The 57,671-nt window shown below is 67.0% G+C and carries 48 protein-coding genes and 1 pseudogene (1 of these 49 running past the window's edge); 9 read left to right on the plus strand and 40 right to left on the minus strand.

Annotation, left to right across the window (positions count from 1 at the left end; translation table 11 throughout):
* Positions 1–263: 263 nt before the first annotated feature.
* From AC5P68_RS15325 to AC5P68_RS15350, 6 genes are all read right to left on the minus strand, one after another.
* Complete coding sequence (locus AC5P68_RS15325) at positions 264–2,882, minus strand: beta-mannosidase (RefSeq protein WP_184013841.1); 2,619 nt, start codon at positions 2,880–2,882, stop codon at positions 264–266.
* A 91-nt stretch (positions 2,883–2,973) separates the two neighbouring features.
* Positions 2,974–4,200, minus strand: coding sequence for an AGE family epimerase/isomerase (locus tag AC5P68_RS15330; RefSeq protein WP_049431832.1), 1,227 nt, complete (start codon positions 4,198–4,200; stop codon positions 2,974–2,976).
* Complete coding sequence (locus AC5P68_RS15335; protein WP_049404350.1) at positions 4,197–5,192, minus strand: carbohydrate kinase family protein; 996 nt, start codon at positions 5,190–5,192, stop codon at positions 4,197–4,199. The genes AC5P68_RS15330 and AC5P68_RS15335 overlap by 4 nt, the downstream gene beginning before the upstream one ends.
* A 7-nt stretch (positions 5,193–5,199) precedes the next feature.
* Positions 5,200–6,513: an L-fucose:H+ symporter permease gene (gene fucP / locus AC5P68_RS15340; protein WP_033833310.1), complete on the minus strand. Its 1,314-nt coding sequence runs from the start codon at positions 6,511–6,513 to the stop codon at positions 5,200–5,202.
* A 60-nt stretch (positions 6,514–6,573) separates the two neighbouring features.
* Positions 6,574–7,623 (minus strand): LacI family DNA-binding transcriptional regulator, encoded by a 1,050-nt coding sequence (locus AC5P68_RS15345; RefSeq protein ID WP_005413180.1) that lies wholly within the window; start codon positions 7,621–7,623, stop codon positions 6,574–6,576.
* 96 nt (positions 7,624–7,719) lie between these two features.
* Entirely contained in the window at positions 7,720–10,185 is a 2,466-nt protein-coding gene (locus AC5P68_RS15350) for a GH92 family glycosyl hydrolase (protein WP_495217134.1), read from the minus strand.
* A gap of 1,038 nt (positions 10,186–11,223) precedes the next feature.
* Here AC5P68_RS15350 and AC5P68_RS15355 point away from each other — a divergent pair.
* Both AC5P68_RS15355 and AC5P68_RS15360 read left to right on the plus strand, forming a co-directional pair.
* The gene (locus AC5P68_RS15355; protein WP_033833308.1) at positions 11,224–14,301 is read left to right on the plus strand and encodes a TonB-dependent receptor; all 3,078 of its coding nucleotides are present in this window, start codon (positions 11,224–11,226) and stop codon (positions 14,299–14,301) included.
* Between the two features lie 201 nt (positions 14,302–14,502).
* On the plus strand, positions 14,503–14,697 hold the full coding sequence (locus AC5P68_RS15360) for a heavy-metal-associated domain-containing protein (RefSeq protein ID WP_005409441.1): 195 nt from the start codon (positions 14,503–14,505) through the stop codon (positions 14,695–14,697).
* 78 nt (positions 14,698–14,775) lie between these two features.
* Here AC5P68_RS15360 and cueR read toward each other — a convergent pair whose 3' ends face one another.
* The 18 genes from cueR to hisS form a co-directional block, all read right to left on the minus strand.
* Positions 14,776–15,231, minus strand: a complete 456-nt coding sequence (gene cueR / locus AC5P68_RS15365; protein WP_288418765.1) for a Cu(I)-responsive transcriptional regulator — start codon at positions 15,229–15,231, stop codon at positions 14,776–14,778.
* An 11-nt stretch (positions 15,232–15,242) separates the two neighbouring features.
* Positions 15,243–17,744 (minus strand): heavy metal translocating P-type ATPase, encoded by a 2,502-nt coding sequence (locus AC5P68_RS15370; protein ID WP_288418763.1) that lies wholly within the window; start codon positions 17,742–17,744, stop codon positions 15,243–15,245.
* A 173-nt stretch (positions 17,745–17,917) separates the two neighbouring features.
* Positions 17,918–20,875, minus strand: a complete 2,958-nt coding sequence (locus AC5P68_RS15375) for a TonB-dependent receptor plug domain-containing protein (RefSeq protein ID WP_414498142.1) — start codon at positions 20,873–20,875, stop codon at positions 17,918–17,920.
* A gap of 401 nt (positions 20,876–21,276) precedes the next feature.
* Positions 21,277–22,008 (minus strand): copper homeostasis protein CutC, encoded by a 732-nt coding sequence (locus tag AC5P68_RS15380; protein WP_049433129.1) that lies wholly within the window; start codon positions 22,006–22,008, stop codon positions 21,277–21,279.
* Complete coding sequence (locus AC5P68_RS15385) at positions 22,005–23,003, minus strand: glycosylasparaginase (protein WP_049395194.1); 999 nt, start codon at positions 23,001–23,003, stop codon at positions 22,005–22,007. Before AC5P68_RS15385 ends, AC5P68_RS15380 begins: the two co-directional genes overlap by 4 nt.
* A 51-nt stretch (positions 23,004–23,054) precedes the next feature.
* On the minus strand, positions 23,055–24,077 hold the full coding sequence (locus AC5P68_RS15390) for a glucokinase (RefSeq protein ID WP_033833302.1): 1,023 nt from the start codon (positions 24,075–24,077) through the stop codon (positions 23,055–23,057).
* Positions 24,078–24,161: 84 nt separating this feature from the next.
* Positions 24,162–24,446 (minus strand): hypothetical protein, encoded by a 285-nt coding sequence (locus tag AC5P68_RS15395; RefSeq protein WP_005409434.1) that lies wholly within the window; start codon positions 24,444–24,446, stop codon positions 24,162–24,164.
* A gap of 36 nt (positions 24,447–24,482) precedes the next feature.
* Positions 24,483–26,072, minus strand: coding sequence for a calcineurin-like phosphoesterase C-terminal domain-containing protein (locus AC5P68_RS15400; protein WP_184013843.1), 1,590 nt, complete (start codon positions 26,070–26,072; stop codon positions 24,483–24,485).
* 154 nt (positions 26,073–26,226) lie between these two features.
* Positions 26,227–26,847 carry a bifunctional phosphoribosyl-AMP cyclohydrolase/phosphoribosyl-ATP diphosphatase HisIE gene (gene hisIE, locus AC5P68_RS15405; RefSeq protein ID WP_033833300.1) on the minus strand — a complete coding sequence of 207 codons (621 nt, stop codon included), beginning with the start codon at positions 26,845–26,847 and terminating at the stop codon, positions 26,227–26,229.
* The gene (hisF, locus tag AC5P68_RS15410) at positions 26,837–27,613 is read right to left on the minus strand and encodes an imidazole glycerol phosphate synthase subunit HisF (protein WP_049402241.1); all 777 of its coding nucleotides are present in this window, start codon (positions 27,611–27,613) and stop codon (positions 26,837–26,839) included. The genes hisIE and hisF overlap by 11 nt, the downstream gene beginning before the upstream one ends.
* Positions 27,607–28,341, minus strand: a complete 735-nt coding sequence (gene hisA / locus AC5P68_RS15415) for a 1-(5-phosphoribosyl)-5-[(5-phosphoribosylamino)methylideneamino]imidazole-4-carboxamide isomerase (RefSeq protein WP_495217133.1) — start codon at positions 28,339–28,341, stop codon at positions 27,607–27,609. The genes hisF and hisA overlap by 7 nt, the downstream gene beginning before the upstream one ends.
* Positions 28,338–28,940, minus strand: a complete 603-nt coding sequence (gene hisH, locus AC5P68_RS15420; protein WP_010482586.1) for an imidazole glycerol phosphate synthase subunit HisH — start codon at positions 28,938–28,940, stop codon at positions 28,338–28,340. Before hisH ends, hisA begins: the two co-directional genes overlap by 4 nt.
* Positions 28,937–30,010 (minus strand): bifunctional histidinol-phosphatase/imidazoleglycerol-phosphate dehydratase HisB, encoded by a 1,074-nt coding sequence (gene hisB, locus AC5P68_RS15425; RefSeq protein ID WP_231522736.1) that lies wholly within the window; start codon positions 30,008–30,010, stop codon positions 28,937–28,939. Before hisB ends, hisH begins: the two co-directional genes overlap by 4 nt.
* The gene (hisC, locus tag AC5P68_RS15430; RefSeq protein WP_049402243.1) at positions 30,007–31,101 is read right to left on the minus strand and encodes a histidinol-phosphate transaminase; all 1,095 of its coding nucleotides are present in this window, start codon (positions 31,099–31,101) and stop codon (positions 30,007–30,009) included. The genes hisB and hisC overlap by 4 nt, the downstream gene beginning before the upstream one ends.
* Positions 31,098–32,393, minus strand: a complete 1,296-nt coding sequence (gene hisD / locus AC5P68_RS15435) for a histidinol dehydrogenase (protein ID WP_231522737.1) — start codon at positions 32,391–32,393, stop codon at positions 31,098–31,100. The genes hisC and hisD overlap by 4 nt, the downstream gene beginning before the upstream one ends.
* Positions 32,390–33,301: an ATP phosphoribosyltransferase gene (hisG, locus tag AC5P68_RS15440; RefSeq protein ID WP_231522738.1), complete on the minus strand. Its 912-nt coding sequence runs from the start codon at positions 33,299–33,301 to the stop codon at positions 32,390–32,392. The genes hisD and hisG overlap by 4 nt, the downstream gene beginning before the upstream one ends.
* Before the next feature lie 34 nt (positions 33,302–33,335).
* Positions 33,336–33,644: a YerC/YecD family TrpR-related protein gene (locus tag AC5P68_RS15445; RefSeq protein ID WP_065428227.1), complete on the minus strand. Its 309-nt coding sequence runs from the start codon at positions 33,642–33,644 to the stop codon at positions 33,336–33,338.
* 404 nt (positions 33,645–34,048) lie between these two features.
* Entirely contained in the window at positions 34,049–35,443 is a 1,395-nt protein-coding gene (gene hisS, locus AC5P68_RS15450; RefSeq protein WP_231522739.1) for a histidine--tRNA ligase, read from the minus strand.
* 126 nt (positions 35,444–35,569) lie between these two features.
* Here hisS and AC5P68_RS15455 point away from each other — a divergent pair.
* Positions 35,570–36,310, plus strand: a pseudogene (locus AC5P68_RS15455) (Crp/Fnr family transcriptional regulator); the annotation flags it as partial.
* 15 nt (positions 36,311–36,325) lie between these two features.
* On the opposite strand, the gene thrC reads toward AC5P68_RS15455, so the two are convergent.
* From thrC to AC5P68_RS15480, 5 genes are all read right to left on the minus strand, one after another.
* Positions 36,326–37,612, minus strand: coding sequence for a threonine synthase (thrC, locus tag AC5P68_RS15460; RefSeq protein WP_231522740.1), 1,287 nt, complete (start codon positions 37,610–37,612; stop codon positions 36,326–36,328).
* 29 nt (positions 37,613–37,641) lie between these two features.
* Positions 37,642–38,556 (minus strand): homoserine kinase, encoded by a 915-nt coding sequence (locus AC5P68_RS15465; RefSeq protein ID WP_049403205.1) that lies wholly within the window; start codon positions 38,554–38,556, stop codon positions 37,642–37,644.
* Positions 38,553–41,057 carry a bifunctional aspartate kinase/homoserine dehydrogenase I gene (gene thrA / locus AC5P68_RS15470; protein ID WP_495217131.1) on the minus strand — a complete coding sequence of 835 codons (2,505 nt, stop codon included), beginning with the start codon at positions 41,055–41,057 and terminating at the stop codon, positions 38,553–38,555. The genes AC5P68_RS15465 and thrA overlap by 4 nt, the downstream gene beginning before the upstream one ends.
* A 357-nt stretch (positions 41,058–41,414) precedes the next feature.
* Entirely contained in the window at positions 41,415–42,365 is a 951-nt protein-coding gene (locus tag AC5P68_RS15475) for a DMT family transporter (RefSeq protein ID WP_049403203.1), read from the minus strand.
* Between the two features lie 119 nt (positions 42,366–42,484).
* Entirely contained in the window at positions 42,485–43,183 is a 699-nt protein-coding gene (locus AC5P68_RS15480; protein ID WP_005409417.1) for a helix-turn-helix transcriptional regulator, read from the minus strand.
* 81 nt (positions 43,184–43,264) lie between these two features.
* On the opposite strand from AC5P68_RS15480, the gene AC5P68_RS15485 reads away from it, so the two are divergent.
* Positions 43,265–44,044, plus strand: a complete 780-nt coding sequence (locus AC5P68_RS15485; protein WP_049430833.1) for a DUF6491 family protein — start codon at positions 43,265–43,267, stop codon at positions 44,042–44,044.
* Here AC5P68_RS15485 and AC5P68_RS15490 read toward each other — a convergent pair.
* From AC5P68_RS15490 to AC5P68_RS15500, 3 genes are all read right to left on the minus strand, one after another.
* Positions 44,041–45,093 carry a linear amide C-N hydrolase gene (locus tag AC5P68_RS15490; protein ID WP_049430836.1) on the minus strand — a complete coding sequence of 351 codons (1,053 nt, stop codon included), beginning with the start codon at positions 45,091–45,093 and terminating at the stop codon, positions 44,041–44,043. The two genes, AC5P68_RS15485 and AC5P68_RS15490, sit on opposite strands and share 4 nt — an antisense overlap.
* 69 nt (positions 45,094–45,162) lie before the next feature.
* On the minus strand, positions 45,163–45,576 hold the full coding sequence (locus AC5P68_RS15495) for a DUF6691 family protein (RefSeq protein WP_049403200.1): 414 nt from the start codon (positions 45,574–45,576) through the stop codon (positions 45,163–45,165).
* Positions 45,573–46,010, minus strand: coding sequence for a YeeE/YedE family protein (locus AC5P68_RS15500; RefSeq protein ID WP_049403199.1), 438 nt, complete (start codon positions 46,008–46,010; stop codon positions 45,573–45,575). Before AC5P68_RS15500 ends, AC5P68_RS15495 begins: the two co-directional genes overlap by 4 nt.
* Before the next feature lie 86 nt (positions 46,011–46,096).
* Between AC5P68_RS15500 and AC5P68_RS15505 the strand changes: the two genes are divergently transcribed.
* Complete coding sequence (locus tag AC5P68_RS15505) at positions 46,097–46,417, plus strand: ArsR/SmtB family transcription factor (protein WP_012480019.1); 321 nt, start codon at positions 46,097–46,099, stop codon at positions 46,415–46,417.
* 204 nt (positions 46,418–46,621) lie between these two features.
* Here the strand turns inward: AC5P68_RS15505 and AC5P68_RS15510 are convergent, their stop codons facing one another.
* From AC5P68_RS15510 to AC5P68_RS15525, 4 genes are read right to left on the minus strand one after another with little or no spacing between them, the layout of a single operon-like run.
* A complete protein-coding gene (locus AC5P68_RS15510) occupies positions 46,622–47,755 on the minus strand; it encodes a hybrid sensor histidine kinase/response regulator (RefSeq protein WP_005409410.1) in 1,134 nt (377 codons plus the stop codon).
* The gene (locus AC5P68_RS15515) at positions 47,752–48,327 is read right to left on the minus strand and encodes a chemotaxis protein CheB (protein WP_049403198.1); all 576 of its coding nucleotides are present in this window, start codon (positions 48,325–48,327) and stop codon (positions 47,752–47,754) included. Before AC5P68_RS15515 ends, AC5P68_RS15510 begins: the two co-directional genes overlap by 4 nt.
* Positions 48,327–49,151, minus strand: a complete 825-nt coding sequence (locus AC5P68_RS15520) for a CheR family methyltransferase (RefSeq protein ID WP_005409408.1) — start codon at positions 49,149–49,151, stop codon at positions 48,327–48,329. Before AC5P68_RS15520 ends, AC5P68_RS15515 begins: the two co-directional genes overlap by 1 nt.
* Entirely contained in the window at positions 49,148–52,249 is a 3,102-nt protein-coding gene (locus AC5P68_RS15525; RefSeq protein ID WP_231522743.1) for a hybrid sensor histidine kinase/response regulator, read from the minus strand. The genes AC5P68_RS15520 and AC5P68_RS15525 overlap by 4 nt, the downstream gene beginning before the upstream one ends.
* Positions 52,250–52,400: 151 nt before the next feature.
* On the opposite strand from AC5P68_RS15525, the gene AC5P68_RS15530 reads away from it, so the two are divergent.
* Together AC5P68_RS15530 and AC5P68_RS15535 are read left to right on the plus strand one after the other, a co-directional pair.
* Positions 52,401–53,564: a two-component system sensor histidine kinase NtrB gene (locus tag AC5P68_RS15530; RefSeq protein ID WP_414497920.1), complete on the plus strand. Its 1,164-nt coding sequence runs from the start codon at positions 52,401–52,403 to the stop codon at positions 53,562–53,564.
* Entirely contained in the window at positions 53,554–53,913 is a 360-nt protein-coding gene (locus AC5P68_RS15535) for a response regulator (RefSeq protein ID WP_005409405.1), read from the plus strand. Before AC5P68_RS15530 ends, AC5P68_RS15535 begins: the two co-directional genes overlap by 11 nt.
* 30 nt (positions 53,914–53,943) lie before the next feature.
* Here the strand turns inward: AC5P68_RS15535 and AC5P68_RS15540 are convergent, their stop codons facing one another.
* Complete coding sequence (locus AC5P68_RS15540; protein WP_005409404.1) at positions 53,944–54,510, minus strand: TetR/AcrR family transcriptional regulator; 567 nt, start codon at positions 54,508–54,510, stop codon at positions 53,944–53,946.
* A gap of 172 nt (positions 54,511–54,682) precedes the next feature.
* Between AC5P68_RS15540 and AC5P68_RS15545 the strand changes: the two genes are divergently transcribed.
* Positions 54,683–55,513, plus strand: a complete 831-nt coding sequence (locus AC5P68_RS15545) for a universal stress protein (protein WP_288418736.1) — start codon at positions 54,683–54,685, stop codon at positions 55,511–55,513.
* Here the strand turns inward: AC5P68_RS15545 and AC5P68_RS15550 are convergent.
* Positions 55,461–56,354: an AraC family transcriptional regulator gene (locus tag AC5P68_RS15550; RefSeq protein ID WP_288418734.1), complete on the minus strand. Its 894-nt coding sequence runs from the start codon at positions 56,352–56,354 to the stop codon at positions 55,461–55,463. The genes AC5P68_RS15545 and AC5P68_RS15550 overlap by 53 nt on opposite strands.
* A gap of 157 nt (positions 56,355–56,511) precedes the next feature.
* Here AC5P68_RS15550 and AC5P68_RS15555 point away from each other — a divergent pair, with 157 nt between their 5' ends.
* Positions 56,512–57,072 (plus strand): GNAT family N-acetyltransferase, encoded by a 561-nt coding sequence (locus AC5P68_RS15555; protein WP_033833274.1) that lies wholly within the window; start codon positions 56,512–56,514, stop codon positions 57,070–57,072.
* A gap of 7 nt (positions 57,073–57,079) precedes the next feature.
* Here AC5P68_RS15555 and AC5P68_RS15560 read toward each other — a convergent pair whose 3' ends face one another.
* Positions 57,080–57,544, minus strand: a complete 465-nt coding sequence (locus AC5P68_RS15560) for a GNAT family N-acetyltransferase (protein WP_288418771.1) — start codon at positions 57,542–57,544, stop codon at positions 57,080–57,082.
* 120 nt (positions 57,545–57,664) lie between these two features.
* Positions 57,665–57,671: the 3' end of a GFA family protein gene (locus AC5P68_RS15565; RefSeq protein ID WP_495217132.1), read on the minus strand. The gene runs 461 nt beyond the window's last position; the window shows 7 of its 468 coding nt (coding positions 462–468); the start codon falls outside the window, past its right edge; its stop codon occupies positions 57,665–57,667.

The raw sequence follows: 57,671 nt of genomic DNA on the forward strand, positions 1-57,671 counted from the left end.
CTCAACGATCGAGGTGTGCGGACCAACGGTCCGCACCTGCCCGGCTCCGTGTCTGGTAGATGCCAGCCTTGGGTGGCATGTTCGGTGTGTGCCAACCAAGGTTGGCACCTACCAAAACAGGATGTGCCGCCCTCAACGATCAAGGTGTGCGGACCACCGGTCCGCACCTGCCCGTCTCCGCGTCTGGTAGATGCCAACCTTGGTTGGCATGTTCGGTGTGTGCCAACCAAGGTTGGCACCTACCAAAACAGGATGTGCCGCCCTCAACGATCGTTGAGGGTCTTCAGCTTCATTGCTTCGCGCAGGGTCGTCAGGTCCACCGGGCCGCGCACCGCAATGTCCCGGGTCTCGCCCGGCAGCAGATCCAGCAGGTTGTCTTCGACCTGCACGTCCAGCGCACCGAAATCGATCCACGTCGCGCGCACGTAAGCTGCGCTGTCCAGCCGCAGTCGATAGTGGTCGCCTTCGATGGACAGGGTGGCCTTCAGCTTCTGCCGCGGCAACACCTGGTCTTTTGCTTCGACGAATCCGACGATCTGGCGGGCACTGACCGCCCCGTTCTGCAGCAGCTCGAACACGGCCACCGTGCGCTTCGGATCGGCACCGGCCAGCAGCTCGGCATCGCGGAAATCACCGATCGAGGTGACGCCCGCCGCCGTCAACGCCACCGCGTCCTCGCGACGACGCAGCACCTTGCCATCCACATCCATCACCCGTAACCGCCAACGTGCATCTGCGGCAGCGCCATCATTGATCAGGCGCACCCGCGTACTGCCCTCATCACGCAATGCCGCCAGCGTGACCGGCGCGAAGAAGCGCCGCGCGGCGTAGTGCAGCGCCTTCCAGCGACCGAAGTAGTCCAGGCTGGACCATGAAGCACCCGGCCAGACGTCGTTGAGCTGCCAGTACAGCGAGCCCATCGTGTACGGCCGCGAGGCGCGATGGTGCAACGCGGCCAGCGCGATGCCATCGGCCTGCATCACCTGGCTGAGGTAGACGAAGTCCTCGAAGTCCTTCGGCGTGCCGTAGCCCAGTTCGATGTAGTGCAGCAGGCGGCTGTTGCCCTCGCCGGCCATGAATTTCTGGTGCGCGCGGATCACCGGGCTGTCGATGCGCTGCTCGGCGCGGGTGGCGATCTGGTCCACGGTGGCCACCGACGGCCATGCCTGCAGGCCGTACTCGGACATGAAGCGCGGCGTCTCGCGCAGGTAAGCCTGCACCGGCAGCGCCGGATTGCCCCAGACCTGCCAGTAGTGCTTGTCGCCACGCGTTGAATCGTTGGCCTTCTCGTCAAGGTCGTTGCTCGGTGAGCTGGACCAGTACGGCACGCCCAGCCCCTCCTCGCCCACTACCTGGCGCAGATCGTTGCCGAACAGGTCGACGTAGCCCTGCCAGACCTTCGCCGCAAATGCCGGGTTGGCCGCCTTCAGGTCGCGGCCGTGGCCCCAGTCCTTCCAGGCGGTTTCTTCCTCGTTGTTGCCACACCACAGCACGATGCTGGGGTGATGGCGCAGCCGGCGCACATTGTCGCGTGCCTCGGCCACCACGCTGGCACGGAAGGCCGGATCGTAGCCCGGCTGCATGCCACCACCGAACATGAAGTCCTGCCAGACCAGCAGGCCCAGTTCGTCGGCGATGTCGAAGAAGGCATCGTCCTCATAGTAGCCGCCACCCCAGTTGCGCAGCATGTTCATGTTGGCGTCGCGCGCGGCGGTCAGCACCTGGCGCAGGCGCGCGGCGTCGACCCGTGCGGGGAAGGCATCGAACGGAATGACGTTGGCGCCCTTTGCGAAGATCTCCACGCCGTTGATGACGAAAGCGAAGCCCTGCCCGCCCTTGCCGTCTTCCTCGCGGCGCAGTTCAACCGTGCGCAGGCCGATGCGCTGCTCGCGCACCAGCGCTGCATCGGCGCCACCGTCCAGGCGGGCCTGCACGGTGTAGCGGTCCTGTGCACCGTGGCCGACCGGCCACCAGCGCTGCGGCTTGACCAGTTCGACCGGTACTTCGACGGCGTTCTGGCCGGGCTTCAGCAGCACCGTGCGCTGCACCTGGGCCACGATGCGACCCTGCGGATCGCGCACATCGACATTCACCACCGCAGAACCGGCCGCCGCGCCCTGCTCCATCTGCAGCAGCACGGCCAGCTTCGCCTGCTCCGCGCTCAATGCATCGGTACGCACGGCAAGATCGGTCAGGCGGTGCGCATCCCAGGCCTGCAGGTCGACCCCGCGCCACACGCCGGCGGTGACATAGCGCGGGCCCCAGTCCCAACCGAAGTGATAGGCCGGCTTGCGCGCGAAGTTGCCGACCATCGCGTCCTTGGGCTCATCGCCATAGGGCGAAGGATAGTTGCCGGCGATCTTGTGCGGCATCGCCTGTACACCGGGAAGCAGTGTGCGGATTGGTGAACGGAACACGATCTGCAGTTCATTGCCATTCGCGCGCAGGCGCCCTTCCACGCGCGCACGCCAGGTGCGGTGCGCATTGTCCGCGCGCAGCAGCGGCCTGCCGTTGAGGCTGACTTCGGCATAGGTATCCAGCCCGTCGAAGCGCAGCTCGGCATTGGGCTTGGCCAGCGTCGCCGCATCCACGTCGAAGCGGGCGCGGTACTCCCAGGCAGCCAGCCCGATCCATTGCAGCTCGGCCTCAGGCGCACCGACGTACGGATCGCGGATCAGCGCGTGGGCGAGCAGGTCGGTGTGCACGCTGCCCGGCACCTTCGCCGCACGCCATTGCTGCAGGCCCGGGTGGGCTGCACCCTGCGCATCACCGGGCAGCATGCGGAATTCCCACTGTGCCTGCAGCGGGGCTGCAGTTGCCGGGAAGGCGGAGGCTGCGATCAGCAGCAGGAGCAGACGGACAACGAGGGAAAGACGATGCACGCGGAGCTCCTGTTCTTCCGCCGGGCGTGGCCCGGCGCTACCGATTCCGGATTGCCAGGCATGGCCTGGAATTACTGCATTCAAACGATCTTCAGCGCACCACGTTCAACACTTCGTAGCACGCGCCCATGGTGTGGTAATCCACCTTGCCGGCCGGACTCTTCTCGTCGCTGTACTTGCGGTTGTCGGCATCGAGGATGCGGAACCATGCACCGTACTGGTGGTCGACGAAGTGCTCCCACGAGTAGGCCCAGATGCGTTCATACCACTGCCAGTAGCGGTCATCGCCGGTGCGCTTGGCCATCAGTGCGGCGGTGGCCAGCGTTTCGGCCTGCACCCAGAAATACTTGTCGTCGTCGCAGACGAAGCTGTCGCCACCGATCGGCGCACCGTCCATGCCTGGCTGCCGGCGCGACTCCGGTGCGAAGCCGTAGTACAGGCCGCCCCGGGCGTTGTCCCAGCTGCGCGCCACGGCCACGTCGAACAGATGCTGCGCGGTCGGCACCAGCCAGTCGGCCTGCACGTGGCGATCGAGGATCAGCAACAGTTTGGCCCACTCGGTCTGATGGCCGGGCTGGAAGCCCCACGGGCGGAACAGGTGCTTGGGGTCGTCCAGGTTGTAGTCCCAGTCGATCTCCCAGTTGGAATCGTAGTGCTCCCACACCAGGCCACCGGCCTTGGCGGCCTGGCGACGGGTCATGTTGTCGGCCAGCTGCAGCGCGCGCTCCACATAGCGCTGTTCGCCGCTGGCCTCGAAGGCGGCCAGCATCGCCTCGCACATGTGCATGTTGGCGTTCTGGCCACGGTAGCCGGTGAAGTTCCACTGCCCATCGGCTTCGTCCTTGTAGAGGCCGTGCTGGGGCTCCCAGAAGCGCGCTTCCAGCAGCTGCCAGGTCTCGTCCATCCATGCGCGGGCCTGTTTGAGACCGGCCTTCAGTGCGCAGCTGTAGGCCAACAGCACGAACGCCACGCCGTAGCAGTGGTTCATGTCGTCCTCGACCTTGCCATCACGCAGGGTCCAGGCGTAGCCACCGGTGGCCGGGTTGCGGTGCACCTCGCGCAGGTAGTGCACGCCGTGCTCGACCGCCTCACGGTACTCGGCGTTGCCGAATTCGCGGTAGGCCATCGCGTAGTTGAAGACGAAACGCGTGCTGCTCACCAGATGGCGATGGTTGGCGTCGTAGATGCTGCCGTCGTCACGGAAGTAGTGGAAGAAGCCACCGTTCGGATCGATGCAGCGCGGATGGTAGAACGCCATCGTGTCGGCGATATGCGCGCGCAGGAACGCGGGCGAACGGAAGTCGGGGGAGGTGCTCATGCGGTAATGTCCTGGGCCTGCAGCAGCTGCTGCACTTCATCGAGCGAGGGCATCGCGGCGAACGCGCCCTTGCGGGTAACAGCCAGCGCGCCGACCGCGGCGCCGAAGCGCAGCGTGGCGGTGATCGCCTCCGGGTCCTGGCAGAAGGCGGCAAAACCGGTACCGGCGCCGCCGCGCTCCAGCAGCCCAACCAGCACGCCACCGACGAAAGCATCGCCAGCCGCCGTGGTGTCGACGGTGGCCACGCGGAAGCTGGTGACCGTGCCGTGGTTGTCGCGCGTGTACCAGTGCAGCGTGGCCGCACCGTCGGTGACGATCACCCAGCGCGCCTGCGCGGCCAGCAGGCGCCTCAGCACCATTGCCTCACCATCGGCGCCCAGCGGCGCGGCCAGGTAGTCCAGCTCCTCGCGCGACAGCTTCACCAGGTCGGCGCGTTCCAGCGCCTGCCACAGGCGCGGCGTCGGGTCCTCGTTCGCCGGCCACAGCGCGGGACGCAGGTTCAGATCGAGGCTGACCACCGCGCCGGCCGCACGTGCACGGTCCATGCCTGCGAAGGTCGCCCCGGCGATGGCCGGCTCGGTCAGGCTGTTGGAGCAGACGTGGAAGCACTGCGCGCTATCGAGGCAGGCGGCCTGGAAATCGCTGTCACGGAACAGCAGGTCTGCCGCCGGCGGGCGGTAGAAGCTGAAGCTGCGCTCGCCACTGGCGTCGAGGGCGACGAAGGCCAGCGCGGTCTTCGCCGCATCGGTACGCACGATGTAATCCGTGCCCACGCCGTGCTCGACCAGGCTGTCGGCCAGGAAGTCACCGAACATGTCACGGCCGAGCATGCCGACGAACTGGGTCTTCGCGCCCAGCCGCGCAGCGGCCACGGCAACGTTGGCCGGCGCACCGCCGGCGTACTGCAGGAACGCCCGCGGCGTATCGGCCGAGGCCGGCGGCTGCGCTAGTAGATCGATCAAAATTTCGCCGAAGCAAACGATGGAACCCATTCCGGACTCAGCCTCCCTGCGTTGCGGAAGCCGGCGTACGTGCGCCGACCAGTCCGTAGAAAATGATGTAGCCGTAGCACAGCAGCGGCAGGATGAAGCTGGCTTGCACACCGATGTGGTCGGCCAGCACGCCCTGCAGGTACGGCACCACCGCACCGCCGACGATGGCCATGATCAGCAGGCTGGAACCCTTGTTGGTCAGCGGGCCCAGGCGCTCGATGCTCAGCGCGAAGATGGTCGGGAACATGATCGAGTTGAACAGGCCGATCGCCACCACCGAGTACAGCGCGATGTTGCCGGAGGTCAGCATGGTCGTGACCAGCAGCCCCACGTTGACCAGCGCGAAGATCGCCAGCAGGCGGCTGGGCGAGAAGCGCGCCAGCAGCGCCGAGCCGGCGAAGCGGCCGAACATCGCCATCGTCCAGTAGGCCGACACGTAATGCGTGGCCTCCTGCTCGCTGAAGCCGCCGATGTTGGGCATCGACAGGTAGTTGACCAGGAAGCTGCCGATCGAAACTTCGGCGCCGACGTAGAAGAAGATGCCCAGCACACCCAGCAGCAGGTGGCGCTTGCGCAGCGCATCCAGGTAGCTGTGGTGGTGGCCCTGGTCGGCCTGCTCGGTGGCGTCGCTCAGTGCCGGCAGGCGGAACAGGTATACGAACAGCGCCAGCAGCACCAGCGCAACGGCCAGCCCCACGTACGGGCCCTGCACGGCCTGCGCCTCGGCGGCACGGTAGGCCAGCTGTTCGGCGGCCGGCAGTGCCGCGATGTCATCGGCACTCTTCACCGTGTTGGACAGGATCAGCATGCCGCCGAAGATCGGGGCGATGGCCGTGCCCAGCGAGTTCAGTGCCTGCGCCAGGGTCAGGCGACTGGAGCTGGTCTGCTCCGGGCCCAGCAGCGCGACGTAGGGGTTCGCAGCAACCTGCAGCACGGTGATGCCGGTGGCCAGAACGAACAACGCACCGAGGAAGGCGCCATACACGCGCAGCTCGGCCGCCGGCCAGAAGCCCAGTGCGCCGATACCGGCGATCACCAGGCCGGCCACGATGCCCTTCTTGTAGCCCAGCGCCGCCACCAGCCGACCTGCCGGCAGCGACATCAGGAAATAGGTACCGAAGAACGTGAACTGCACCAGCATCGCCTTGGCGTAGTTCAGCTCGAACACCGCCTTCAGGTGCGGGATCAGGATGTCATTGAGGCAGGTCAGGAAGCCCCACATGAAGAAGATCGTGGTGACCACGGCCAGCGCCTTGCCGTTGGTGACGGCAGGTGCGTTGCCCGAAGATCCCGTTGGACGGGGCGTTGCGGAGATCGGCATGCGGTACGCGCCTCGATGCGCGGAAGGTCGTTGTTGCGTGGAAGGGGTGTACGGAAGAAGTCAGTTCGGTCGTGCGGCACTACTTTCGCGGATGCGCAACTGCACCGGCGCGACCGTGCGCCGTGGCGGCGCGTCCGGTTCGTCCAGTCGTTGCAGCAGCAGCGCCGCAGCTTGCCGGCCCCGCTCGCGCGGATCGGCGGTGAGCGTGGTCAACGGCGGCACCGCCACCGCGGCCTCGGAAATATCGTCGAAGCCGGTAACGGCAAAGTCACCTCCCGGACGGATGCCCCGTGAATTCAAGCCCAGCATCAGGCCCAGCGCGACGGTGTCGTTGTAGCAGACCGCCGCACTCGGCCGATGGCCATCGGCAAACAGCTCATCGGTGCGCGCAGCGGCTTCCAGACGGTTCGGCGCCGACTCGATCATCCAGCCCGGCGGCAGCGACAGACCGGCCTCGGCCAGCGCCTGCTGGAAACCGGCACGGCGCTGGTGGCACGAGCTCGATGCAGCGTGGCCGCCGAAGAAGGCGATCTGGCGATGGCCGCGCTCGATCAGGTGGCGCGTGGCCAGATAGGCGCCGTGCTGGTTGTCCAGGGTCAGGAAGTCCCAGTCGGCCCCTTCCAGTTCGCGGTTGAACAGCAGCACGTTGGCATTGGCACCCAGTGCCTGTCGCAACTGCACGGTATCGCTGCCCTCGGCCGGCGACAGGATCAGGCCGGCCGGGGTGTGCTCCATCAACGTGGACAGCACCGCCTGCTGGCGCTCCGGCGATTCGCCAGTACTGCCGAGCAGGGTCACGTAGCCGCGTCCGCCCAGCGCCTCGTCCACGCCGGACGCGAATTCGGCGAAGAACGGGTTGGAAAGATCGTTGATCACCAGCGCGATGCTCGACGAGGTACGTCGGCGCAGGTTGGCGGCAGCGCGGTTGTAGACATAGCGCTGCCGGCGCAGCTCGGCCTCGACCTTGGCACGGGTATCGACGTTGACCAGCGGGCTGCCGCGCAACACCAGCGACACGGTCGCGCGTGACACGCCGATGGCACGCGCAATGTCGGTCACCGTCACTGCCTTGCCGGCGCGCTTGCTGGGACTGCTGCCGTTGTCGTTCATCGTCTTCCCGGACTCCGCTGGAGGCTCAAGCCTAATGGATCAGGGCCGTGTCGTGCCGTGCCGTTCGCTGGGTCACCGCGAACGGCACAGTCCGGCTCAGCGCAGCTGGCTGCCCGGTGCCGCGCACCAGGACACCGGCAGGTCCTTCACCGCCGTACCCCAGCCCTGCTCCGGCGCCTTCGCGTCAAGCGCGAACTGCAGGCGCGGGCCCTGCTGCAGCTGGTTCCAGTCCAGCCAGACCGGCGCATGCGCCTGGCCATCGACCTGCACGCCCTGAACGTACTGCAGGCGGCGACCATCGGCACCCGGCGCGTCGATGCGCAGCGTCCGGCCATTGCCCATGTCCAGTTCCACCTTGCTGAAGCGCGGGGTGTGCAGCAGGAACTGGCCGCTGCCCGGCACCGCCGGGTACACGCCGATGGCGCTGAACAGGTACCAGGCCGACATCGTGCCGAGGTCATCGTTGCCGGTCACGCCGTTGGGCGCATTGGTGAACAACTGCTGCGCGGCGCGCACCACGGCCGCGGTCTTCCACGGCTGGCCGATCAGCGTGTACAGCCACGGCGAGTGCAGGTCCGGCTCGTTGTTGGGGTTGTAGCGGAACTGGTTGTAGTAGCTGTACGGTCCGACCACCCACTCCTTGCGGGCGGCGTTGAGCGGGTCCGCCTGCAGCGCGTCCATCGCGAAGAAGGCATCGAGGCGGCGGCCGGCCTGTTCGCGGCCCTGCATCGCTTCGATCAGCCCCGGCACGTCCTGCTGCGCCAGCCACTGGTACTGCCACGCCGTGCCTTCATGGAAACCGTGGTGCGAACGCGGGCTGTAGTGGCCATCGGCCGGGGTGTACCACTGGCCATCCTCGGTGCGCGGGCGCGGGAAACCGGTGAAGCCGGTCTCGGCGTCGCGCACCTGCGGGGCCCACACCTTGCGCCAGTTGCGGCCGCGCTCACGCAGCGTCGCCGCGTCCTGCGCATGGCCGAGGCCATCGGCCATCTGCGAAAGCGCACAGTCGGCCAGTGCGTATTCCAAGGTAGCCGAACCGCCGTGGTGCGGATCGACGTCCATGCCCTTGGACGGGAACGCGCGGTCGTAGACCACGTAGCCCTTGTCCAGGTACGTCGGGTTGCCGGAGCGGCCAGCCATGCGCGAGTTCAGCGGCGGCGTGCCGAAGGCATTGCGGCGCAGCGCATCCCAGGCCTGCGATTCACGGCCCTTGAGCGCACCGAAGCGCCACAGGTCGACCATGAACGGGGTGACCGGATCGCCGGTCATGATGTTGGTCTCGAAGTTGGCATAGCCCCAGCGCGGCAGCCAGCCGCCCTGCTCGTCGATCGCCAGCAGGGTACGGCCGATGTCGCGCGCCACGTCCGGGCGGGTCAGCGCCAACCACTGGTTCTGCGCGCGGTAGGTATCCCACAGCGAGAAGTACTCGTAGTAGGTCCAGCCATCGGCACGGTGGATGCCATCGTCATAGCCGCGGTAGCGGCCGTCGGCGTCGTTGCCGGTCATCGGCTGCAGCAGCGCGTGGTAGACCGCGCTGTAGAACACAGCGCGGTCATCGGCGGTGCCGCCCCGCACGCGCACCCGGCCCAGCTGCTCGCGCCACGACTGCTGGGACAGCGCGCGCATCCGGTCGAAACCGAGCAGCGCCCCGCCCTGCATGCCCTCCGCGCGCAGATTGATGCGCGCGCCTTCGGCATCCACATGTGAGATCGCGCTGACCGCCGTTACCGACTGGCCCTTGGCCAGGTCGAAGCTGAGCCAGGCACCGTTCGGCTTCTGTTCGCCCTCCATGCTGTGGCGCGCGCCCGGCAGGCCGCCGCCCTCGCCCCAGGTGCCATGCGCCTTGAACGGGCGGTCGAACTCGATGCGGAACCAGGTGGTGTACTGATGGCCGCCGCAGAAACTCTTGGTCACCAGCTTGCCCTCGACCACGCGGTCCCCGACCACATCGACCACGCTGCCGATCACCGAATGGCGCTCATTGGCCTGGCCGACATTGACCAGCACGTGGCCCTCGCCCTGGCGCTGGCTGAAGGTGTAGCGCTCGGCCGCGGCACGTGTACGCGCGGTGGCCTCGGCGTCGATGCCGCCGTAGCTGGTCAGGCGCACCTTGTAATAGCCGGCCTGGCCGATCTCGCCGTCATGCGTGTACGAAGCGGCATAGGTCTTGTGGTTGAAGTTCTTGGCGTCAGCAGTATCGAAATCGCCGCCCGGACCGATGCTGCCGGTGACCGGCAGGATCGACACCTGCCCGCCCTGCTCCCAGCAACCGGCGCCGGAGATGAAGGAGTGACCGAAACCGCGGATCTTCTCGTCGTCGTAGCGCCAGCCCGAATAGTGGCTGCCGATCGGGCTGACCTGGATCAGGCCGAACGGTGCCGATGCGCCGGGGAAGGTATTGCCGTCGTCCTTGCTGCCGATGAAGGTGTTGACCTCGCGCTCCAGCGCCGCCGGTGCGGCCTGCAGCAGCATCGGCATGGTCGAAAGCGCCAGCAGACAGGCCAGGCGCGCCAGCGGGCGGGAGGACAATGGGACGGCGGGAGCGGACGGCACTGGGCGCATGTCGGGTTCCTGTAGTCGATGACGCGGAGGCAGACGGCCGGGATCGTTCGGCACCGTTCCGCTGAGTCCCGCCGTGACCGGCAGAGAGCTCCCCCTGGAATGACGCCCGACCCACCAGACCGTGAATTTAGATCGATTCAAGTAGAGCATGCAGGTTCAGCCGAATGCATTCTGCGGCGCAGCATGAGAGGGGTGTTCGGCAGGGCTGCGCCCTGCACCTGCCGAAGCCGAAGCAACAGCAAAAGCCGACTATCCGTGGGATGGCGGGATGGGTTCGGTTGCGGGGGACGCCGTAGACCCGTCCCTGGGGGCTTGGCCGCGGCATCCATGCCGCGGACACCCCCGCAACCGGACCCACCCCGCCTTCGACAGATTTCCGCGATCTGTGGATCCACGCCATGCGTGGATGAATCTCTGTCGGATATCGAAATCAATCGGGCGTCAGATCCGTTTTCCAAAGGAAAACGGATCTGACGCCACGACCCCATGTCGTTCCAGGATCAATCCAACCGTCACCGGGAAACTGTCGAAGGTGGGGCGGTGTCGGATTGCGGGGTGTCCGCGGCATGGATGCCGCGGCATGGATGCCGCGGCCAAGCCCCCATGGACGGGTTTACGGCGTCCCCGCAATCCGACACCGCCCCGCCCAACCCACAGAAAACCAGAGCCGCTCTGGCTTTGGCTTTGGCCTTGGCGTCGAGCAGGTGCAGGGCGCAGCCCTGCCGACCCACCCTCCCCTGCGCACGAAAACGATTTCACTGTTTTCAGCAAACCGTCATCCCTTCGCCACGCCAGTACCATATTGCGGAGCAGCATGCGCCCACGGGCGACCCATGCTAAAAAGCGCCCGCCCATCGCTTAGATCGATCCAAGACGACATTGCGATGGCCGGGAGTTGGGGGAGCGGCAACAGGACGTACCAGGCCACGCGCACGGTGCAACTGCCACTGCATGGCGATAGCGACAATGTCACTTCAAATTAGATCGATTCAAGTTGTCCGTGCCACGTCACCGGATCAATCCAGGAGAGAGGGAGAGATGGGAATGAAGCATTCACCACGTACGCATGGCCAGGACGCATTGTCGCTGGCCGTCGCGCTGGCCTTGGCCGCCGCCGTCGTTCCGGCCGGCGCCGCCGCGCAGCAGGCAACCACCAGCGGCTCGCAGGAAGCCACCAACCTGGACAGCGTCCAGGTCACCGGCTACCGCTACGCCATCGAAAAGAGCCTTGAGCAGAAGCGCGACGCCAACGCCGTTGTCGAAGTGATCACCGCCGAGGACGTCGGCAAGTTCCCCGACAAGAACGTGGCCGACGCACTGCAGCGCGTGCCCGGCGTGGTCATCACCCGCAGCGGTGGTGAAGGCAAGAGTGTCAGCGTGCGCGGCCTTGCGCCGGACCTGACCCTGACCCAGTTGAATGGCAACTACGTCGCCACGTCGGAAACCAACGACGAAGCCACCCGTTCGTTCAACTACACCCTGCTGCCGTCGAACATGCTGTCCAGCGCCGAGCTGTTCAAGTCGCCGGAAGCACGCATCGACGAAGGCGGCATCGGCGGCACGGTCATCCTGCACACCCGCCGTCCGCTGGACATGGAGTCCAACTCGGGCTTCGTCACGCTCGAGGGCACCTCCTCCGATACCCACCACGATATCGACCCGCAGGCCTCGGCCCTGTATTCGTGGCACAGCAAGGATGAGCGTTTCGGCGTGCTGGTCGGCGTGACGCAGCAGAAGCGCACGACCCGTACCATGGAAGCCAGCACCGAGGACTACCAGTGGTACGGCGCCGGCAAGGCACGCGACGCCTATGGCAACGTGCAGCAGCAGGATGGCATCCACTACTGGTGGGGCAAGTCCGGCTTCAACAACCAGACCGGCGGCAACTACAGCGACTTCTTCATGCCGACCTCGGTCAACTTCGCCGTGAAGGAAGAAAAGCGCGAGCGCAAGGGCGGCCAGCTGACCTTCCAGTTCAAGCCGGTCGACAACGTCACGATGACCGCCAACTACTTCCGCTTCGAGCTGCAGGGTGACTACACCCAGAACATGCTGAAGATTCCGGAATGGAGCATGGCCCGCTTCAACGGCGATGGAAACTGGGCTGGCGGCCGCCTGCTCAACGGCCTGGATTTCGACCCCAGCGGCAACACCGTCACCGGTGCCCAGTTCGAAAAGCTGGCCGGAAAGACCTACTACTGCAGCGAAGACCAGGCCAAGGCCGCCGGCCTCAAGCCCGGCGGCTGGGGCCCGGACGACTGCACGATGCCGACACCGCAGCTGACCGGTGGCTACAGCAAGGAAAAGGCGCTGTCGCAGACCGCCGACCTGACCATCGACTGGGACATCAGCCCGCTGTGGAAGGCCTCGTTCACCGGTGGCCGCACCTGGTCTGAAGGTGGTCCTTCGATGAACTTCCGCATGTCGGCCAAGCCGCGCCGCAAGGTCGGCAACGACTACCTGTCCGGTAACCAGTACAGCGCATGGGACCTGACCGGCACGCCGTCTGCCACCTTCTCGCCCGACCTGCAGCAGCAGCTGATGAACGGCATCGCCGAAGTCGACACCGGCTCGACCGATTCGTCGTGGAAGCGCACCGAGGTCAAGCAGAACTACTTCCAGGCCGACGTGACCAAGCTGTTCGAGTCCGGTTGGCTGGATTCGATCCAGTTCGGTGCCAAGTACCGTGATGGCAAGGTCCATCGCAACACCGGCAACACCTACTGGGTATGCCCGGGCCGTGACCCGGCCGACTATGACAACAGCCGCTACCAGAGTGGCTGCGATCCGACTGCCGGCGATGCGCAGCCCGGCTTCTTCCTGTCGAACCCGATCAGCAACATTGCCGGTGGCTTCAATGCCAACGTGTTCCCGGGCATCAACTACCCGGCTTACATCGACTATCTGAACAAGACCTACGGTGGTTCGCACAACCGTACCGAGGAAGACTTCGTCTACAACGTCAACGAGAAGATCTACTCCGGCTACTTCCAGGCCAACTTCCGCACCGAGCGCCTGCGCGGCAATGTCGGCGTGCGTGTGGTGCGCACCAAGCAGTTCGCGCAGTCTTCCGACTCGATCGAGAAGTTCAACGACTACTTCCTGGACAACGCGTCCGGCGCGCCGATGGCGTGCACCGATCCCGCCGCTGCGGCCTACCCGACCTACAGCTGCGAGAGCGGCTTCGTGCGCCTGCCGCATGACCTGGCGCAGAGCAAGACCTACAGCCTGATCGGCGTGGACCGCACCTACACCGACGTGCTGCCGAGTTTCAACATTGCATGGGACATCACCGACACGCTGGTGCTGCGTGGTGCCGCATCGAAGGTGATCGCCCGCCCTGGCTACACCGATATCGCAGCACCGGGCGCACTGAGCTACTACAGCGAGGAGTACGTCAATGATCGCCGCGTTGCCGGTGGCGCATCGACCGCAGGCTGGGTCGGCCAGGGCAGCAACAAGCAGCTGGAGCCGTTCAAGGCCACCCAGTTCGACCTGGGCGTGGAGTGGTACTTCCAGCCGGGCGCGGTCGCCGGCGTCAGCCTGTTCCGCAAGAACGTGGACAACTTCACCCTGCCGGTGGTGCGCGACACGCCCATGGTCATCAACGGTGAAGCGGTGAACGTGCAGCGCTACGAGACCCAGGCCAATGGCCGCGATGGTGTGTCGCAGGGCGTCGAGCTGTATGGCCAGTACACCTTCGATTTCGGCTTCGGCGTGCAGGCCAACTACACCTACAACGACACCAACCTGGCTTCCATTGTTCTGGACGGGCAGGAAATCGGCTCCTCGCCGCTGGTCGGCAGCGCCAAGAACCAGGCCAACGTGACGGTCTTCTACGAGAACGAGAAGTTCCTCGCGCGCGCCTCGTTCAACCGTCGCGGCCAGGTGGTCGGTGGGCTCAACAATGGCCTCACCGTCTACACCGAGCCGTATGACCAGCTGGACCTGAACGTGGCCTACAACCTGACCCCGGACTGGACCCTGACCGCCTCGGTGATCAATGCCACCAAGTCCGAGCAGCGCGTGCACCTGGGAAGCGACACCAAGGCACGCCTGATCTCCAATACCTATGCAGGCCGCCAGCTGTACTTCGGCGCTACCTGGAAGTTCTAAGGCAACACCGGGTTGCCCGGGCGCGCCCCGGTGCAACCCACGCCCCGCCCTGGCGGGGACGTTCCTCCACGGCAGCCGCGCTGGTACAGGTGGCTGCCGTTTTTTGTCGGCGCCTTGCCTGTCGTTCAGCCCGGCGCTTGACCCTGCCATCGTTGGAAGGTGCACACTGACTCCACCCCAAGAGCACTGAAGGAGCTACAGATGGAATTCCATGTCGATGGCATGACCTGCGGCGGCTGCGCGCGCAGCGTGACCCGTGCGATCCAGCAGATCGATCCCAACGCCAGCGTGGTCGCCGACCCGCCGACCGGCCTGGTCAAGGTGCAGACCACCGCATCGCAGGAAGACGTCTTCGCCGCAGTGAACGACGCAGGCTTCCCGCCGCGTACTGCCTGATCCCCTACCCCGTCTCACACAGAAAAGCCCGCCCGGTGCTGTTGCACCCGCGGGCTTTTTCATGCATGCGATATCGAGTCAATGCTTGTGCGTACGCCGCCGCACCGCACCGGTCTTCGCGGTATCGATCGGCACCGTCGTCTGATCGTCCTCACCCAGCCGCTGCAGGATCGGGCACTCCGGCCGCTCGTCGCCCGCACAACAACTGATCAGCGATTTCAGCGTGTCGGCCATCTGCCGCATGTGCTCGATGCGCTGTTCCAGATCGGCAATGTGCTGTTCGGCCAGGTGCTTCACGTCGGCACTGTGCCGCGAGGTGTCATTCCAGAGGCCCAGAAGATCAGCGATCTCGGCCACCTGGAAGCCGAGATCGCGCGCGCGGCGAATGAAGCGCAGACGGTGGATGTCCGCCTGCGAATACGCCCGGTAGCCCGACTCGGTTCTATCAGCGGCGGGAATCAGGCCGATCTGTTCGTAGTAGCGGATCATCTTCGCCGACACGCTGGAGGCCTTGGCGGCTTCACCGATGTTCATGGGCATCCCCCTCAATGAGTGACGGCGGCGGCATCCGCCATCGGCGGCTGGAAGCGGCGCAGGCGCAGCGCGTTGCCCAGCACGAACACGCTGGACAGGGCCATCGCACCGGCCGCGAACACCGGTGACAGCAGCACGCCCCAGACCGGGTACAGCACGCCGGCGGCCACCGGAATCAACGCGGTGTTGTAGGCGAAGGCCCAGAACAGGTTCTGCCGGATGTTGCCCAGCGTCGCCTTCGACAGCGCGATGGCATTCGGCACCCCCTGCAGGTTGCCCGACATCAGCACCACATCGGCCGATTCAACTGCGATATCCGTGCCGGTCCCGATGGCCAGGCCGACATCGGCTTCAGCCAGTGCCGGCGCATCGTTGATGCCGTCGCCGACGAAGGCGACATGGCCATGCGTGGCCTTCAAGCGGCGCACCGCGTCGACCTTGCCTTCCGGCAGCACCTCGGCCACCACTTCGTCGATGCCGAGCTGGCGCGCGATCGCCTGCGCGGTACCAGCGTTGTCACCGGTGATCATCGCCACCTTCAGGCCAAGCTGATGCAGTGCCGCGATTGCGGCCGGCGTGCTCGGCTTGATCGGATCGGATACCGCGATGATTGCGGCCAGGCGGCCGTCGATGGCGGCATACAGCGGCGACTTGCCCTGGGTGCCCAGCTCTGCCGCCAGCGTCGCAAACAAAGTGATGTCCACGCCCAGGTCGCGCATGAAGCGATCGGCACCGACCTCCACCCGCGCACCATCAACGTTGGCACGCACGCCCATGCCGGTGACCGATTCGAAATCGACCATCGACGGCAGCGCGATGCCCTGCTCGGTGGCTGCATCGACGATGGCGCGGGCAATCGGATGCTCCGAGCGCGACTCCACCGCCGCCACCGCCGCCAGCACCGTGCCGTGATCAAAACCGCTGGCGATCTCCAGATCGGTCAAGCGCGGGCGGCCCTCGGTCAGCGTACCGGTCTTGTCCACCGCCACCACCTGCGCGTCCTTCAGCAGCTGCAGCGCCTCGCCCTTGCGGAACAGCACGCCCATTTCAGCGCCACGGCCGGTCCCGACCATGATCGAGGTCGGGGTCGCCAACCCCATCGCGCACGGGCAGGCAATGATCAGCACCGCCACCGCATTGACCAGCGCGAAGCTCAGCGCCGGTGACGGACCGAAGATCAACCAGACCAGGAAGGTCGCCAGCGCGGCCAGCATCACCGTCGGCACGAACCACAGCGTGACCTTGTCAACCACCGCCTGGATCGGCAGCTTCGAGCCCTGCGCCTGTTCGACCATGCGGATGATCTGCGCCAGCATGGTCTGCGCGCCCACCGCCGTCGCACGTACCGTCAGTGCGCCCTTCTGGTTGACCGTACCGCCCACCACGTTGCTGCCCGGCTGCTTCTCAACCGGGATCGGCTCGCCGCTGATCATCGATTCGTCGATGTAGCTGCGGCCTTCAACCACCTCGCCATCGACCGGCACACGCTCGCCTGGCCGCACTTCCACCACGTCGCCGCTCTGCACTTCATTGACCGGGATATCGACGGTGCGGCCGTCACGGATCACGTGGGCGACCTTGGCCTGCAGGTTGACCAGACGCTTGATCGCTTCGGAGGTACGGCCCTTGGCGCGGGCCTCGAGGAAGCGGCCGAGCAGGATCAGCGCGACGATGACCGCGGCCGCTTCGTAGTAGACGTTCACCGTGCCCGGCGGCAGCAGCCGCGGTGCAAAGGTCGCCACCACCGAATAACCGAACGCTGCGGCGGTGCCCACCGCCACCAGCGAATTCATGTCCGGCGCCAGCCGCAGCAGTGCCGGGAACCCCTTCTGGTAGAAACGGCGGCCGGGAATGGCCAGCACCAGCAGGGTCAGTACGAACTGCAGGTACCAGCTGGCCTGCATGCCGATGGTGGCCATCACCCATTCGTGCATGCCGGGAATCAGGTGCGAGCCCATCTCCAGCACGAACACCGGCAGCGCCAGCGCGGTCGCCACGGTCAGGTCGCGCTTCAGTTCGGCGCGCTCGGCATCCTTCTTTTCAGCGGCTTCATCATCGGACTGCACACCGGCCTCGATCGGGCGGGCGGCGTAGCCGACCTTGTCGATGGCCGCAACCAAGGCGGCCGTATCAGCCACGCCGCGCACGGTCGCACGCTCCGTGGCCAGGTTCACGCTGGCCTGGCTCACGCCTGGCACCGCCAGCAACGCGCGCTCCACGCGGCCCACGCAGGACGCGCAGGTCATGCCTTCCACGGCCAGTTCAACGGTAGCGGCGGGCACGTCATAGCCCACCCGCTCCACCGCCTGGATCAGCGCGGCCCGATCGACCGGGCCCGACGGGCGGATATCCGCGCGCTCGGTGGCCAGATTGACCGAAACACTTCCCACACCTTCGACCCTGGACAGCGCCGCCTCGACCCGGCCGACACAGCTGGCGCAGGTCATGCCTTCGATGGGCAGGCTGATGGTGGCGGGGCTTGCGGGGGCTGCAATGGCGCGGGGCGTGCTCATGATCGGATTCCCGGGGTTCCTTCTGGATGCGGACAGGCTAAACCTTGCCATCGTGGGAAGGTCAAATCCAGCCACCCCGGGGTTCATGATGGGGTTCATCCACGCATGGCGTGGAACTACCGAGCGGACGGAGGCGCCAGGCGGATCAAGCCCGGCGCCCCCTGCGGGTCTGCTCAGAAGGTGAACACGTACTCCAACGCGAACTCGCGGCCGACCGCGCCCAGCAGGCGGGTCGGGGCGAAGTCGTAATCCAGCTTGTACGGGTCCTTGTGGTTCCAGCTGGCGGAGTTGAAGGCGTTGTTGACGTACACGTTTACCTTCGCGTGTACGGTCACCTGGTAGCCCACGTTGAAGTTCCAGGTGATGAACGGCCCCACTCGACCGTAGTAGCGCGCCGTCTGCTGCCCGGCATTGGGGTTCGGGTTCGGCGAGCCGTCCGGACGTGTCGCCGGCTCCAGGCAGTTCAGCGACGGGCTGTCGCTGGGCACGTAGCCGTCGGCGAACGGCAGGCAGCCGCCGGGGTTGTCCAGGCGGTCGGTGCCCCAGTGGTAGCGCACGCCCGGCACCGAGCCCACGCGGTCGGCATAGACATTGGCATTCCAGTTGCCGCGCTGCCAGCCCAGGCTCGCGCGCAGCTTGCTGCGCAGGTCGCGGTCGCGGCGTTCCGGGTTCGGGTCGTTGGCGTAGCGCTGTTCCTTGGTCGAGATCTGGTTGGTGTAGTTCAGACCCAGCTGGAAACTGCCCCACTGCGCGGTTTCCAGGCGATAGCGTGCGGTCAGGTCGACACCACGCACTTCGCGGCTGGCCAGGTTGAACGGGCCGCGCTCGATCGACACCAGGCGGCCGCTGCCGTCACGGTTCACGCGGGCCAGGATGCCGGCGCAGTAGTCGCCACCGGCCGGATTGGCCCATGGCGTGCCATCGATGTTCTTGCCGGTCAGGCAGCCGGCCTCGCTGGCCAGCACCTCATCGGCGCCGACGTCGACGATCATGTCTTCCAGCTTGATCGCCCAGTAGTCGGCACTGACCGACAGGTTCGGCATCACGTCCCAGACGAAACCGACCGTCCACGAATCACCGGTTTCCGAGCGCAGCAGCGGCGTGCCACGGCGGTTCACGTCGAAGGTGTACCAGACATCGGTGTTGCCCACGCCGCAGTTGTTGACCAGGTAGGCACCGCTCTGGATGCAGCGCAGGCGGTCATAGGTCTGCACTTCGGAGCTGCTCGGCTGGCCCAGCAGGTAATGCATGTCCGGCGCATGGAAGCTGGTGGCATAGGAGCCACGCACCAGCAGCGATTCAACCGGGCGCCATTCCAGGCCGACGTTCCAGGTGGTTTCCTTCTGGCTGCCGATGTTCAGTGCTTCGCTGCTGTCGTCGGCCTTGTAGTTGCCATAGCGGTCATAGCGCGCGGCCGCAGTGGCGGTCACGCTGTCCAGCAGCGGAATCTTGAACTCGACGCCGGCCGAATAGCGGGTGCGCTCGCCGCCACCGCGATCGACGTTCTGCAGGTCGAAGTCGATGCCGGCGCGTGGGTCGGGGCTGAGGTGATAACCCTGCTGCGCGATTTCAGCCACCGCGGCGAACGAGATCGGGCCGGCCCAGCCCTGGAACAGTTCGCCGGTGATATCCGCCGACGCCTGGTTGACCCAGGACGCCGCACGGTTCTTCGCCACCGTACCCATCTGCCAGTACTGGTCCGGCGTCAGCGGATTCCACCAGCGCGATTCGTTCAAGGCGTAGATCGCCTCGCCATCGGCCGTGGTGCCAAGCTTCGGGCCGAGGAAGTAGTCGTACGACTTCTGCTTGTCGACCACGTTCTGCCGTTCTTCCACGCGGTAATAGGAACGCCCCACCGTGGCGCTCCAGTCGAAGCGATCGGCCAGGCGGCCACGCAGGCCAGCGCTCCAGTCCCAGGACAGTTCGCGGTTGGTGTTGCGCAACGTATCCAGCCCGCCAACCTCATTCGGGGTGAACTGGCGCACGCCAAGAATCGGGCGGTTGCGGTTGGCGTCCCAGTAGTAGCCGTTGTCATCGTCGATCAGCGACACGCCGGGCGGATTGGTGCCCCAGATCGCTTCGGAACGGTAGACCGCCAGATTGGTCCAGGCCTGCAGGTCATTGCTGAAATCAAAGGTGGCATACAGGTTGCCGGACACGTTCTCGGCACCGCCGGTGAGCAGCCAGTTGGCGTAGTCGGCGCTCATGCCGCACAGGCGGCCGGTGTTGGTGATGGTGTTGGCGGCGTAGTTGTAGACCAGTCGATCGGCGGTGTAGTACTCACTGCCGAACTTCTCGCAGGTGCCGGTGGGCGGCGCCAGGCGCTGGCCCGTGGTCGGATCGATCAACGCCAGTCCGGCGGTAGGACGGAAGCCGACCTTGCGTTGTTCCATGTTCCAGGACGGGTACGGCGCATCATCGGCATCGTCCATCTGCGGGCGGTCACGGCCGAACAACGGATCGCGCTTGGTGTACTGCAGCGCGTAGGTCACGCTCCAGTTGTCACCGGTCTTGCCGCCGGCCCAGGACAGGTCCCAGGTGTCGCGCCCACCCTCGGTGGAGGTGCCGCCACGCACGCGCACTTCGTCGCCGTCGTAGTTGGTCTTCAGGATGACATTGACCACGCCGGCGATCGCATCCGAGCCATAGATGGCCGAGGCGCCACCGGTCAGCACTTCGATGCGCTCCACCGCCGCGGCCGGAATGTTGCCGTAGTTGGAGAAGTTGGTTTCACCGCCATAGGGCAGCGGGTAGTCGGCCACGCGACGTCCGTTGACCAGCAGCAGCGAGCGGTTCGGGCCCATCCCGCGCAGGTTCAGGCCGCTGGCATTGGGCGTATGCGAACCCCACTGCGAGGCGGCTTCAACAGTGCCGGTCGCTTCGGTGAGGGTCTTCAGCGCGTCGTACACGCTGACGAAGCCTTCCTTCTGGATCTGCGCGGCGGTGATCACGTTGACCGGTGCCGGGCCTTCGACGCTGGCGCGCTTGATGCGCGAGCCGGTGACGGTGACCGCGTCGAGATCCTTGGTGGACGAACTGGCAGCTTCCTGTGCACTGGCAGCCAGGGGCAACAGGGCCAGGACCAGGGCCTGGGACAGCAGGTGACGACGCTTGCGGACGTTCTGAGCCATGGGTGGTTGCTCTTCGAAAGTGTGGACGCACGGACGGGTGGTGGCGCGGCGCTACGGCTGATCCGGGCACCTGGATCGGTTCAAGACCATCCCGACACCCTCCCCTGTGGATCGATCCAAACTAAAGCACAGCTGAACCACGCCGGGCATGCGGCGATGCAGCAATGCCCGAGGGAATGCCGCTATCGGCTGCCGGCATCCAGAACAATCAAAGGGTTGCAAAACATCGCTGAGAGAACAGCGCACACGTCAATGACGCGATCGCGACAATCGCGCGCGGAACGGATTTGTCCGTCGCAGGACAGCGCCGGGGTCGGATCCCTTCGCAGAAGGGCTATGACCCGATTGCGTCGGGTGGGGTCGGAGCCCTTCTGCGAAGGGATCCGACCCCGGCCCTGCGATCAGCCGTCGAGGGCCTGACGCAGTGCGGCCACGGTCGCGGTGGCGGTCTGGCTCCAGTCCGGGCCCAGCCCGCGCAGCGCCGGGTTCTGGAACTGCATGGCCGAGCGCCTCAGGCCTTTGGCCGAGGCGTGCAGTTCGGTGCAGCCGCTGCGTCGTGCGACGGCGGCGATGTTGGCCGGGCCCAGCCCGGCGCCGGCCATCACCGTGATACGTCCTGCCGCCTGGGTGACCAGGCCCGCCAGCACATCGGCACCGGCCTCGGCACTGACCTGGCCGCCCGAGGTCAGCACGCGCTGGCAACCCAGTTCGATCACCTGTTCCAGTGCCGCCGGCAGATCGCGGGCGGCATCGAAGGCGCGGTGGAAGGTCACCTGCAGCGGCCCGGCAGCCTGCACCAGTTCACGGCACAACGCCACGTCGATACCGCCCTGCACATCCAGTGCACCGATCACCACGCCATCGCAGCCGAGCGCGCGGCACTGCGCGATGTCACGCAGCATCAGTTCGATTTCCAGCGCGTCGTAGTGGAAGTCGCCCGGGCGTGGCCGCACCAGCACGAACAGCGGAATCGACAGGCGTTCGCGCGCAATCGCGATGCTGGCGAACGACGGCGTGGTACCACCCTCGGCCAGGTTGTCGAACAGCTCGATGCGGTCGGCGCCGCCGGCCTGGGCGGCCAGCGCCGAGGCCAGCGAGTTGCTGGCGATCTCCAGGGTCAGCCGCGTGCTCACGCCTGGGTGCTCGTGTAGATCGACGGCGAGTCGCGCAGGTCATCCTGGCGCTGCGCATCGCACACGGCGTAGACGAAGCCGCGATGCAGCGCGTAGGCGCCTACCTCGCCCTGCTTGTTCATGGCCAGGAAGCACACCTGCAGCGTTCTGCTAGCTTCCGGGCGCTTGCGCACCACGCGGTCGATGGCTTCGCGGCAAGCCTGCGCCGGCGAGCGCCCCTGGCGCATCAGCTCGACCACCAGGAACGACGCGGCGTTGCGGATCATCTCCTCGCCCACGCCCGAGGCAGTGGCCGCCCCCACTTCGTTGTCGACATACAGGCCAGCACCGATGATCGGGCTGTCGCCGACCCGGCCGTGCAGCTTCCAGGCCATGCCGCTGGTGGTACAGGCACCGGCAAGGTGGCCCTTGGCATCCAGCGCCAGCATGCCGATGGTGTCGTGGTTGTCGCTGTTGCCGGGAATACCTCGCCGCTCGGCGTTGATCTGCGGCTGATACTTCTCCGTCTTCAGCCACTCGCGCCAGGCCGCTTCGGCCTGCGGCGTCAGCAGGTGCTTGCGCTCGAAACCCTGCTGCATCGCGAACTGCTGCGCGCCCTCGCCCACCAGCAGCACGTGTGGGCTGTTCTCCATCACTTTGCGGGCCACCGACACCGGATGCAGGATGTCGACCAGCGCGGCCACTGCGCCACAACGGCCATCGCCATCCATGATGCTCGCGTCCAGGCTCAGCACGCCGTCGCGATCCGGGTTGCCACAGTGGCCGACGGTGGGGTTGCACAGCTCGCTCTCGGCCCAGCGCGCGCCTGCTTCCACCGCATCCAGCGCGCTGCCGCCCTGCGCCAGTACCTTCCACGCGGCCTGGTTGGCCGGTACGCCGAAGTCCCAGGTCGAAACCACCTTGGCCCCACCCTGCGTGCGCGCCTGCACGCCCGGCAAAGCCGCCATGCCTGCAGCCAGTGCACCGGCCTGCAGGAACTGCCTGCGATCCACCATCTTCCCCTCCCAGTCTGCAATGCACGGCCGGCCCGATGCCGACCCTGCCGATCAGTCGTGCGTGGGCTGCCGTGCGGCGTGCCAGACCGCTGCGCCGAGCACGCCCAACTGGCCGTGCTCCACCCGCCATACCGGCACCTGGCGCAGCACCTCGGTCAGTACGCCCTTGTTGAGGAAGCGCTCACGGAAGCGGCCATCGGCCAGGAAATCCTGCACATGCGCGGAAATACCTCCGGCGAGGTATACCGAGCGCGCACCGACAGCGATCGCCGCGTCGCCGGCCAGGCTGCCCAGCCAGGCACAGAACACCTGCAGCGTTTCCACCGCCAGTGCATCCTCGCCGCTGCGGGCGGCACCGATCAGCGCCTCGGTACTGGTCCACACCGCGGTGGCACCGCGCAGCTCGCACAGGCACGGGTACAGGTTCATCAGGCCACTGCCGGACAGCACGCGTTCGTTGTCCACGTGCGGCCAGCGCTGCAGCAGCTTGCCCAGCACCTGCAATTCCAGCGTGTTGCCGGCGCCGAGCGCGGCATGGCCGATCTCGCTGGCCAGCACCGGGCGCTCGCCGTCGGCAAAGCGCAGTGCGGCGCCCAGGCCGGTACCGGCACCCAGCACCAGCGCCGGGAATGCCTGCGCCGGATCAGCATCGCCGTTCAGCGGCACCAGCGTGTCCGGCCGCAGATAAGGAATGGCCAGCGCCACCGCCTCGAAATCGTTGATCAGCTGCAACTCGTGCAGCCCGGACTGCGCGCGGGTGGCCGACAGCGAGACCGTCCATGGCAGGTTGGAATTGATCAGCACATCGCCATCGAGCAGGCCGGCAATGGCCACCACCGCGGTCTGCACCGGCTGGCCAAGGCCTGCGGTGAAATCGGCCAGGATCGCCGCCAGGCTGGGATGCTCGGCGCAGGCATAGGTGCGATGGCTGCTCAGCAGCGGCGCCTGGCCGGGTTGGGTTTCAGCCAGCGCGAGGCGGGCGAAGGTGCCGCCGACATCGGCAACGACCAGACGGCGTGGAAGACCGCCGCGGGCGGAGTCGGAGGAAACCGGGGACGCTGCTGCGATGGTCACGCTGGCCTGCTTGGATCGATTGAATCGCCCCGATTCTCAGGCATCGGGGCGGCTTTGCCTAGCGCGCCGACGGTTCAGGTTGGCCTACATGCCTTCCTGTTCGGCCACCTGCACGCCATCCACCAGCACCCGCAGCCGCTGCGGGCGGAAGCCGGCGAACAGCAGCGGCCGGGTGCGCTCGACCAGCACTTCATGGCCGGCGATGTGGCGCAGCCACGACTGTACCAGCGAGAACGAGAAGTGGGTGCCCGGATGCAGCGGGTGCTGCACCCAGACCTTCTCGGTGGCGCTCTGCAGCAGCATCGCGCCGGTGAACCAGTGGCGGCTGAGGGTCACCGGTGTGGTGCCGGCCATGAAGCGGATATCCATGCGGGGTCCTTTCGCTGGAGCGCTGGTGCGCGGGGGTCAGGGCTGGGCAGTCTGCAGGCTGTAGCTGGTGCTGGCGGTGAACACCGCGCCGTCGGGCTGGGTGGAACGCACCTCGACCTTGTGGCTGCCCACGGCCAGATCGGTCGGCAGCGCGCCACGCCACAGGTGCGGCGATGCGGTGGCCTCCGGCGAGCGGTCGTAGCCACGCAGGCTGTCAGCCAGATCGTCGGCCACGTTCTCCACCATCAGGCGCGGATCGGGCTGGCTGACCTGCTTCATCGGCTGCCAGGCGCCGCCATCGACGCGGTACTCGACCACGCTGGCATCCTCACCCATGTAGACGTTGGCATAGATGCCCCATGCCGGATAGGCCCCCTGGCGCAGCACCTTGGGGGCATGCAGGCCGATCTGCTCGCTGGCCGGCTTGCCGGCCACGCGGTACTGCAGTCTGTAGCTGCCATTACCGGCCACGTCGAGCAGCGCATAGCCCTTCGGCGTGCCATCGCTCATGGTGCTGTCCGGCACGCCGGCGGCATTCTTCACCCCCGACCAGAACGCACCGCAGTTGGCACCCACGTTGTATTCGTGCAGCGGCTTGTCGCCGTTCCAGCCGTCGGCCTTGCCGTGGTAGACGTGCTGCTGGGTGTGGCTGTGGCCGCTGAGCACCAGCACGTTGCGGAAGTCCTTCAACAGGTCGAACAGGCGCTGACGGTCAGCATGGCGGAAGGTCTCGCGTCCCGGCGCCGCGTCGAACAGCGGGATGTGCATGCCCAGCACCAGCAGGCGGTCCCTGTGCAGGCCCTTCAGGTAGCTGGCAAGGAAGGCGAACTGGTCTTCGCGCAGTCCACCGACATACTTCGGCTTGGCCTTGGGGTCGTACACCACGTCGTCCAGGAACACGAAGCTCGCGCCGCCTTCTTCCACCGCGTAGGTGTCCGGGCCGTAGATGTTGCGCCAGCTGTCCAGCGAGTGCTCATCGCTGGCGGCATCGAAATCGAGGTCGTGGTTGCCCGGCACATGGAACCACGGCACGCCAAGTTCGGTGGTGACCTTGTTGATCGCCGGATACAAGGTCAGGTCGTCGTTGACGATGTCACCCAGGGTGGTGCCCATGCGCGCCCTCGTCTGACCGACCAGCGGCGCCACGATCGACTGCTGGTAGTAGCCGATGTCCTTCAGGCTGGCGGTCTGCGAATCGGTGAACACCAGCATCTGGAAACCGCGGCGGCTGTCATGGCGATCCGACTGCAGCGCGAAATCCCAGTTGCGGGTGACATCGCTGGTGGCGGCGATGCCGCCGTACTTCAACGCCGGCGAACCGTTCGGGCGATAGTGCCGCCAGAACGAAGGCAGGCCGTCGGCCGCTTTCGGGAAGGAATACGCATCGGGCTTGATCACGAACACGGTCTGGCCATCACGCACCGGCAGGCTGTAGCTGCCGTCTGCAGCCGTCTTGACGATGGCCTCGCCGTTGGAGACCTGCACGCCGGCCAGGCCCGGATCGGTCGCACCGCGGCCGGGTTTGCCGTCGCGCTCCAGATAGACCTTGCCGGTGACCACGGTGTCCGCGGCCCAGGCCGGCGAGGTCAGCAACAGGCAGCACAGCCAGGCGGCAGGCAGTTTCATGGGCGGTCCGGGTAAAGAAAGACCGCCTATTGTAGATTCCGTTGATGACATCGCGCACGCGATGACGCATGCCGGTAGTGCCGGCCGCTGGCCGGCAGCCCCATGAACGTCGGGCATCCGGGGCTTGCCGGCCAGCGGCTGGCACTACCCCACTTCAACGATGGCGTTTTTCCAGCACCGCACGCGCATCATCCAGCGACAGCCCGCGCGCGCGCAGCAGCACCAGCAGGTGGTACAGCAGGTCCGAGGCCTCGCCCAGCAACGCCTCATCATCCTGCGCCACCGCCGCCAGGGCGGTCTCCACCCCCTCCTCGCCCACCTTCTGTGCGATACGGCGGATGCCGCCCTCGAACAGGCTGGTGGTGTAGCTGCCCGGTGGGCGTTGCGCCTCACGCATCGCCACCAGCTGGCCCAGCCCGCCCAGGAAATCCTTCGGCGCCTGGTCGAAGCAGCTCTCTGCACCGGTGTGGCAGGTTGGCCCCGCCGGCCGTGCCATCACCAGCAAAGTATCTGCATCGCAGTCGACGCTGATCGACTGCACCACCAGCACGTTGCCGGACTGCTCGCCCTTGGTCCACAACCGCTGCTTGCTGCGGCTGAAGAAGGTCATGTGGCCGATGGCCAGCGTGGCCGCCAGCGATTCGGCACTCACAAAGCCCAGCATCAGTACCTGCAGGGTATCGGCATCCTGCACCACCGCCGGCAGCAGGCCGTCGCCCTTGCTCCAGTCCAGCGCCTGCAATGCGTCCAATGACGGCCTGACTTCAATAGACATCCCGCACCTCGATCTGCTGTCCGCGCAGGTAGCGCTTCAATTCCGGAATGGCGATCGCGCCGCTGTGGAACACGCTGGCGGCCAGCGCGCCGTCGACGTCGGCCTGGTCAAAGGCTTCGGCGAAGTGCTCCATCGCACCCGCACCGCCGGAGGCGATCAGCGGCACCTGGCACAATGACCGTGCCTGCTGCAGTTGCACGACATCGTAGCCACGGCGTACGCCATCGCTGTCCATGCAGTTCAGCACGATCTCACCGGCACCCCGCCGTTGTGCTTCGACGATCCAGTCCAGGGTGCGCAGTGGCACCGCCTGGGTCTTGTCCGGGTCCCCGCTGAAGCGGCGCACCCGCCACTGTCCATCGGTCTCGCGTACCGAGTCGACACCGACCACCACGCATTGCACGCCGAACTCGTCGGCCAGTTCAGTGATCAGTTCCGGACGGCCCAACGCCGGCGAGTTGATCGACACCTTGTCGGCACCGGCGAACAGCACGCGACGCGCGGTTTCCACGCTGTCGATGCCACCGGCCACGCAGAACGGAATGTCGATCAGCCGCGCGATGCGCTCGATCCAGGCAACGTCGACCGAACGCGCCTCGGGGCTGGCGCCGATGTCATAGAACACCAGCTCGTCCGCCCCTTGGTCGCGGTAGCGCTGCGCCAACTCGGCGATGTCGCCCATGTCGACGTGGTCGCGGAAGCGCACGCCCTTGACCACGCGGCCATCGCGCACGTCCAGGCAGGGAATGATGCGCCGGCTCAACATGCCAGCGCCTCCGCCAGGTCCATGCGCTGCTCCAGCAGTGCCTTGCCGAGAATCGCACCGCCACAGCCGGCGGCACGGGCCTCGGCCACATCGGCTACGTCACGGATGCCACCGGAGGCCTGCACCGCCACCCCCGGCAGCAACCCCGACAAGTGCCGGTAGAGGCCGATGTTGGGCCCGGCCAACATGCCATCCCGGGCAATGTCGGTACACAGCAGGTGGCGCATGCCGGCGCGCGCGTAGCGCTGTGCAAGGTCATCCAGGGTCACCCCGGCATTCTCGGTCCAGCCGTGCACCGGCAGCTGCCACTGCCCCTGTGCGTCCTGGCGCGCGTCCAGCGCAATCGTGATGCGCTCGGCGCCGAATTCCTCCAGCCAGCCGACCACTTCATCGGGGCGACGCACCGCCAGCGAGCCGACCACCACGCGACCGGCGCCGGCATCGAGGATGCGCGCCACATCGTCGTGGCCGCGCACGCCACCGCCGGTCTGCACCTGCAGCGGCGTGTGCGCGCGGATCGCAGCCAGCAGCGGCGCCAGGGTGTAGCCACCGGCGCGTGCGGCGTCCAGGTCGACCAGATGCATCCATTGCGCGCTCTGCGCGGCGAAGGCCTGCGCGCGCGGCAACGGATCATCCCCATAGGAGGTTTCCTGCGCGTAGTCGCCCTGGCGCAGCCGCACCACGCGGCCATCGCGGATATCCAGCGCGGGGTAGACGATGAAACTCATGCAGCCGTGCCCTCGAGGAAGTTGCGCAGCATCAGCGAGCCGGTCTCGCCGGAGCGCTCGGGGTGGAACTGTGCGCCGTAGTAGCGCCCCTGCTCCACCACGGCAGTGAACAGGCCGCCGTGGTCGCAGGCAGCGACGGTGTGGGTGTTGAGGGGTGCCGCGTAGCTGTGCACGAAGTAGGCGCTGGCACGCTCCGGCACGCCGCGCAGCAGCAGCGATTCGCGCAGCGGCAGCAGGCGGTTCCAGCCCATGTGCGGCACCCGGATGCCGCAGGCCGGCACCAGCTTCCGCACCACGCCGGGAATCAGGCCCAGTGTCTCCACACCCGCTTCCTCGGAGCGCTCGAACAGCAGCTGCATGCCCAGGCAGATGCCCATCAGCGGCACCTCCAGTCGCTGCAGCGGTTCCACCAGGCCCTGCGCATGCAGGCGTTGCATGCCGGGACCGGCGGCGCCGACGCCGGGCAGGATCACCCGCTGCGCACCGATCAGACCGTCCGCATCGCGCACCAGCCGTACCGTCGCACCCAGGCGCTCCAGTGCGTAGCGCACCGAGCCCAGGTTGGCGCCGCCGGCATCGATCAGCGCAACGTCACTCACAGCGCCCCCTTGGTGCTCGGCAGTGCCGTGCCGTGCCGGACCAGCGCCGGACGCAGCGCGCGGGCCAGGGCCTTGAAGCACGCCTCCACCTTGTGGTGATCGTTGTCGCCGCGTACCTGCAGGTTGAGGTTCAGGCCGCTGGCATCGCACAGCGAGCGGAAGAAGTGCGGTACCAGCTCGGTCGGCATATCGCCCACGCGCTCGCGCTTGAACTCGCCCTCGAACACGAAGTACGGGCGGCCACTGAAGTCCAGCGCAGCGCTGGCCAGCGTCTCGTCCATCGGCAGCGTGAAACCGTAGCGGCCGATGCCGCGCTTGTCGCCCAGCGCCTCGCGCAGCGCCTGGCCCAATGCGAGCCCGGTGTCTTCAATGGTGTGGTGCTCGTCGATGTGCAGGTCACCCTCGGCCTGGATGTCCAGCGCGAAGCCGCCATGCTTGCCGATCTGTTCCAGCATGTGGTCGAAGAACGGCAGGCCGGTGGAGATGCGTGCATCACCCGCGCAATCCAGGTCCAGTTCGACGCGGATCTTCGTTTCTTTCGTGTTGCGCTGGACCACGGCGGTGCGCGGTGCGTCGGCCAGCGCGTGGGCAATGCCCGGCCAGTCCCACTGACCACCGAACTGCTCGGTGCGCAACTGGAAACCGCGGATGTTGAGGTTGTCGGCAAACTGCAGGTCGGTGATGCGATCGCCGACCATGCCCGAACGCGCCCAGTCGATGCTGCGGTCCTGCAGATAAGCCGTCATCAGTCCGATGGCCGGCTTGCGGGTCGGCGCATTGTCGTGCGGCCAGCTGCAGTCGATCAGCACGTCACGGAAAGTGATGCCCTGGCTCTCGAAGATCTGCAGCATCAGGTCGTTCGGGCCATCGAAGCTGGCACGCGGGTAGCTGTCGCTGCCGAGGCCATCCTGGTTGGTGACGATCACGAACTGATAGCCGGCATCCCGCAGTTTCAGCAGCGCCGGGATCACCTGCGGCACGAAGCGCAGCTTCTCGTAGGCATCGATCTGGAAGTCGGCCGGCTCCTCGATGAGGGTGCCGTCGCGGTCGATGAACAGGATCGGGGTCATGCTGCGGCCCTCCGCGCCGACAGGGCCGCAAGCACGCGGTCATTCTCTTCGGGGCTGCCGATGCTGATGCGCAGCGCATCACCCAACTGCGGCGCGGCGCGCTGGTCGCGCACCACCACGCCCGCAGCCAGCAGCGTATCGAACGCGGCCTGGGCATCGGCGAAGCGCACCAGCAGGTAGTTGCCGGATGAGGCGTACACCCGGCGTACACCGGGCAGGCTGGCCAGTGCCGTTCGCAGGCGCTCGCGTTCGGCGATGACCGTGGCCACGCGTTCGGCGGTGCGTGCCAGCGCGGCCGGCTGCAGAGCCTGCACGGCCAGCTCGGCGCACGGGGTCGGCACCGGGTACGGCGCCTGGCAACGCCGCAGCACGGTAATCAGTTCCGGGGCGGCAATCAGCGTTCCAATGCGAGCGGCCGCGAGCGCGTGTGCCTTCGACAGCGTGCGCAGCACCGCCAGGTTGGCGTGCGCGGCCAGCAACGTGGTCGCCGACGGACGCTGCGCGTACTCGACATAGGCCTCGTCCACCACCACCAGTGCCTGCCCGCGCAACGCAACTGCCACCCGTTCGACCTCGTCCAGGGCGATATCACTGCCGGCCGGGTTCGACGGTGTGCACAGGAACACCAGTTTGGCATTGCGTGCCCTGGCGGTGTCGATCACCGCATCCAGGTCGGCGCGAAGGCCATCCTCGCTGTCCACCAGCGGCACTTCAATCAATGCGGCACCCTGCAAGCGTGCGCAGACCGCATACATGCCGAACACCGGCGGCGTGACCAGCACGCCATCGCGGCCCGACACGCACAGCGCGCGCACCAGCAGATCAATGGCTTCGTCGCTGCCGCGACCGATCAGCAGCTGCTGTGGCGTCACGCCGTACAGCGCCGCCAGTCCCTCGCGCAATGCCAGCGGCTGCGGTTCGGGATAGCGCCGGCTGCTGCCCGCGGCATCAGCGGGATTGGCCCAGGCCGATTCATTCGCGTTCAACCAGACCTCGCCCTGCACCGCCGCACTGCGCGCCGAGCTGTAGCCGGCGAAGCCCTGCAGATCCGGGCGAACCAGTGCCAGCACATCATCGATAGCCGCGTTCATGCTGCCACCTCCATGCGCACTGCGACCGCACGTTCATGTGCATCCAGGCCTTCGGCACTGGCGATGATGCGCGCGCAGCCGCCAATCGCTGCCAGGCCGGCGGCGCTGGCGCTCTGCACGCTGATCAGGTTCTGGAAGCTGGCCACACTGACACCACTGTAGGCACGTGCGGCACCCGCGGTGGGCAGCACGTGGTTGGTGCCGCTGCAGTAGTCGCCCAGTGCCTCGGGGGTGTAATCACCCAGGAACACCGAGCCGGCCGCCTGCACCTTGTCCAGCCACGCACGCGGATCACGCAATGCCAGGATCAGGTGCTCCGGTGCATAGCGGTTGCTGATCGCGAAGGCTTCGTCCAGCGAATCGACCTGGATCAGCCGGGAGGCGGACAGCGCCTGGCGTGCGATCTGCTGGCGCGGCAGCAAAGCCACCTGGCGCTCGACTTCAGCCTCGACCGCCGCCAGCATCGCGGCATCGTCGGTCAGCAGCAGCACCTGCGAATCCGGGCCGTGCTCGGCCTGCGACAGCAGGTCGGCGGCGACGAACGCCGGATTGGCGCCGGCATCGGCAATCACCAGCACTTCTGAGGGGCCGGCCGGCATGTCGATGGCGGCGGCGCCATCCTGTGCGACCTGCTGCTTGGCTTCGGTGACGAAGCTGTTGCCGGGCCCGAACAGCTTGTCACAGGCCGGAATGCTGGCCGTGCCGTAAGCCATCGCAGCGATGGCCTGGGCGCCGCCCAGCTTGAACACGCGCTGCACGCCGGTCAGGCGTGCGGCCACCAGCACCGCAGGATCGGCCGTGCCATCGGCACGCGGCGGCGTGCACAGCACCACCTGCGGGCAGCCGGCCAGCTGCGCCGGCACGCCCAGCATCAGCGAGGTGGACGGCAGCGGCGCGCTGCCGGCCGGCACGTAGAGCCCTACCCGTCCGATCGGCCGCAGTATGCGTTCGCAGACCACGCCCGGGGCGGTTTCCACCGCATACCCCGTACCCATGCCGGCGGCGTGGAAACGGGCGATGCGTTCGGCAGCTTCGACCATCGCCTGGCGCAGCTCGGCGGGGACGGCGGCATCGGCCGCTGCGAACTCGGCTTCGCTCACTTCGAACGATGGCAGCTCGACGCCGTCGAAACGTGCGGTGATCGCACGTAGCGCGTCATCGCCCTGCCCGCGCACCTGTGCAATCAGCGTCGCCACCGCATCGCGGGTCTGCTGCGCCACGGTCTGCACCGGGCGGGTCAGTGCCGCACTGCGCGCGGCCTCATCAAGTCGGGACCAGATCAGACGGTTCATGCCAGCGACCGCTCCACGCTCAGTACCATCAGGCCCTGCGCGCCGGCGCGCTCGAGTTCCTCCATGCGTTGCCAGCTCAATGGGCCCGGGCACATGGTTTGCAGGCGCAGCGCGCCGCCATCGGCCGGCAGCCGCACCAGCGGCTCGGCATCGGCCAGCAGCTGCGCCAGCGCGTCGAGGCGATCCTCGCTGGCGCGGAACATCAGCAGCTTGCGGTCCTGGCGCTGCACCACGCCGTCGAGGCGGCGCAGCAGCATCGCGCGCAGCGATGCACGTGCATCATCCGGCACGCGCACCGCACCGGCCAGCACCGCCTCGCTGTCGAGCAGGTTGTGCACCGGGGTCAACTGGTTGGCACGCAGGGTGGCGCCGCTGGAGACGAGGTCGCAGATCAGGTCGGCGGTACCCAGTCGCGGGGCGATTTCCACCGACCCGGACAGCTCGACCACCTGTGCGTCCACGCCCTGTTCGGCCAGCCATTGCTTGAGGATGGCCGGGTAGCTGGTGGCAATGCGGGCACCGGCCAGCTGCGTCGGTCCCTGCCACTGCCACTCCTCGGGTACCGCCAGCATCAGCCGGCACTGGCCAAAGCCCAGCCCGCGCAGCGCCTGGTAGGCATCCGGCAGGCCGACCTGGCGACGTGCCGCGGCCTGCTCGTCCAGCTCGTTGCGACCGACGATGCCGAGGTCGCAGACGCCGTCGGCGATCAGGCCGGGGATGTCGTCGTCGCGCACCAGCAGCAGGTCCACCGGCAGCGATTCGCCGTAGCAGAACAGCTTGTCGCGGCTCTCGCGCCAGCTCAGGCCGCAGGCGCTGAGCAGGTTGCGGGCGGGTTCGGCCAGCCGGCCACTCTTCTGGATGGCGATACGCAGCCGGTCTCGTGCCGGCGCTGCCTGGGTTGCACTCATGGGGGAGGTCTCGAAGTTCGGAACGGGGCGCGGATCAGCGCGAGGCAAGGCGGTCGATGGCGGCGGCATAGCCTCGATGGCCATGCTCAAGGGTGCGTGCCACCCGTCCGGTGGTGGTCACGCTGACGCCGGTGCGCTCGTGGATCTCGCGGTACGGCACGCCCTGCAGCAGCAGCGGCACCACCTTCCATCGGTCGGCCATGGCTTCCAGCTCGGCCGGTGTGCACAGATCGCGCAGGAAGGCCTCGACCTGTTCCGGCTCGCGCAGGGCGGCAAAGGCCCGGGCCAGAGCTTCAAGGTCGGCCTTCGGGTCTTTGGCGGCAATTTCGGGGCGGGCTTTCACGGGGTCGTTTCCATGCATCAATGTAATAGCGCGTTAGTACATTAGCGCATTCTTGCGCACTGCGTCAAATCTGGGGAGATTTGTGGGCAGGGCTGCGCCCTGCACCCGCTAGATGCCGAAGCGACGTCAAATGCTGGATGGCTGAGGGTTGGCGGGGTGGGTCCGGTGGCAGGGGACGCCGTAAACCCGTCCATGGGGGCTTGGCCGCGGCATCCATGCCGCGGACACCCCTGCCTCCGGACCCACCCCGCCGTCGACAGTTTCCTGCGAGCTGTTGGAACAGCAAGGGGTCGGATCCGTTTTCTGAAGGAAAACGGCTCTGACCCCGGAACGCGGCCCGGAAACGAAAACGCCCACCGGGTGGTGGGCGTTTCGTGGCGTGTCGGCGTGCGGCCAACCGGCCGTTACATCACCTTCGACTGCTCCAGCTCGACCTGCAGGGTGCTGGCCAGCTCGTCGCGGGAGACTTCGAACTGCTGCTCGCGCAGCAGGTCCTTCACTGCCACCACGCCGCGCGCCAGCTCGTCCTCACCGGCCAGCACCACGAAGCGGATGCCGGCCTTGGCGGCGTACTGGAACTGCTTGCCGATCTTCTTCGGCTCCATCTGCACTTCGGTGTTGATGCCACCGGCGCGCAGGCGGCGCGCGATGTCCAGCGACTGCGGCATGCCCTCCTCGTCCATCAGCGCCACCAGCGCCTGCACGCTGCTGCCCTCGATGCCATCGATCAGGCCGGCTTCGCGCAGCTGCCAGAACAGGCGCGACAGGCCGATGGAGATGCCCACGCCCGGCAGCTTCGACTTGCTGTAGTGGCTGGCCAGGTCTTCGTAGCGGCCGCCCGAGCAGATCGAACCGATCTGCGGGTGGTCGGTCAGCGTGGTCTCGTAGACGGTGCCGGTGTAGTAGTCCAGGCCGCGCGCAATGGAGAAGTTCAGGCAGTACGCGGTTTCCGGCACGCCCAGCGCCTGCACCAGCTGCAGCACTTCGCGCAGTTCGGCGACGCCGGTACGCAGGATCTCAGAAGAACCGGCGTCGGCTTCAAGCGTGGCCAGCTGCGCCAGTGCATCGGCATGGCCCTGCGAACGCACGGCCACGAACGCCAGGATCTTCTCGACCTGCTCGGCCGGAATCTCGAAGCCCTCGCCCACCAGCGTCTCGCGCACGTAATCGGCGCCGCGCTTGTCCAGCTTGTCCACTTCGCGCAGCACCGCCAGCTGGCGCTCGCCCTCGGCCACGCCCAGGCTCTCGAAGAAGCCACGCATCAGCTTGCGGTTGTTCAGCTGGATGCTGAAGTCGCCGATGCGCAGTTCCGAGAACACCGCGTGGATGACCGCCAGCACTTCGGCGTCGTATCGCACGCTCAGGCTGTCCTTGCCGATCACGTCGATGTCGCACTGGTAGAACTCACGGAAGCGGCCGCGCTGGGCGCGCTCGCCGCGGTACACCCGCTGCATCTGGTAGCGACGGAACGGGAAGGTCAGTTCATGCTCGTGCTCGGCCACATAGCGCGCCAGCGGCACGGTCAGGTCGAAGCGCAGCGCCATTTCCGGCAGCGAACGGTCACCCGATTCGGCGGCGTTGGCCAGCGCACCGGTGGACTGCACGAAATACACCTGGCGCTCGGTCTCGCCACCGGACTTGGTCAGCAGCACGTCGGACAGCTCGAACACCGGCGTCTCCACCGGCAGGAACCCGAAGCGCTCGTAGTTGCGACGGATCACGTCCAGCATGCGCTGGAACGCAATCTGCTCGCGCGGCAACAGTTCAAGGGTGCCGGGCGGGGTACGGGGCTTGATCACGGGCGGAACTCCTGCTGGAACGGGACGTGGGAGGGGGCGACATTCTAGCGCCCCCGCCTCGGGCAGGGTCGAACGGCCGCTTGAAGTATCATAAGGCCCTCCCCGCCCGCGATACGCCCCCGCAACATGTCACGGCCTTCCGGCGCTCCGCCCGCCACCAACGATCCCGCCTCGCCGTCCTGCAACACGCTGGATTGCCTGCACTGCTCGGTTCGCCACCTTGCGGTGTGCTCGGCGCTGTCGCCCGATGAAGTGCAGGCACTGGAACAGGTCACCGTTTCCCAGCAGGTCAGCATGGGCAGTACCCTGGCCCGCACCGGCGAAGAGCGCGACCATGTCTATACATTGACCGGCGGCGCCCTGCGCCTGGTGCGCACCCTGGCCGATGGCCGCCGCCAGATCAATGGCTTCGTGCTTCCCGGCGACTACCTGGGCCTGAGCGGCAGTGACCACCACCGCTACGATATCGAGGCCATCGCAGACAGCCGCGTATGCCGTGTCGCGCTGCCGCAGATGAAGGCGCTTCGCAGCCGCTTCCCGCACCTGGAACGCAAGCTGCTGCAGCGTGCCTGCCAGGAGCTGGACGCCGCGCAGGATGCCGCGCTGGCACTGGCGCGGCTGCAGCCGGCCGAGAAAGTAGCCGACTTCCTGCTGCGCCTGGCCGCGCGCGAGGCCAAGCTGGGTGGCGATGGCCTGCGCGTCTCGCTGCCGATGGGGCGTGGCGACATCGCCGACCATCTGGGCCTGACCATGGAAACGGTCAGCCGTACCTTCACCAAGCTGCGCCAGCAGGGGTTGATCGCCCTGCCCCACCTGAACGTAGTGGAGATCCTCGACGAGGACGGGTTGCGCACGCTGGCCGGTAACCACGTCCATCTCCGGTCAACGCAGCAACACCTCGCGCAACGCCGCATACTCCGCGGCCAACGGTTCCGCGTGCGCGGGCCGCTGCAGCAGCGCATCCAGCGCAGGCGGCACCGCCACCGTTTCGCCGATCAGCGGCTCGACCACGGCCTCGAACTTGGCCGGGTGCGCCGTGGCCACCACCGCCCAGTCGCCCTTGGCGCCGCGCGCACGCAGGTCCTGCAGCACCTTCACCGCTGTGGCCGTATGCGGGCAGAACAGTTCGCCGTTGCTGGCATGCGCCGCCGCAATCGTCGCGCGGATGGTCACGTCATCCACCGCGAACGCGCGGAACGCAGCGCGCAGCTCGGCGTCATCTCCGAGGTAAAGCCAGCGCAGGCGTTCAAAGTTGCTGGGCGCCCCCACATCCATTGCGTTGGCAACCGTGGCCACACTGGCCTGCGGCTGATAGTCGCCACCGTTGAAGTACGCCGGCAGTACCGCATTGGCATTGGTGGCCAGCACGATCTGCCCGATCGGCACGCCCAGCGCGCGCGCCAGCACGGCCGCCATCGCATTGCCAAGGTTGCCGGTCGGCACCACCAGGTTGAGCCGACGACGATGCGTCGCGTAATGGGACAACGCCGCATGCGCGTAATAACTCATCTGCGGCAGCAGGCGGCCGAGGCTGATGCTGTTGGCCGAACTCAGCGGCACCTGCGCCTGCAGTTCGCGGTCAGCCAGTGCCTGCTTGACCATCGCCTGGCAATCGTCGAAGGCACCGGCCACGCGCAGCGCCTGGATGTTGTCGCCGAAACAACCGAGCTGATGCGCCTGGCGCGGTGACACACGGCCATCCGGATACAGCACCACCACGCGCACGCCGGGCTGGCGATGGAAGGCCGCAGCAACGGCGGCGCCGGTATCGCCAGACGTGGCGACAACAATCGTCAGATCGCGGTCCTTGCCGGCCTGCAGCCGCGACAGTGTTCCGGCCAGGAAGCGCGCACCGATATCCTTGAACGCCGCCGTCGGCCCATGGAACAGCTCCAGCACATGGTCACCGCCGCCCAGTGGACGCAGCGGCACCTGAAAGTCGAACGCCTCGCGGCAGATCGATGGCAACGCAGACTCCAGCGTGTCGCCGGAAAAGAACGGCGCCAGCAGATCGGCGGCGGTATCGGCCAGCGTTGCGCCGGCCCGCAGCTCACGTGCCGCCGGCAGCACCTGCGGAACATACAGCCCTCCATCGGGCGCCAATCCTGCAGCGATCGCCGCACTGAGGCCAACGGCCGGGGACTGACCCCGGGTCGAAACAAATTGCATGGGTTCGGTATCCAGTAATGGGGAAGGATTCAGCACAAGCGGGCTCCCGGTGCATCCAGCGGCGACACCCAGGCATCGCTGTCGAAACCGGCGGCGGCAAATGCCGCCTGCACCGGTGCGGCAGCGGTGCGGGCCTGGTCGGAGTCCTCGAACCAGGCGAACACGCTGGGTCCGGCACCGGAGATGCCCGCACCCATTGCATGGGCCGACAGCGCCGCATCGCGGGCTGCTTCGAAACCTGCAATCAGGCCGGCCCGCCGTGGTTCCACCAGCACATCGCGCAATCCAGCCCGCACCAGCGCCGCATCACTACGATGGCAACCACTGAGTACCAGCGCGAGGTTCGCACTCTGTGCCACGAATTCACCCAGCGCGTAGCTGCCCTGCAGCACCTGGCGCGCACGGCGTGTTTCCAGCACCGCGTGCGGATGCACCAGCAGGCTGTGCCAGGCCGCCGGCACCGGAATTGGCAGCAGGCGGTCGGCCGTACACAGCGCAAGACCACCCAGCAGCAACGGCCCCACGTTGTCGCCGTGGCGGCCACCGCTGGCCACCGCCTCGCCATCGAGCGCAAACGGATACAGCGCCTCGCGCGACAGCGGTACATCCAGCAGCGCGTTGGCGGCAACCAGCGCAGCAACGCATGACGCTGCCGAACCGCCCATGCCGGAACCGAACGGAATGCCCTTGTCGATCTCCACCGCGAAACCGAAGTCCAGGCCCAGGCCTTCGCGCAGTGACATCAGCGCAGCGCCGGCGGTGTTCCCGGCTGCCTCCAGCGGCAGCTCGACGGCACTGCCGCGAATCGCCTCGATGCGCACCAGCGGCTCGTCGATGCGGCGCACGCTCACGGTATCGCCAACACCGGAAATGGCGTGACCGAGAATATCGAAGCCCACCGCTACGTTGGCCACCGAGGCCGGCGCGAACGCACGTGCGATCACAGGCGCGCTCCTTCACCGGCCGCGACCCGCAGCAGGTCGGCAAACACACCGGCGGCGGTGACTTCCGGGCCGGCCCCCGGACCCTGCACCACCAACGGGTTGTCGCAGTAGCGACGGGTACGGAACTGCACCACGTTATCGGTCAACCGAAGGTTGGCGAAGGCGTGGTCGGTGGGCAGTTCCTGCAGGCCCACCGAGGCACCGTCAGCGCCCAGCCGTGCCACGTAGCGCAGCACCGCGCCACGCGCCCGCGCGTCCTGCAACCGCTGCAACAGGCTGGCATCGGACTCGCCCAGCCGCGCCATGAAGTCATCCACGCTGCCGTCGCGCAGCAGCGCCGGCACCAGGCTTTCCACCTGTACCTGTTCCAGGCTGAGCGCGTGGCCGGCCTCGCGGGCGAGGATCACCAGCTTGCGCGCCACGTCCACGCCCGAAAGATCATCGCGCGGGTCCGGCTCGGTGTAGCCCATCGACCGCGCCTGCGCGACCAGCTGCGAGAACGGCTGACTGCCGTCGAAGCGGTTGAACAGCCACGCCAGCGTGCCGGAGAAGATGCCTTCGATCGCCAGCACCTCGTCGCCCGTATCGACCAGATCACGCAGCGTGGTGATCACCGGCAGGCCCGCACCCACCGTGGCTTCGTAGCGGAAGCGCGCACCACTGGCCGCCGCAGCAGCACGGATGCGCTGGTAGCGCGGCAGCGGGCCAGCACCGGCCTGCTTGTTCGGGGTCACCACGTGGATGCCGGCAGCCAGCCAGCCCTCATAGCGCTCGGCCACGTCAGCGCTGCCACTGCAGTCGATCACCACCGCATGCGGCAGGTGCGCGGCCAGCAGGTGTTCGGTGAAGCGATCCAGGTCGCTGGGCTCGCCCGCGTCCTGCAATGCCTCCCGCCAATCGGCGTGCAGGCCATCCACTTCCAGCCGCATGCGCGAACGCGAGGCCAGCGCGCGCAGGCGAAGATCCACATTGGCGTTGGCCAGCAGCTGCAGGCGGGCCGCCAGCAGCTGGTCCAGCAGTGCCGCGCCGACGTTGCCCGGCCCGATCACGCCGACCGCGAACGTCTGCGGCGACAGCCAGAAGCCCGCATGTGCGGCCCGCAATGCGCGGGTGGCATCGGCACTGTCCACCGCCACAGAAATATTGCGCTCCGACGAGCCCTGCGCGATCGCCAGGATGTTCACCTGTGCGCGTCCCAGCGCCTCGAACAGGCGCGCCGCCACACCGGGCTGGCCGGCCATGCCGTCACCCACTGCCGCCAGCACGCTGACGCCCTCACTGACCTGCACGCGCTGCACCTGCCCTACCGACAGTTCATGCGCGAACGCGTGCAGCAGTGCCTCACGGCCACGCGCCGCTTCGGCAGCGCGCACCACGCAGCAGATCGAATGCTCTGACGAACCCTGCGAGATCATCACCACCGACACCTGCGCCTGGCGCAGCGCCGCGAACACGCGCTCGGCGGTACCGGGCACGCCGATCAGGCCGGTGCCTTCCAGGTTCAACAGGGACAGCCCGGGACTCAGGGTCAGGCCCTTCACCGGCCCGCGCGGCGAGCGCTCGGCGCTGATGCGCGTCCCCGGATGCGCCGGCTGGAAGGTATTGCGGATGAAGATCGGCAGGCCGAGGCGGATCGCCGGCGACATCGTCTGCGGGTGCACCACCTTGGCGCCGAAATAAGCCAGCTCGCAGGCCTCGTCGTAGCTCAGTGATTCCAGCTGCACCGCTTCGGGCACCAGTCGCGGGTCGGCCGACAGCACGCCGTCGACGTCGGTCCAGATGTGCAGTTCATCGGCATTGAACAACGCGGCGAAGATCGCGCCGGAATAGTCGCTGCCATTGCGGCCGAGCGTGGTGATGCGGTCATGGCGGTCACGGGCAACGAAACCGGTGGCGACCAGGCGCATCTGCGGATGCCGCAGGCGCCACTTGGCCAGGCGGTCCGCGCTGGACTCCCAGTCGACATCCACACCCAGTTCGCCATGCCCGACCACCAGCACGTCGCGTGCATCGAGTACCGCACAGTCTTCGCCCAAGGCACGCAGGTGGGTGCCAAGCAGCTGCGCGGAGAATACTTCGCCCAGGCCCTGCACGCGGTCGAGTACTTCGCGCGGCAGCTCGCCGATCACCGCCAGCGCCGCCAGCACTTCGGCCAGTTGATCGAAGCGGGCGTCGATCCATTCGACGGTCTCGCCCACCTGCTCGCCCAGCAGGGCCACGGCGGCGCCACGGTGACGCGCGCGCAGCGCATGCCAGGCCTCGCGCCAGCCTTCGTCGCCCTTGGCCGCCAGCTGGGCCAGTTCGATCAGCGCGTCAGTGACGCCCTTCATTGCCGAAACGACAGTGACCTGCAGCGATTCGGGACGGGCCAGCAGCAGGCCCGCAACATGGCGGTAGCGTTCGGCATCGGCCACCGAGGTGCCGCCGAACTTGTGCACGACGATGGACGGTGCAGCCAGATCGGCCGGGGCAACGGGATGAGCGGGGGCGTGGGAAGACATGCAGACCTCGGCAGGAGGCCCCGTCGCATGCAGGTGTCGAGTTTCCCCGCCACCTGTATGGTGCGGGGCCGTGGTTTTCGGGAGTTACACGAAGACGACGGGCCGCACCAGGGCAGTGGTGACGGTGGTGGTGGTAATGGTGATGGTGGCGACCGGCGCAGTCGAACGGCCCGCAGTGGCGGGAGCGATCAGGCTGGCGTGGGCGGCATCAGGAACCATGACGCACAGAAAACACTGTGCGCCGGCCTGCTGTCAAGTGCTGCGATGCAAAAAACCAGTGCCGCGATCATCGCTCAACGTGCCGGCATTTGGTTGCATCTGAGACGAAGGCGGCATCAGCACGCTTGACGCATGCATTCAGCCAGCATGTTCGGCGATCGCCCGTGGAGTACGATGGGCATGCGCGCACAGCATCACGCCGGCCACCAGGAACACGATCGCCAGCGCTTCCAGCAGCGAAGGCCAGCGCTGCTGCCAGGCGAAGGCATACGCCAGCGCGAACAGCGTCTCGAACACGATCATCTGGCCGGTCAGGGTCAGCGGCAGCAGGCGGCTGGCGCGGTTCCAGAACGCATTGCCGAGGATCGAGGCCACCACCGCCACACCGGCGCTGATTGCCCAGAAGCCACTCCACTGCGCCGCCGTGTGCCCGCTGGTGTGGCCGATGAAGGCCATCGGCACCAGCAGCAGGGCCAGGCCGCCGGTGGTGACGCCGGTCAGCAGCGACCAGTCGTGGCTCGACAAGTCCGGTCGACGCGCCAGCCAGCGGCTGTTGCCGATCGAGTACAACGCCCACGAGAACAGCGCGCCGAACGCGCACAGCAGGCCGATCAGGCGCTGCCGCCACGGGGTTGCCAGGTGCTCGGACATCAGTGCTTCCCAACCAACCAGGGCCACGCCCAGCACGCACAGGCCCAGTGCCGGCAGCAGCTGCTTCAAAGGCACTGCACCCTGTTCGCGCACGCCGACCAGGGTGACCACCACCGGAATCAGGCCGACAATCAGGGACGCCGCCGCACCGCCGGCCCACTGCACCGCCGTGGCCAGCAGCAGGAAGTACACCAGGTTCCCGGCCAGGCTCAGCCACAGCAGCCCGATCCATTCGGCGCGGCCCAGCCGCGGTGCCAGCCGCTTCCAGCGCGGGAGCAGCAGTACTATGGCGATCAGGCCGTAGACCAGATAGCGGCCGGCCGACAATTGCAGGGCGTTGAACGACTGCAGCACGGCGGGCGCGAGGAAGACCACGCCCCACAGCGCGCCAGCGGCAACGCCATTGGCGATGCCCAGGGCCATCGGGTTGTTGCGCATTCGGGTTCTTCGGGGGGAGAGAACAGGCCGCGCAGTGTAAGCGCTGGCCAGCGGGCGCTCTTGACCGAGGCTATTGCCCTGACCGGCCGCGCGTGCGCAAAGCCGAGCGTGGCTCGACCCTACAGTCCGGCGCCCCGGCGCCACGCTGCGGGAGTCTGGCCGCACTCGCGGCGCAGCGCACGGGTCAGTGCGCTCTGCTCGGAATAGCCCGCGGCCAGCGCGATATCGCTGATCGGCGCCACGCTGGTGCGCAGCTGGTGCTTGGCCCAACGCAACCGGCTTGCGCTGAGCCAGGCCTGCGGGCTGAGCCCGAACTCCTGCCGGAACAGCGCATGCAAACGGCTCTCGCTGACCCCGACGAACCCCGCCATGCGCGCCACCGGCCACGCCTGCCCGGGGTCGGCCTGGACCGCCGCACACAGACCCTGCATGCGCGCGCCACTGCCAGCAGGTGCAAATACCTGCAGCAACTGCGGCAGCAGCGCCGGCATTGACTGCCCTGCCTGCACCTCAGCCAGGCGTCGGCGCAATGCCAGCGGCAGATGCAGCCAGCGCTGCCGGCACAGATGCTCCTGCGTGCCGTCATCAAGTACGCCCGGAGGACAGTCAACGATCACGAAACCATTGGGACCATCAGCCATCTGGTCATGCGCCTCACCGGCGGCCACGAATGCCCCCTGCAGCACGTCCAGCCGACCTCCGCGACCTTCCATTTCGAACTGCAGTTCACCCTGCACTGGCAGCACCCACTGCGCGTAGTCATGGCGGTCCAGGCCGGTGGCCTGGCCGTAGTGCCGCAGATGGAAGATGGCGCCCATCCGGGCAGTGTGCGCGTGTAACAACGGCCGTGCAAACCGTTGCTATAGTCGATCCGTCATCCAACGCAGGGAGTGCAGGACATGACCCATCAGCAGGTGTCCCTGGCGCTCGCCACCGGCCTCGGCCTGGCGCTCGCAGCTTCGGTCTCCGCACAGGCGCGTACGCCACCGGCTCCGCACTGCATGGACGCTGTCGGCGTACAGGAAGTGGAGCAGGCATCACCGCGCTCGATCGCACTGCGCGCCGCCTCCGGCCAGCCCTTTCGGATCGACTTCAACGAAGATTGTCCCGGCGTCCGCGGTGCCACCTCGCTGAAACTGGAAGCCCCCGCCGGCTGGGCCTGCGGCCGCCCCAGCGAACGCGTCGTGGTCGACGGCCGCCGATGCACCATCAGCGCGGTCACCCCGCTGCAGAATCGCGATTATGCCAGCGTCGCCCGCGACAGCGACCGCCTGCGCACCGCTACCCTGCCTGCCGTGACCATCCGCGAACGCAAGGAGGTGCGTCGCAGCTTCGGCGGCTCACCGTCCTACTGCTTTGCCACGCGCAACGTGCGGGCCTGGTCATCCGACCCGCAGGGCATGCTGGTGGAGACCAATCCGCGCCGCAATGGCGGCCATCGCTACTACCGGGTAGAACTCGGCAGCCACTGCCGCCAGCTCGACCGCGCGCCGCAGCTGAGCTTCCACTCGGGCCTGCAGAACGGCCTGATCTGTGGCAATCCCGGCGATCGGATCATGACTGCCGAATTCGAGACAGACGATCTGCGCGGTGAAGGCATCGCCCCGCTGCCGCAGTACACCCGCGGCAGCTGCACGATCCAGGCGGTCTACCCGGCCTCCAGCCAGGCGTCGAACTAACCGTCGACGCCGAGGAAGGCGAACGGTGCGCTGGGCACGAACTGGTCCAGTGCATCACCGGCGAAGGTATTGCGCTGGTCCTTGCCGAGGTCGAGCTTGAGCACCTTGCCGGCGAAATCGACCTTGTTCAGATCGACCCAGAAGGTGTTCGGGGTCAATGCCGATTCGAAGAAGTACAGCCGCCGCTTGTGGTCGGCCACGGTGCGCCAGCGCGTGGATGAGATGTTCGGCTCACCCGGCGTGGTGATGCCATACGGCACCGACGCGTTGCGGATCACGCTGAACACACTGGCCAGGGCCTCCACCGGATCCTCGGCCTTGGGAATGGCGTTGATGTAGAACGAGGCGCGCGCGAAACGGTCAGCAGAGCGGTTGGTGCCCGGCAGCATCACCGTGCCGCCGATCTGCTGCCAATAGCTGTTGAGCGCAAGCTGCTGCTCGAAGATAGGCGAATTGGTCATCACCTGGTAGCGCCGGTCATGGTGGATCACCTGGCGGCCGCCGATGTACTCGACGATGGCACTGTCGCCGCTGGCATCGGACAGCGACAGGTGCAGCGTCGCCTGCCGATCTTCACCGGGCACCTTGTCGGTGACGATCGAGTACGGCTCGCGTTTCAACGCGGTGACCGCCTCTTCCACGGTAGCGAAGTTGTCCAGCACATACTGCGCCCACAGCGAAATCGCCAGGCCGGGCTTGTTGCCACGCTGCTGCGGATACTCCGATTCGACCAGCCACAGCAGGTTGGCCACCAGGCCCTTTTCGTTCATGCCATCGGTGGTCGACACGTCGTAGCCTGTGGCCACCACCGAGCCGTAGCGCGCGGTCCACGCCAGCGACTTGGGGCCGGCCTGGCCGGTGCGCGCCATGCCGCGCGGCAGTATGTAGAGGTTGGTCGCCACATCGACCTTCCAGTCCATCGAGCGCGCGGTGATCACATCGCCGTTGTCACCCAGGTACACCGCGCGCGTGCAGGCCAGTGCCGGTGCCACGGCTGCGGCCAGCGCGACCGCCAGCATTCCCCTTCCCATCCACTTCATCCGTGCCATGTCGTTGCACTCCTTTTCCCCGTGATCCGAAGATAGGACCCCAGGCAGGGTGAGACAGGGGTGAAAGCCTCAACGGACGAAGCGGTCGTGCAGCCAGAATCCTGCAAGCATCGAAGGCACGAACCACAGGGCTTCGCGCGACGCCACGGCCACCCCGGCGATGGCCGGGCCTGGGCAATAGCCCGCCCAGCCCCAGCCGATCCCGAACAGCGCGGCACCCAGCAGCAGGCGAGCATCCACACGCCGGGTAACAGGCAGACGGAAGCGGTCTGCGTACAGCGGCTGCTGTCGCCGCAACACCCACCGCTGCCCGATCGCGCTGACCAGCAGCGCCGAGCCCAGCACCCACAGCAGCGTGGGATCGAAGTCACCGGTGATGTCGAGGAAGCCGAGGACACGACGCGCGTCGGCCATTCCCGAAAGCGCCAACCCCATGCCAAACAACGCGCCCGCCGCGCCGGCGGCCCAGACTGCGCGGCTCATGTTGGGTCTCCGCCATGACGGACCAGGAAGGTGGTCAGCATCGCGCAGGCCATGAACACCAGCACGGCTGCCAGCGATCGCTTCGAAGCGCGGGCCATGCCGCACACACCGTGACCGCTGGTGCAGCCGTTGCCCAGCCGCGTACCGAAGCCGACCAGCAGGCCGGCTCCCATCAACTGCCATGCCGGCAGCGCATCACGCAGCAGCGCACGCGGCGATGCCTCGGGCACCGATTGCCACCACAGCACCAGCCCCGCCGATGCGGTCAGGCCGGCCAGGAAGGCCCAGCGCCAGGCACGCTCGCCCTTGCCTGCGCGCAGGCTGCCTGCGGTGATGCCGCTGATGCCCGCCACGCGTCCGATGGTGGCGAGCAACAGCACCGCGGCGGCGCCGATCAACGCACCACCTGCCGCCGCACTCCATGGCAGGTTCATGCCCTGCCCTCTTCGCTGCCGTACATGGGATTGCCCATTTGTTTAGATTATTCTAAATTAGATCATTCTAAACAAAATGGTCAACCATGGCCCGGACCCAGCTCGACAGCGCCGCGATGGCCGAACACGCGTCGCAGGCAGCCACGCTGCTCAAAAGCCTGGCCCACCCGGCCCGGCTGCGGGTGCTGTGCCGCCTGGTGGAAGGTGAAGCGCCGGTACCGGAACTGCAGGCACTGACCGGCCTGAGCGCATCGGCGTTGTCACAGCATCTGGCGGTGCTGCGCGGACTGGATATCGTCGCGACCCGGCGCGAAGCGCAGGCGATCCACTATCGGGTTCTTGAAGGGCCCGCACTGGGCGTGCTGCAGGCGCTGCATGCGGCGTACTGCGGTGCTGCTTCGCGCTGAATCCGGCGCAGACCATCAGCCTGCGTGCAGCGCCGGCTGCACCACCTGATCGAGCAGGTCCACTGGCGTCGGTGCCGAACGATCGCCCTGCAGGCTCCGTGAGAATCCGGACCAGTCACTGCAGGAAAGCTGGCGAGAATAGGCGCCCACGCTGGCAGTTGCGGACCAGTCCGTCTCAGTCCGTCGGGACGCTGGCTGAAGCGCTTAGGTTGCCGCCAAGACCGTGCCGTCGCAGCGCCGTGGCAGCATTGCCTCGAACACCACCTGGCCCGCTTCGTTGCGGGCCGCAATGCGCCCGCCGTGCGCGCGGACGAACTGATCGACGATGTACAGGCCCAGGCCCAGGCCCTTGCTCTGGTGGAAGCTGGCCTTGAACGGTTCGAACAGTCGCGGCAACAGCGCGTCATCGATCCGGCCGGCGTTGCTGACCCGCAGCAGTACGCCGCGCGGGTCGCGCCCATCCACCTCCACCCTCGCCTCGCTGCCATGGGTCAGCGCATTGCCGACCAGGTTGGCGGCGACCTGGCCAAGGCGATCCAGATCGCCCTGCAGCCGCGTGTCTCCCTGCAGGTCCAGGTGGATCCGGTCCGCCCCATGCGCGCTGCCCGCCTCGGCGACTACCGCGCGCGTCACGTCGGCCAGATCGCAGGCACTTGCCTCCAGCCTCAGGCCACCGCTGCGGATCCGCGAAAAATCCAGCAGCTGCTCGACCATCCGCGCCATCCGCAGGGTGCTGGCTTCCAGGTACTGCAGGGTCTGCTGCGCGCCTGCGTTGTCTTCCGGAAGCTCCAGCGCCAGCTTGTCGGCACACAGCAGGATCGCCGACAACGGCGTGCGCAGGTCGTGGGTCAAAACGGCAGCCATCGTCTCGTTGAGCTTCAGCGCGCGCTCCAGTGCCTCGTTGCGCGCCTTCAGCAGCTGCCGCTGCTGGTACAGCTCGATGAAGACGTTGACCTTGCTCAGGATCACCTGCGGCGCCACCGGCTTGTGCAGGAAATCGACCGCACCGCTTTCGTAGCCCTTGAACACGCGCAGGGGATCATCCGGAGAGGCGGTCAGGAAGATGATCGGCACGTCGCGGCTGCGATGCGAACCGCGCATCAGTTCGGCCAGGGTGAAGCCATCGATCTCCGGCATGTGCACGTCAAGCAGGGCCAATGCCACCTCGTGCTCGAGCAGCAGCTCCAACGCCTGCGCGCCCGAGCCGGCCAGCAGCAGGTTGACCCCTTCGCGCTGCAGCAGGGCCTGCATGGCTACCAGGTTCTGCGGCACGTCATCGACGATCAGCAGGTTGACCGGGGTCTGCGACTGCGCAGGTTCCGGTGGCAACAGGTTCATGCAAACAACTCCTTCAGGCGGCGACACATCAGTTCAAGGGGCAGCACGGCATCGGCGCCGGCGTACTGCAGGGCGGAAGCGGGCATCATCGACGCCTCGGCTTCCTCGGGACATTGCAGCCAGGCATGGCCACCGGCACGGCGCACGGCGGCAACGCCCTCGCTGCCATCACTGCTGGCACCGGTCAGCAGCAGGGCCAATACCTGCGCGCCGAACACCGCCGCAGCGGAGTCGAACAGCGGATCGATGGCCGGACGGGAAAACAGCACCGGTGCATCCACCGACAACGCCACCGCCCCCTCGTCCTCCACCAGCAGGTGGTAATCCGGCGGCGCGAACGTCACCGTGCCCGGCTGCAACGGCTGCTTGTCTTCGGCTTCGCGCACCGGCAACGCGCAGTACGGCGCCAGCACCTCGGCGATGCGGCTGGTACGGTCACGCGGCAGGTGCAGCACGGCCAGTGCCGGTACCGGCAGCTTCGCCGGCAGTGCACCGAGCACCGCCTGCAGGGCCGCCACGCCACCGGCGGACGCGCCGATCACCAGCACGGCCGGACGCACCGGCAGCGTCATCAGGCCACCTTCCGGTACAGGCGGTGCTCTCGCGAACAGACCTCGAAGGCATCGTGGTGGCACCCGAACTGCAGCGACTCCTTGCTGCCCAGGCCAAGGAAGCCCCGGTGCACCAGCGCTTCGCGGAACAGGCCGACGGCACGATCCTGCAGGTCGCGGTTGAAATAGATCAGCACGTTGCGGCACGACACCAGGTGCACTTCGGAGAACACGGTATCGGTGGCCAGGCTGTGGTCGGCGAACACCACGTTGCGGCGCAGTTGGCGGTCGAACACCGCACCATCGTAGGCGGTAGCGTAGTAGTCCGACAGCGACGCGGTGCCACCGGCGGCCAGGTAGTTGCGGCTGAACTGGGCCATCCGGTCGATGCCATAGGCGCCCGCCTCGGCGGTGGCCAGTGCGGCCGGATTGATGTCGGTGGCATAGACGATGCTGCGCTCGAGCAGGCCTTCCTCATGCAGCAGGATCGCCAGCGACCACACTTCCTCGCCCGTGCTGCAGCCGGCCACCCACAGCTTCACCGAGGGATAGGTACGCAGCACTGGCACCACCTGCTCGCGCAGCTCACGGAAATACGCAGGGTCACGGAACATCTCCGAGACCTGCACGGTGAAGAACTGCATGGCCTGGGCGAACAGGTCCGGCTCGTGCAGCAGCCGGTACTGCAGGTCGACCAGCCGCTCGCACTCATAGCGCTGCATCGCCTGGCGCATGCGTCGGCGCAGCGACGACACCGCATAGCTGCGGAAATCGTAGTGGTAGCGCTGGTACAGCGCCTCCAGCAGGACCTTCAGTTCGAGGTCGAACAGCGCCTGTTCGTTCATTGCCGCGAGCACCAGACCCGGCACAGCGAGACCAGCTTGTCGACGTCGATGGGCTTGGCGATGTAATCGTTGGCGCCCGCCTGCAGGCAACGCTCACGGTCGTCAGGCATGGCCTTGGCAGTCAGCGCGATGATCGGCAGGTCCTGCAGGTGACGCTGCGCGCGGATCTCGCGCATCGCGGCCAGGCCATCCTTCTCCGGCATCATGATGTCCATCAGCACCAGGTCGACTTCGCGCTCGGCCAGGCGGTCCACTGCCTCCTGCCCATTGCGCGCGATCTCCAGCGTCACGCCCAGCGGCTCGAGCACGCTGGACAGCGCAAAGATGTTGCGCACGTCGTCCTCGGCCAGCAGTACGGTGCGTCCATCGAGCACGGTGTCGCGACGGCGCGCCTCGCGCAGCAGGCGCTGCTGGTCGGTGGGCAGGCTGGCTTCCACGCTGTGCAGGAACAGGGTGACTTCATCCAGCAGGCGTTCGGGCGAACGTGCGCCCTTGATGATGATGCTCTTGGAATAGCGGCGCAGGCGCTGTTCTTCCTCGCGACCGAGCGCGCGACCGGTATAGACGATCACCGGCGGGAAGCCGACGTCATCGTTGCCGGCCATGTGTTCGAGCAGGTCGTAGCCGCTGCCGTCAGGCAGTGACAGGTCCATCACCATGCAATCAAAGGTGACCGTGCTGAGCTGCTCCAGCGCGCCAGCAAGCGTTCCCACGGCGACGATCTGCAGCTGATCACGGCCCAGCAGCAGTTCCAGGTTGTGGCGCAGCTCGCTGTCGTCCTCGACGATCAGCAGGCGCCGCACGTCGCGCTGGCTGGTCTGTTCCAGCTGCTCGATGGCGCTTACCAGGCGCTCGCGCGTGGTCGGCTTGATCGCAAACCCGATCGCGCCAAGCTCGCGCGCCACCTGGCTGCGGTCCGTTGCCGAGACCACGTGCACAGGAATATGGCGGGTATCGGGGTTGCGCTTCAGGCGCTCCAGCACGCTCAGGCCGGACACGTCCGGCAGGCCGATATCGAGCAGGATGCCGTTCGGTCGCAGTTCGCCGGCCAGGGCCAGCGCCTCTTCGGCCGTCCCGGCCACCACGCAGTCGAAATCCAGTTCATGGGCCAGGGCCACCAGCGCTTCGGCGAACGTGGCGTCGTCCTCGACGGCCAGGATCAGGCGGCCCGGGTGCTGGCGACGACCGCGGTCGTCGGCCACGCTGGGCACCGTCGTCGTCGGCGCCACTGGAGCCCTTGCTGGCACCTGCATCGCCGGCACAGCGGCCGCGACCGGCGAGGCCACGGGGGCTGCGGCGATGTCCGCGGCGCTCGACGCGGGCGCGCCCTGCAACGGCAGTTCCAGAATGAAGCAGCTGCCACGGCCCGGTTCGCTGTCGACCTGGATGCTGCCGCCCATGCGCTCGGCCAGATCGCGCGAGATCGACAGCCCCAGGCCGGTGCCACCGTAGCGGCGACGGGTGCTGCCATCGGCCTGGCGGAAGGCTTCGAAGATGACCTGCAGCTGCTCGCGGGCAATGCCGATACCGCTGTCGCAGACCTCGAAACGGATGCGCCCCTGGCCGGCCGCGCGCACGTGCAGGCTGACCTTTCCATGCTCGGTGAACTTCACCGCATTGGCCAGCAGGTTCTTCAGGATCTGCTGCAGGCGCTGGCTGTCGACCACCAGCTGGCTCGGCGCCAGCGCATCGGCCTCGATCTGCAGGGCCAGGCCCTTCTGCCGCGCCATCGGCTCGAAAGTCTCGCGCAGGCGCTGCAGCACGCTGTCGGTCACCACCACTTCATCGGCCAGCTCGACGTGGCCGGCCTCGATGCGCGACAGGTCCAGGATGTCGTTGATCAGCGCCAGCAGATCGTTGTTGGACGACAGGATCGCACGCGCATACTTCACCTGTTCTTCGGTGAGCGTGCCGTCCTTGTTGTCGGCCAGCAGCTTGGCCAGGATCAGCGAGCTGTTCAGCGGCGTGCGCAGTTCGTGCGACATGTTGGCCAGGAACTCGGACTTGTAGCGCGATGTCGCGGCCAGTTCGTTGCTGTTGCGCACCAGCTGGCTCTGCGCGACCAGCAGTGCCTGCTTCTGCGCCTCCAGCTCGTGGGTCCGCTCTTCCAGCTGGACGTTGCTCTGTTCCAGCTCGGCCTGCTGTTCTTCCAGATGGCTCTGCGACTGCAGCAGGCTGCGGCTCTGCTCTTCCAGTTCCTCATTGGCCACGCGCAGCTCTTCCTGCTGGGCCTGCAGCTCCTCGCCCTGGCGCTGCGATTCCTCCAGCAGCACCACCAGTTGTGCGCGCAGCAGCGATGCACGCAGCGCCATGCCGATGGTCTCGGCGCAGCGCTCCAGCAGCTCGCGATCCAGGTCGCGCTGCGCACCCGCCCGGGCGCGTCCCAGCTCGACGATGCCTACCACGGTGCCGTCACTGCTGATCGGCGCCAGGATGCGCTCGCGCACCGGCAACCGCCCCAGGCTGGTCTGCAGTTCAAGTACGGCGTCGTCGCTGCCCTCCAGGTGACGGATGCACTCATCCCGCGCCACCTGCCCGGCCACGCCCTCCTGCAATGCCAGCGACGCCGGCATGCCGGACGGCAACGCCAGGCCGCCGGTCAGCTGCAGTCGTCCGCCTTCCAGCCGGTACACGGCGCCGACGTCGGCCTCCAGTTGCGCGCCCAGGCTGGTGGCTGCCGCCTCGGCAATCTGCTCCGGGCCGAGGTCGCCGCGCAGGCTCATCGCTACCGCGTTTTCGGCCTCCTGCAGCCACAACGCCCGCATTGCATCCCGGCGTGCCTGGATCGCGCGGGAAACGATCAGAGCGATCATCAGGAACGCACAGCCGCCAATGCTGCGGTTGACGAACGAGAACGCCGAATTGGAACTGGCGGGCGCGATGTTGAATCCTATGACCAGCAGGATACAGGCGACCGCAGCCACGATGAATGGGGCGCGTGCACTGCGCTGGAACACCGTGACGCCCACGGCCAGGAAATAGGCCAGCCACACGGCATAGCCAAGCGGGACCACGAGTTCCAACGCGATGGTCGCGGCCAACAGCACAGCGGAGGCCATCCAGATCCAGCGGTCACGCGTAGTCGCACCAGGACGCATGCAGGTCGGTTCCAGAAGACAAAGGGTGGGTGATGGTACTCCGTGTCGCATTCAGCCGCACAGGACAAATGGCACGTGTCAGGTGTGCACGCATCCTTCACACTTGAGTGCCTAGCTTCACGTCCCTCCTTGGGGTAATGCTCATTTCCACGTGGACGCAGCCGCTTCTACGACGTCCGTGCTGACGGACCCTTCCCGACAACTGCGACTGCTGATCGACAGCGTGCGCGACCATGCGCTGTACCTGCTTGATCCGGATGGCATCGTCTGCAGCTGGAACCCGGGTGCGGAGCGCATCAAGGGCTATTCAGCCGATGAAGTGGTGGGCACCCACTTTGGTCGCTTCTACCTGGCCGCCGACCGCGAGGCAGGAGAACCGCAACGCCTGCTCCGCCATGCAGCGCAGCATGGCCACGTTGCCAATGAGGGCTGGCGGGTACGCCGCGATGGCTCGTCGTTCCGTGCCAGTGTTGTCATCGAGCCGGTGGTTGAAGCGGGTGAGCTGCTCGGCTTCGTCAAAATCACCCGCGACATCACCGAGCAGTGGCAGGCACAGCGCCTGCTGCGTGATGCCCAACGAGCGCTGCGCAATACCCAACAGTTCGAGGCCGTCGGCCGACTCAGCCGCGGCCTGTCGCATGAGTTCAACAACCTGCTGACCACCATCGGCAACGCACTGGACCTGCTGTCCCTGCGCGTTGGCGGTGACGATGCGCGCGCCGCCGAGCTGCTCGATGCCGCGCAGAGCGCGACCGATCGTGGTGCGCTGCTGACCCGCCAGCTGCTGGCGTTCAGCACTGGCCAGACCCTGATCCGCGAACCACTGGATATCAACGTGTTGATACAGCAGTGGCTGCCGGACCTGCAACGCGCCTGCCCGCCCACGGTGATGCTGGATGCCCAGCTGGCACCCGGCCTGCCTGCGGTCAACACCGATGCGCTGCAGCTGCAGACGGCGCTGGCCAATCTGGTCGCCAATGCCGCCGATGCTACCCTTGAAGGCGGCCGCATCCTGATCGGCACCGCGCTGGAGCATCGCCTCGACCCGGACGCGGACTCCACACTGCAACGTGGCTATGTCACCCTCAGCGTCTGCGATGAAGGCCACGGGATGGCGGCCGACATCGCCGAACGGGCCACCGAGCCCTTCTTCACCACCAAGGACATCGGCAAAGGCAGCGGCCTGGGCCTGAGCCAGGTGTTCGGATTCACTACCCAGAGCGGCGGCTTCGTCGACGTGTCCACCACGCCCGGTGTCGGCACCACGGTCAGCCTGCTGCTACCCGCAATGGAGGACCCTGCCGATGACCGATGACCCGATCCGCGTACTGATGGTGGAAGACCAGACCGATCTGCGTGAAATGATCGGCCTGGCCCTGCGCGACCTCGGCATCGATGTGGCCACGACCGCCGATGGCCACGAGGCGGCGGAACTGCTCAAGGGCGAAGCACGTTTCGACGTGGTGTTCAGCGACGTCAGCATGCCCAACGGCATGTCCGGCATCGAGCTGAGCGAGCATGTGGCACGCGAACAGCCGCAGGCAAGGATGATCCTCTCGTCCGGCTATGCCCGTTCGCAGCTGCCGCCGCTGCCCGAGCAGGTGGAGTTCCTGCCCAAGCCCTATCGCCTGCGCCAGCTGGTGCAGCTGCTCAGGCAGGCGTAAGCCACGGCGCCCCGCAGGAAGCCCCTGCGGTCAACCCATCATCGCCCCGCGCTGGAACGATGCCAGCAGCGTAGAGGCTGCCGCTGCCGGCGCCAGCCGACCGCGTGCCAGTGACCAGGTGATGCCGTAGAAGCAGCTCCAGTAGAAGTCCGCGAGCCATACCGCGGTGAAACCGACGTTGAACTCCCCGGCCGCCTGACCCCGCAGGAAGAAGGCCTCGAAGCGCTCACCGATCGGCGCCCAGCGCTCCGGCAGCAGGTGCAGGTCGCCCAGGCGCTGCTGTTCTTCCATCATCCGTGCGAACAGCAGCGTCACCAGCTCCCAGTCCGCCAGCAGCGTGGCGGTGACCTGCTCCAGCACGTGGCGTGCATCACCGCCCTGGTCGAACCAGGCCGCCGCCGCTTCCACGCGCTCGAAACCGGCCGCGAACAGGGCCTCGTCGATCGCCTCCCGGGTAGGCGCAAACCGGTACAGGGTCGCGCGGCTGATGCCCGCCCCGCGCGCGAGTTCGCTGAGGGTGCAGCGTGGATGGCTGACCAGGGTGGCCGCCAGCGCATGGGGCAGGTCGCGTCGTGTACGTGCTGCGGCAGGTCGCATCAAAAGCGATGGGGTGTGGGCTGGCCCTCACGCTAGCATGAATCATCAATTAATAAACTGAATCAAATATGATTCACACGAATCACGGATGCGCTACAACGGGGGTGCGTCCGGTGCACCCGGGTCGGTGCACGGCAGGGAACGCGTCACAGGCATCGAGGGAGACAACGCCATGCTGCACCCACTACGCGATATCGCCGTGCTGTTCGACGCCAGCGACACCGGGCACCGCGTTCTCAACATCGCCGCCGACCTGGCGCAGACCCAGCAGGCGCATCTGGTCGCAGTCTCCACGGCCCTGCATCCCACCGACATCGCCAACGGCTTCGCGCGCGGTGCCGGCATCGCCGCCGCGCTGGACCACGAGGCCCGCGCGGATGCCGCCTGCACCGCACAGCTGATGCAGAACCTGCGTGCCGTGTCCGAGCCGCTGCAGATCAGCACCGAACTGCGCATCGTCTCGGACTACCTGGGTGGCGCTGACCTGGCGCTGCAGTCGCTGTACTGCGACCTGATCATCGCCGGCTATCCGCACACACCAGGCGCGCCCTCCGGCTGGCATCCACTGGGCACGCTGCGCCAGACCGGGATACCGATGCTGCTGGTGCCGCCGCACTGGAGGGGCGAGCAGGTCGGCCGGCGTATCGTGGTGGCCTGGAATGCCAGCAAGCAGGCCCGTCGTGCGGTGGCAGATGCCCTGCCTCTGCTGGCCCGCGCGCAGGCCGTGCACCTGCTGATGGTCGACACGCCCAAGGCTGAAGCGGCACCCGGCGCTGAAATGGCCCAGCATCTGGCGCGGCACGGCGTTGAAGTGGAGATACAGGCGATCAGCTCCAGCCAAGGGGGTGTAGCTGCCACCATTCGCCAGCATGTACTTGATGCCGAAGCCGATCTGCTGGTGCTGGGGCCCTACAGCCGCAGTCGCGTGGTCGAGCGCGTGCTCGGCGGGGTCACCGAGGATCTGCTCGCCGAAGTACCGGCGCCCTTGTTCGTATCGCACTGATACCGCCCTGCCCCGCCCGGCGGTAGCCGGTCAGCGATTGACCGGTGTGCCGCCGGAAATAGCGGCACAGGTAGGACGCGTCGTCGAAACACAGGCGTTCGGCGATGCGTCCGATCGGCAGTTCGCTGTAGCTCAGCAGCGCCTTGATCTCCAGCACTACCTGGCGGTCGATCAACGCCTTCGGCGTTTCGCCGAAGCATTCCCGGGTCACCTGCGAGAGATAGAACGGGGTAATGCACAGCGCCTCGGCGTAGGACTGCACGTCGCGTTGGCGCGTGCTGCGCTGGCCGACCAGCTCCCAGAAGCTCCAGGCCAGGCGCTCGCGCCGGCCGACCTGCGGCGCCGCCTCGTAGTATGCCGGGAGCAGTGTGGCGAACTTCAGGAAAAAGGTCTGCAGCAGGTTGCGCAGCATCACGTGCCGATGGCGGCCACCGTTGTGCTGGGCATCCATCAACTGCTGCAGCCAACCCTGCAGCAGCGGCACCTCCAGCGGTGACGGCACACAATGGGGGTGCTCGTGCAGGAACTTGAACAGTGCATTGGGCAGCACATAGGCCACCTCCGATGCCAGCGCTTTCGGCACCAGGCAGGCCACCGCAAGGAAGCGGCGCGAACGCTGCCGCAGCAGCGCCAGCGTATCCTCCGCCAGCACCAGTACGTCGTGCCGCTGCACCGCCACTTCGCGGAAGTTCAGTGCGAACCGCGCACGCCCGGACACGCACACCAGCACCGTCAGATAGGCGTGCCCGAACGACAGCGGAACACCCAAGCCTTCCGCCAGCGTACTGACTTCCAGACGCATGGATTCGTCCTGTTCCAGAAGCTGGGGAATGCGATCCATGGGCCGATCCACTGGGATTCCACTGGGATATCGCGGCAGAGCATATCCGCCCGAACGAAGAAGTTGTGAAAAGTACCGAAACCATCAATGTCCCGCCCTGTGCTCCCTACCCGTCGAAACCTAGCCTGTGCACTTTCTTTCCACCGACGGACCCGCCATGCAACTGGCCACCCAACGCTTGATCCTGCGCCCCTGGCGCGACAGTGACGCCGCCGATCTGTACGAGTACGCCCGCGACCCGCGCGTGGGGCCCGTCGCCGGTTGGCCACCGCATGCCAGCGTAGAGGAGAGTGCCGACATCATCCGCACCGTGTTCAACCGACCGGAGGTCTACGCCCTGCAGAGCCGCGAGAACGGGCGTGCCATCGGTTGCGTCGGCATCCTGATCGGTGCAGACAGCAACTTCAACTTGGGCGAGCGCGAGGGAGAGATCGCCTACTGGATCGGCGTACCGTACTGGGGGCGTGGCCTGGTACCCGAAGCTGTACGTGAGGTGATGCGGCATGCCTTCCTGGATCTGCAGCTGGATGCGTTGTGGTGCGGCTACTTCGCCGACAACCTGCAATCGATGAGCGCGCAGGCCAAATGCGGTTTCCGCCATCACCACACCGAGGTCAATCAGTTCAACCGCTTCCTCGGCGACTACCGCACCGAACACATCAGCCGCATCACCGCCAGGGAATGGCAGGCGCAGCAGACCGTACCACTACCCACATGATCACGGCTCAGCCCTCGCTGCGCTGCATGAACAACAGTTCCGGCGTCGAGGCATCTTCCACCGGCTGGAAGCCGAAATCGCGGTAGAGCGCGACCGCCGCGACGTTGTCACGATAGACACGCAGGCTCAGGCGCTGCACATCCGGCGACCGCAGGGCCTCGGCACACAACAACTGCATCAGCACCCGGCCCAGGCCGCGCCCACGCGCCTGCGGCGAGACAATGATGCGGCCCAGGTGGGCAGTGCCGGGCGCGGTCCACCAGTACTGGCCGAACCCCATGCACGCACCCTCCCCGTCCAACAGCACCCAACCCGGGCGCTCGGCCAGTTCAAGAGCCTGTGCGAATGCCTCAGGCAGCAGAGGAAACGCAACGCCCGGGCCAGCCCAGCGTTGCGTCGCTGCAACCGAATCGAGCCAGCCAGCGATACGCGGGTACTGCCGAGGTTGAACCGGTTGCAACTGTGCGGGCATATGGAAGCCTGTGTGGTCTGGTCCACTGATTGTGAGCGGCCCGCCCGGCGCCGTCACGCTGCGCGGCAGCCATTGAATGTTGTCCTGCGACAATGCCCTTGCACCATCACAGTCGCAGCTTCAGCCC

It is taken from the genome of Stenotrophomonas sp. YJH_SMC_58, assembly GCF_059369635.1.

Bases quoted from the DNA above. Each gene is read 5' to 3' on its own strand.
- AC5P68_RS15330 (WP_049431832.1), bottom strand. From the start codon at position 4,200: ATGAGCACCTCCCCCGACTTCCGTTCGCCCGCGTTCCTGCGCGCGCAT.
- AC5P68_RS15335 (WP_049404350.1), bottom strand. From the start codon at position 5,192: ATGGGTTCCATCGTTTGCTTCGGCGAAATTTTGATCGATCTACTAGCG.
- fucP (WP_033833310.1), bottom strand. From the start codon at position 6,513: ATGCCGATCTCCGCAACGCCCCGTCCAACGGGATCTTCGGGCAACGCA.
- AC5P68_RS15345 (WP_005413180.1), bottom strand. From the start codon at position 7,623: ATGAACGACAACGGCAGCAGTCCCAGCAAGCGCGCCGGCAAGGCAGTG.
- AC5P68_RS15350 (WP_495217134.1), bottom strand. From the start codon at position 10,185: ATGCGCCCAGTGCCGTCCGCTCCCGCCGTCCCATTGTCCTCCCGCCCG.
- AC5P68_RS15355 (WP_033833308.1), top strand. From the start codon at position 11,224: ATGGGAATGAAGCATTCACCACGTACGCATGGCCAGGACGCATTGTCG.
- AC5P68_RS15360 (WP_005409441.1), top strand. From the start codon at position 14,503: ATGGAATTCCATGTCGATGGCATGACCTGCGGCGGCTGCGCGCGCAGC.
- cueR (WP_288418765.1), bottom strand. From the start codon at position 15,231: ATGAACATCGGTGAAGCCGCCAAGGCCTCCAGCGTGTCGGCGAAGATG.
- AC5P68_RS15370 (WP_288418763.1), bottom strand. From the start codon at position 17,744: ATGAGCACGCCCCGCGCCATTGCAGCCCCCGCAAGCCCCGCCACCATC.
- AC5P68_RS15375 (WP_414498142.1), bottom strand. From the start codon at position 20,875: ATGGCTCAGAACGTCCGCAAGCGTCGTCACCTGCTGTCCCAGGCCCTG.
- AC5P68_RS15385 (WP_049395194.1), bottom strand. From the start codon at position 23,003: ATGGTGGATCGCAGGCAGTTCCTGCAGGCCGGTGCACTGGCTGCAGGC.
- AC5P68_RS15395 (WP_005409434.1), bottom strand. From the start codon at position 24,446: ATGGATATCCGCTTCATGGCCGGCACCACACCGGTGACCCTCAGCCGC.
- AC5P68_RS15400 (WP_184013843.1), bottom strand. From the start codon at position 26,072: ATGAAACTGCCTGCCGCCTGGCTGTGCTGCCTGTTGCTGACCTCGCCG.
- hisIE (WP_033833300.1), bottom strand. From the start codon at position 26,847: ATGTCTATTGAAGTCAGGCCGTCATTGGACGCATTGCAGGCGCTGGAC.
- hisF (WP_049402241.1), bottom strand. From the start codon at position 27,613: ATGTTGAGCCGGCGCATCATTCCCTGCCTGGACGTGCGCGATGGCCGC.
- hisA (WP_495217133.1), bottom strand. From the start codon at position 28,341: ATGAGTTTCATCGTCTACCCCGCGCTGGATATCCGCGATGGCCGCGTG.
- hisB (WP_231522736.1), bottom strand. From the start codon at position 30,010: ATGACCCCGATCCTGTTCATCGACCGCGACGGCACCCTCATCGAGGAG.
- hisC (WP_049402243.1), bottom strand. From the start codon at position 31,101: ATGAACGCGGCTATCGATGATGTGCTGGCACTGGTTCGCCCGGATCTG.
- hisD (WP_231522737.1), bottom strand. From the start codon at position 32,393: ATGAACCGTCTGATCTGGTCCCGACTTGATGAGGCCGCGCGCAGTGCG.
- hisG (WP_231522738.1), bottom strand. From the start codon at position 33,301: ATGAGTGCAACCCAGGCAGCGCCGGCACGAGACCGGCTGCGTATCGCC.
- thrC (WP_231522740.1), bottom strand. From the start codon at position 37,612: ATGCAATTTGTTTCGACCCGGGGTCAGTCCCCGGCCGTTGGCCTCAGT.
- thrA (WP_495217131.1), bottom strand. From the start codon at position 41,057: ATGTCTTCCCACGCCCCCGCTCATCCCGTTGCCCCGGCCGATCTGGCT.
- AC5P68_RS15475 (WP_049403203.1), bottom strand. From the start codon at position 42,365: ATGCGCAACAACCCGATGGCCCTGGGCATCGCCAATGGCGTTGCCGCT.
- AC5P68_RS15480 (WP_005409417.1), bottom strand. From the start codon at position 43,183: ATGGGCGCCATCTTCCATCTGCGGCACTACGGCCAGGCCACCGGCCTG.
- AC5P68_RS15485 (WP_049430833.1), top strand. From the start codon at position 43,265: ATGACCCATCAGCAGGTGTCCCTGGCGCTCGCCACCGGCCTCGGCCTG.
- AC5P68_RS15490 (WP_049430836.1), bottom strand. From the start codon at position 45,093: ATGGCACGGATGAAGTGGATGGGAAGGGGAATGCTGGCGGTCGCGCTG.
- AC5P68_RS15495 (WP_049403200.1), bottom strand. From the start codon at position 45,576: ATGAGCCGCGCAGTCTGGGCCGCCGGCGCGGCGGGCGCGTTGTTTGGC.
- AC5P68_RS15500 (WP_049403199.1), bottom strand. From the start codon at position 46,010: ATGAACCTGCCATGGAGTGCGGCGGCAGGTGGTGCGTTGATCGGCGCC.
- AC5P68_RS15505 (WP_012480019.1), top strand. From the start codon at position 46,097: ATGGCCCGGACCCAGCTCGACAGCGCCGCGATGGCCGAACACGCGTCG.
- AC5P68_RS15510 (WP_005409410.1), bottom strand. From the start codon at position 47,755: ATGAACCTGTTGCCACCGGAACCTGCGCAGTCGCAGACCCCGGTCAAC.
- AC5P68_RS15515 (WP_049403198.1), bottom strand. From the start codon at position 48,327: ATGACGCTGCCGGTGCGTCCGGCCGTGCTGGTGATCGGCGCGTCCGCC.
- AC5P68_RS15520 (WP_005409408.1), bottom strand. From the start codon at position 49,151: ATGAACGAACAGGCGCTGTTCGACCTCGAACTGAAGGTCCTGCTGGAG.
- AC5P68_RS15525 (WP_231522743.1), bottom strand. From the start codon at position 52,249: ATGCGTCCTGGTGCGACTACGCGTGACCGCTGGATCTGGATGGCCTCC.
- AC5P68_RS15535 (WP_005409405.1), top strand. From the start codon at position 53,554: ATGACCGATGACCCGATCCGCGTACTGATGGTGGAAGACCAGACCGAT.
- AC5P68_RS15540 (WP_005409404.1), bottom strand. From the start codon at position 54,510: ATGCGACCTGCCGCAGCACGTACACGACGCGACCTGCCCCATGCGCTG.
- AC5P68_RS15545 (WP_288418736.1), top strand. From the start codon at position 54,683: ATGCTGCACCCACTACGCGATATCGCCGTGCTGTTCGACGCCAGCGAC.
- AC5P68_RS15550 (WP_288418734.1), bottom strand. From the start codon at position 56,354: ATGGATCGCATTCCCCAGCTTCTGGAACAGGACGAATCCATGCGTCTG.
- AC5P68_RS15555 (WP_033833274.1), top strand. From the start codon at position 56,512: ATGCAACTGGCCACCCAACGCTTGATCCTGCGCCCCTGGCGCGACAGT.
- AC5P68_RS15560 (WP_288418771.1), bottom strand. From the start codon at position 57,544: ATGCCCGCACAGTTGCAACCGGTTCAACCTCGGCAGTACCCGCGTATC.